The organism is Streptomyces sp. SCUT-3 (assembly GCF_014083985.1).
GTDB classification, from domain to species: Bacteria; Actinomycetota; Actinomycetes; order Streptomycetales; family Streptomycetaceae; genus Streptomyces_H; species Streptomyces_H thermolineatus.
Genome location: NZ_CP046907.1, coordinates 2,045,079 through 2,100,300 on the forward strand (window position 1 = coordinate 2,045,079; position 55,222 = coordinate 2,100,300).

A 55,222-nucleotide genomic window follows, 5' to 3' on the forward strand; every position below is an offset into this window, starting at 1 on the left:
TGGCCGCGTAGACGTATCCGGCGTCCACGAAGATCGCATGGGTGGAGGGGGTCGTCGCCACCTCGTTGAGCACGCGGCGCAGCAGGTCGTTGGTCTCGTCGATCCGTGCGGCGACGGCCGACATGGGGTCGTCCATGGTGGGTATGGTTCCTACCGGTGGGTAATTAGGCTGCGAAAAAATTTCTTTAGCACAGGGAAGATTTTCCCGGGTTCACGCGTTGGTACTGATGACACAACCTGCTCTCCGCTTGCAAGGAGTGCTTCACGCCCGACGAAGGGGAAGCTTCATGCGCTTCGAGATCATGCGCCTCGACGACCTGGACGGCAACGCCGTGGACAGCACCGTCGTGGACGCCGCCTCCGTCAAACAAATCGTGGACCTGGCCGCCGCAACCGGCCAGCGTCTCTACATCCGCCCGGCCGACTGACGCGCCGCGCAACGACGACCGCGCCCCGGCACCGAACCCTCGGTGCCGGGGCGCGCGACCGTCCCTCACGTCCCCTGGACGAACCCGGTGACGCCGTTGGCGATCTGCTGCACCGCGATCGCCGAGAGCAGCATGCCGGAGAGCCTGGTGACCAGGACGACGCCGCTGTCCTTGATCACCCGGATGACCGACAGCGAGAACCTCATGGCCAGCCACAGCACCAGGTGGACGGCGACGATCGCCCCCCAGACGGACACCTCCTGCGCCACACCCTCCGCCTTCTGCACGGCCAGGATGACCGAGACGATGGCGCCGGGCCCGGCCAGCAGCGGCATGCCGAGCGGCACGAGCGCGACGTTGACGTCCTTGGTCTGGGTCGGCTCCTCGGCCTTGCCCGTGAGCAGGTCCAGGGCGACGAGCAGGAGCAGCAGCCCGCCGGCGACCATCAGGGCGGGCACCGAGACGTGCAGGTAGTCCAGGACCTGCTGCCCGAAGACGCCGAAGACCGCGATCACCCCGAAGGCGACCAGCGCCGCCTGCCAGGCCATCCTGCGCTGCACCTTGGTGGCGCGGCCGGAGGTCAGGGCGAGGAAGATCGGGGTGATTCCCGGCGGGTCCATGATCACGAAGAGCGTGAGGAACACGGAGCCGAAGACGGTCGCGTCGAAGAGGTTCATGGTGGTGCTGCGGTGCCTGTCGCGGATCGGTGAAGAGGGGTGGGGAGGCCCGGCGGGGAGGCCGGACGGGAGGGCGGGGAGGGTCAGCGGCCCGTGAGGGGCACGGCGCCGGTGGCGCGGGAGACGATCTCCTCGTAGACCTCGGGGGCCGTGGTGTTCTCCCCCAGGAGGACGGTCTTGCGGGTCCCGTGGTAGTCGCTGGAGCCGGTGGCGAGCAGGCCGAGCCCGGAGGCGAGGTCGCGCAGCCGGGCGCGGGTGTCCGCGTCGTGGTCCGCGTGATCGACCTCGATGCCGTCCAGTCCGGCCGCGGCCAGCTCGACCAGCACGCTCTCGGGGACGACCTCGCCGCGCTTGACGGCCGCGGGGTGCGCGAAGACGCTGACCCCGCCGGCCTGCTCGACCAGGCGGACGGCCTCGAACGGGTCGAGCTCGTGCTTCTCGGCGTAGGCCCGGCCGCCGTTGGCGAGCCACTGCGGGGTGAAGGCCGAGGCGACGTCCGGCACGACCCCCAGCTCGACCATGGCGGAGGCCACGTGCGGGCGGCCGACCGCGCCGTCCCCCGCCAGCTCCTCCACCCGCTCCCAGGTGACCGGGACGCCCAGGGCCCGCAGCTTGTCGACCATGACGCGGGCGCGACGCGCCCGGTCGTCGCGGACCAGCTCGCGCTCCCGGCGCAGCTCGGGCTCGTCGGGGTCGAAGAGGTAGGCCAGCATGTGCATGCTGACGCCGCCGATCCGGCAGGACAGCTCCGCGCCGGTGACCAGGGTCAGCGGTGCGCCGAGGTCGCGCAGCGCCGCGGCCGCCTCCGCGTGGCCGCCGACGGTGTCGTGGTCGGTCAGGGCCACGACGTCCAGTCCCGCGGCGGCGGCGTTGCGGACCAGCAGGGCCGGGGTGTCCGATCCGTCGGAGGCGGTGGAGTGGGTGTGCAGGTCGATGCGCACGGGGACGGGCTCCAGACGGCGGGACGTGGCGGAACATGGCGGGACGCCTGTCAGGATATCCGCCGAAAGAGGTACGTCCGGTACGCCCCGTACGCCCGGTCACCCCAGGAGACGGGGCGAGAGGGCTCCTATCGGCAGCAGCTCCACCTCCGCGCCGGCCTCCCTGAGGTCGGTGAGGACCAGCTCGTCGTACATCATCAGGCCCGACTGCTCCGGCCACACCACGGCCCACAGCCACAGCCCGCCCGCCTCCCCGGCGAAGACGGCCCGGTCCGCGGGCGTGCCCTCCACGTGCCACAGGGGGGTGGGCCGCCCCTTGGCGACGACCTTGGTGTGCGGCGGTTTGTCCGTGCACATGCCGGGGCCGGGGTCAGGTCCTTCGATGCCCGCGAAGCGGGCCCCCAGGCCGACGCCGAGCTCCTCGGCGATCAGCAGCATGTCCCCCGGCCCGCCCAGGGGGGCCGGGCCGGAGCAGGCCACGACCGTGGCACGGCCGCCGGACACGTCGTCGCCCGCGTAGGCGACGCCGGTGAACAGCCACCCGACCGGTATGGGCCAGGGCAGCCACACCGGCACCTTCGCCCTGTTGACGGCCACTCCCAGCGCTTCCACGCTCGGCGGGACCACGGGTTGCAGCGGATGGACCGCGCCGTGCGCGTCGCACTGCCAGGAATCCGAGAAGAGGCCGGGCGCCCTGACTCGGCCACCGCACTTCGGGCAACTGGGTTCGCCCCTCATAAGGCCCAACGGTCCTCCATCGGTCCGCGCGCAGTCAAGGACGATCACCCGTCCGGCGGTGCACCCGTCCGCCCCGCGGGAGCCGGGGCCCGGGGGCCGGCAGGGCCGGCGGGGCCGGCGGGGCCCGGGGTCAGTCGTCCAGGCGTACCGGGCGGCGCCGCGGGTCCCTCAGGTCGGTGCCGTGGCGCAGCCAGCGCTCCTGCAGCGCGGCCGCTCCGTGCACCCGCTTCCAGGCCGCCTCGGTCGGCGTCATCGGCAGGAGCGGCAGGAAGCGGACGGGGTCCATCGGGGGGTCGAGCTCCAGGTCCTCCACCAGTCCCCCCGACTCGGCGACCAGCACGGCGGTGAAGGGCGCCTCCGGCCACAGCGGCCCGCCCACGTCCAGGGACGCGCCCGGGGCCACCACCACTCCCTCCACCTGCGGGGAGGCGGCCAGGGTGGCCAGGGTGCGCAGCACCCCGTCGGTGTCCGCGCGTCCGGCGCGCACCGAGAGCAGCAGCTCCGCCCGGGGCCCGCGCAGCGGGTCGGCGACGGCGGCCGTGGGGTCGGTCATCGGCTGCCGGGCCATTCCGAGGGTGACGTACCGCACGACGTCCGGTTCCGCCCCGTCGACGCCGCCGGCCCCGAAGTACCGCAGCACCTCGATGCGTTCGGCGCCGAGGAAGGTGACCGCAGCGCGGCCCGAGGGCTCGCCGAACGCGGTGCGCAGCCGGGCTTCCACCAGAGCGAGTACGTCGACCATGCATGGAGCATAAAGCGTCTAAGGAAAGGGTAAAGATGGGTCTTGCGGTCGGAGCGGCCTGTTACGCTTGGCCGTCGGTCGAGGTGAGGGTGTCGCGCTGCGTGCGCGCCCCGGGGTGCCCGACCGCGCACGATCCGGAACTTCCCCCAGGGGACAAGGCCGAGGGAGGTGGGCTGCGGTGGATCCTAGCCGACCGTGCAGTACCGGCAGCTCTCCCGCGCGGTACGTCCCTCCCGTGATCTGACGGCCCGTCCACGACGGCCCGACGCCCTTCATACCCTGCCGCTGATCGGCAAAACACCAGGGCTGAGACTTTCTTCACCGGGAAGACGCGCACCGTACCGGAGAGCGCCGGAGCTTCGCTTTGATTCCCGTTCAGGCGAGAAGCCGCCGCCGCACCGAGCGTCGCGCACCGCCGCCCTCCCGGGCCCGTTCGGCCCACGGCAGAGGGCCCCGGTGCGTCCCTCTCCGGAGGAGCCGGCGGCCGGCCCGCGAAGGAGCCAGCAATGTCGATGATCCGTGATCTGCGCGCAGTGGTCCGCCCCGCACTCCGCCGGGGCGCCGGCCCCTACGAACCGGCCGCCTCCCGGCCCGGGCCCAGCGCCGTCGTGGACTGCGCCGTCTACTCCGGCGGCCGCCGGGCCGGCGAGCGCGCGACGCCGGGGGAGGCCCTGGAGCAGGTGCGCGGCCCGGGCCGCGCCGCGGGCGACTTCGTCTGGATCGGGCTGCACGAGCCCACCGAGCGGGAGTTCTCCGGCATCGCCGAGGAGTTCGGGCTCCACCCGCTGGCCGTCGAGGACGCAGTGCACGCCCACCAGCGGCCCAAGCTGGAGCGCTACGACGAGACCCTCTTCACCGTCTTCAAGACCATCCGCTACGTCGAGCACGCCGAACTGACCGCCACCAGCGAGGTGGTGGAGAGCGGCGAGATCATGGTCTTCACCGGCCGGGACTTCGTGATCACCGTGCGGCACGGCGGCCACGGCAGCCTGCGGTCGCTGCGGCACCGCCTGGAGAGCGACCCCGAGCTGCTGGCCAAGGGCCCCTCCGCGGTGCTGCACGCCATCTCCGACCAGGTGGTGGACGGCTACCTGAGCGTGGCCGAGGCGGTGCAGGACGACATCGACGAGGTGGAGATCGAGGTCTTCTCCGCCCAGCAGGGCAAGGGCCGCCGGGGCGGCGACGCCGGGCGGATCTACCAGCTCAAGCGCGAGGTCCTGGAGTTCAAGCGGGCCGTCTCCCCGCTGCTGCGGCCGATGCAGCTGCTGTCCGAGCGGCCGATGCGGCTGGTCGACCCCGACATCCAGAAGTACTTCCGCGACGTGGCCGACCACCTCGCCCGGGTCAACGAGCAGGTGGTCTCCTTCGACGACCTGCTCAACTCCATCCTCCAGGCCAACCTCGCGCAGGTCACCGTCGCCCAGAACGAGGACATGCGCAAGATCAGTGCGTGGGTGGCGATCTTCGCCGTCCCGACGATGATCGCCGGCATCTACGGGATGAACTTCGACCACATGCCCGAGCTGCACTGGCGGTACGGCTACCCGGCGGTGCTGGTCATGATCGTCGTGGCCTGCGTGGGCATCCACCGCGGCTTCCGCCGCAACGGCTGGCTGTAGCCCGCCGCAGGGCGGCCCGCCCCGCTTCCCGGCCCTCCGCCACACTTCCGTCCGCCTCCCCGCCCCTGCGCCGTCCGCCTCCCCCGGCCCGTCCGCCACGCCGTAAGCTGCGGACATGACCGAGACCACTGCCGCCGTGGGGCCGGAACTGCTCGACCGGGCCCTGATCGAGGAGTCCGCGAAGAAGTCCGCACTGGTGTGGGTCCAGGGGGCGCAGGGACCGGCCCGGGCGCTGTGGCACGTGTGGCACGACGGCGCCGTCTGCGTGGTCGGGGACGGCCCCGGGGAGCAGCCCCTGCCCGGTCTCGTCGACGGCGGGAGCGCCCGGGTCACCGTGCGCAGCAAGGACTCCTGGGGCCGGCTGGTCGCCTGGCCGGCGCGGGTCGTGGAGCAGGCTCCGCGCAGCGAGGGCTGGGAGGCGGCGGTCTCCGAACTGAAGGGCAAGCGGCTCAACGCCCCCGACACCGAGACGATCGCGGACCGCTGGGCGGAGCAGTGCCGGGTGCTGCGGCTGGAGCCGGACGGCGCGCCGGCGGAGCGGCCGGGGGCGATGCCGGACGGCTCCCTCGCCGCGCGTCCGGTCGACACCCCGGTGACCACCCGCACCCCGGCTCCCCCGGCCCTGCCGAGGCTGCTGTTCCGCCGCGGACGCCGCGGCTGACCGCCACCGGGCGCCGTGCCCGCCCGGCGCCGTGCCCGCCTGGCGGTCAGGAGGCTCCGGTGATCTCCTCGCCGTAGTCCAGGACCTGCTTCTCCTCCGGGGCCTTGAGGGTGAAGGGCTCGTTCCAGTCGCTGAGGGTCAACACCCCGGCGTCACCGGCGCGTTCGTACCGCAGGGGGTAGGGCTTGCCCTGGAGGGAGACCGCCAGGGCGCCGCCGTGGCCGCCGTCCGCCGCCAGTTCGACGGTCTTCGTGCCGTTGACCGTGCCCCGCTTGCCGACCGCGAGCCTGCCGTCCAGGACGAAGAGGTCGCCCAGGAGCACGTCCTTGTGGGTGAAGCCGGAGAACCGCCGGTAGGCCGGGTCGTCGGAGGAGACCTTGACGTACTTGCCCGCGAGTTTGCGCGCGGCCTTCTCCGACGTGGAGTCCTCGCCGGCCTCTCCGTCGAGGTAGAAGCTCTCGTCGGCCTTGAGGTACAGCTGCTCGCCGATCCTGAGCAGTTCGAAGGTGTGGCCGCGCAGGGTCATCTCCCCGACGCCGCCGTCCTCGGTGAGCCGCATGTCCATGCGGTACTTCTTGCCCTTGCTGATGACCGTGCCGGCCAGCCGGACCGCCTCGGCGTCGGACGCGGCGCTGCGCGTCTTCGCCTCGATCTTCTTCGGGGTCAGTTTCGCGACGCCGTTGGTGCCCGCGTCCGGATCGGGGGGTTCCTCCCCGCAGCCCGCCAGCACGACCGCGCCCAGGAGGCAGGCGAGCACGGCGGCGGCCACCGACCGGGCGCGGGGAGATGTGGTCACGCTTCCTCCGAGTACGTTCGGGGCAGGGATCGGCGGCAAGAAGCTACCGCAAGGTACTCGGGTTCGCCGACCCGGCGGCCCCCGCGACCCGGAGCGTCCCGCCGGGCTGCGGGCGGCGGGGCCGGGTTACGCTGAACCGGGCCCGAGGGGACACGAGGCACTGATTCTCCGGGAGGGAGGGAGCGGCATGGCGTCCGGAACCTCCCGCATCTTCATCTCGCACCTCTCCGGGGTGGCCGTCTTCGACCCGAACGGCGACCAGGTGGGGCGGGTGCGTGACGTCGTCGCGACCCTGCGGCCCGGCGGGCGCCCGCCGCGCGTCCTGGGCTTCGTGGTCGAGGTGGTCGGCCGGCGGCGGATCTTCCTGCCCATCACCCGGGTCACCAGTCTGGAGTCCGGGGAGCTGATCACCACCGGCCTGGTCAACATGCGCCGCTTCGAGCAGCGGCCCACCGAGACCCTGGTGCTCGGCGAGATGCTGGACCGCAAGGTCCGCCTGGCGGAGACCGGGGACGAGGTGACCGTGCTGGACGTGGCGATGAGCCGCTCGCCGCAGCGCCGCGACTGGGAGATCGACAAGGTCGCAGTGCAGCGGGGCAGGGGCGGTGCGCTGCGCCGCCGCGGCGAGACGCTGACCGTGGAGTGGTCCGCGGTGAGCGGGTTCTCGCTGGAGGAGAAGGACCAGGGCGCGGCGAACCTGCTGGCCACCTTCGAGCAGCTGCGCCCCGCCGACCTGGCGAACGTCCTGCACCACCTGTCCGCCAAGCGCCGCGCCGAGGTGGCCGCCGCGCTGGACGACGACCGGCTGGCCGACGTCCTGGAGGAGCTGCCCGAGGACGACCAGGTGGAGATCCTGGGGAAGCTCAAGGAGGAGCGCGCCGCGGACGTGCTGGAGGCGATGGACCCCGACGACGCGGCCGACCTGCTCTCCGAGCTGCCGGAGAGCGACCAGGAGCGGCTGCTCACCCTGATGCGCCCCCAGGAGGCGGCCCCGGTGAGGCGGCTGCTGGCCTACGAGGAGCGCACCGCGGGCGGGCTGATGACGACCGAGCCGATCGTGCTGCGCCCGGACGCGACGGTGGCGGACGCGCTGGCCCGGGTGCGCAACCAGGACCTGTCGCCCGCCCTGGCCGGGCAGGTGTTCGTGTGCCGGCCGCCCGAGGAGACCCCGACCGGCAGGTACCTGGGCGTGGTGCACTTCCAGCGGCTGCTGCGGGACCCCCCGTTCACCCTGGTGGGCGCGATCGTCGACGACGGCCTCCAGCCGCTGTCGCCGGACACCCCGCTGTCCGAGGTGGCCGGCTACCTCGCCACGTACAACCTGGTGGGCGCCCCGGTCGTCGACGAGTACGGGCACCTGCTCGGCGCGGTGACCGTGGACGACGTGCTGGACCACCTGCTGCCCGAGGACTGGCGGGAGTCCGGGACGCACGACACCGCGGCGGTGTCGTCGTCCGCGGGGTCCGGCGGGTCCGGGCACCGCGGGGAGGCCGCCGATGGCGGCCGGTGACCGCCGCGGGGACCCGCGGGTCCGGCGGCGGACCGGCTCGACCGCCGCGGGGCCGGCCGGGTCCCGGCGCGTCCGGCTGGACCAGCCGCGCGCCGAGCGCCGCCAGCTGGTGCGGCTGCCCGCCTACGACCCGGAGGCGTTCGGCCGGCTCTCCGAGCGGATCGCCAGGTTCCTGGGGACGGGCCGGTTCATCGTCTGGATGACGGTCCTGGTCACCCTGTGGGTGCTGTGGAACACGGTGGCCCCGAAGGCCCTGCGGTTCGACGAGTACCCGTTCATCTTCCTGACCCTGATGCTGTCCCTGCAGGCCTCCTACGCGGCCCCGCTGATCCTGCTCGCGCAGAACCGTCAGGCCGACCGGGACCGGATCAACCTGGAGCAGGACCGGGCGCAGAACGAGCGCAGCATCGCCGACACCGAGTACCTCACCCGGGAGGTCGCCGCGCTGCGGACGAACCTGGGCGAGGTGGCGACCCGCGACTACCTGCACACGGAGATCAACGGCCTGCGGTCCGACCTGCAGGACCTCCTGCAGGCGCTGGAGGGCGGGGGCGGGGCCGGCGGCGGTGCGACGGCGTCGCGGGAGCGCTGAAACGCCGCGGCCCCGGCACGGCGGGAACCCGTCCCGCCGTGCCGGGGCCGCGAGGCCGGCCGCGTGCCGTCAGCCGCGCGGCGCGGAGCCCTTCCAGACCTGGTTGAGCGCGCCCTGGTAGTAGATCGGCGTGGTGCCGAACACGAAGCACAGCAGGATGCCGACCAGGCCCGAGCAGCTCTCCGGCTGCCCGGCGAGGCTCTGCGCCCGGCGGATCCGGCCCGCGGTGTTCGCCAGGGAGACGAACGGCGGCACGATCAGGACGCCGCCCAGGGTGATCGCCAGCAGCGAGACGCCGGGCGAGGACTTGATGCTCGGGTCGAAGTCCCGCAGCTCGCGGTTGATCTTGTAGTACCAGACCAGGTAGTAGATGCCGAAGGTGACCAGGGTGAGCAGCCAGACGGCCACCGGCCCCCGGGTCTTGCCGACGGTGCGCGCGCCGGCGGGCGCGCCGGAGGCGGCCTCGGCGGAATTCGTTGCGGACATGGGTGTCCCCCCACAGTGCTTCAAGGAATCGCGTAGTGCGAACACGAAGGTACCGGATGACGCGGACATGACCCACATGTCGGTGTGATCGATATCCACCGTCCGGGGGACGGGCAACCGCCCGGACCGCGCCGCGCGGGTCGTACCATTCGGGTTATGGCTACCGACACTCCCCCAGGCTCCGCCCCCTCCGAGGAGGAGGTGCGCGCCGCTCTGGCGACGGTGAACGACCCGGAGATCCACCGGCCGATCACCGACCTCGGCATGGTCAAGTCCGTCGGGATCACCGACGGCGGCGCGGTGAGCGTGGCCGTCTACCTGACCGTCTCCGGATGCCCGCTGCGCGACACCATCACCCGCGAGGTGACGGAGGCCGTGTCGAAGGTCGCCGGCGTCACCTCGGTCTCGGTCGAGCTGGACGTGATGAGCGACGAGCAGCGCCGCGAGCTGGCCTCCGTGCTGCGCGGGGGCGCCCCCGAGCGGGAGATCCCGTTCGCCAAACCCGGCTCGCTGACCCGGGTCTACGCGGTGGCCTCCGGCAAGGGCGGTGTCGGCAAGTCCTCGGTGACGGTCAACCTGGCCGCCGCGATGGCCGCGGACGGGCTGAAGGTCGGCGTCGTCGACGCCGACATCTACGGCCACTCCGTGCCCCGCATGCTCGGCGCGGACGGCCGCCCCACCCAGGTCGAGAACATGATCATGCCGCCGTCGGCCAACGGCGTGAAAGTCATCTCCATCGGCATGTTCACCCCGGGCAACGCCCCCGTGGTGTGGCGCGGCCCGATGCTGCACCGCGCCCTCCAGCAGTTCCTCGCCGACGTCTACTGGGGCGACCTGGACGTGCTGCTGATGGACCTGCCCCCGGGCACCGGCGACATCGCCATCTCGGTGGCCCAGCTGGTCCCCAACGCCGAGATCCTGGTGGTGACCACGCCGCAGCAGGCCGCGGCCGAGGTGGCCGAGCGGGCCGGCAGCATCGCCGTGCAGACCCACCAGAAGATCGCCGGCGTGATCGAGAACATGGCCGGCCTCCCCTGCCCGCACTGCGGCGAGATGGTGGACGTGTTCGGCGCCGGCGGCGGCCAGCAGGTCGCCGACGGCCTGACCCGCACCACCGGTGCGACCGTGCCCGTGCTCGGCTCGATCCCGATCGACGTGCGGCTGCGCGAGGGCGGCGACGACGGCCGTCCGGTCGTGCTCTCCGACCCCGAGTCCCCGGCCGGCGCCGCACTGCGGTCCGTGGCGGGCAAGCTCGGCGGGCGGCAGCGCGGCCTGTCCGGGATGTCGCTGGGGCTCACCCCGCGCAACAAGTTCTGAAACACCCCCGGTCCCGCGGCGCCCGCACCCCGGTGGCGCCGTGGGACCGGGCGCCGCACGACCGGCGCCGGGCGACCGGGCGCCGCACGACCGGGCACTGCACGGCGCAGCCCCGCGCGAAGGGGTCCTGCACGGCGTAGCACTGCACGGCCGGTGCCGGGCGGGGTGCGGCGGCGGGGTCAGTGCGCGTAGGCGGTGATGTCCTCGATCACCGAGAAGCCCAGGCCGTAGGCGCTCATGCCGCGCCCGTAGGCGCCCAGGTGCACTCCCCCGGCCGAGCCCGCCAGCACCCAGCCGTACTCGGACTCGCGGTAGTGGAACGGGGTCGGCCGGCCGTCCACCGGCAGGGTCAGGGACGCCCACGCCGGGCCGTCCAGGTCGTCGGCCAGCTCCCAGGCGAGCGCGGTCTGCTGGTCCAGCCACTTCTGGCGCAGCGTGTGGTCGATCCCGGTGGGCCAGGTGCCGGCCAGCAGCCCCGAGCCCGCCAGCCAGGCCGCCGACGACACCGAGGTCGCCTCGAGGTGCCCGGTGTCGTCCGCGCTGCGCCGCTCGGGACGGCGGGCCACCGTCACCACGGCGGTGAACCGGCGGGCCCCCTTGACCTCCAGGTTCCTCGACGGCGGGTCCCCGTGACCGGTGGACCCGTGGTCCACCGTGCCGTCGGCCCCGGCCCCCACCTGCATGAGCCAGCGCGGCCCCCGGTGGGTGCCGTCCAGTCCGTACCAGGGGAAGTCGGCCCTGAGGTAGCCCTCGACCGCGCCGGCCGGCGCACCGGCGCCGGCGGTCCGTCTGCCGGCCGTCGATTCCTCTCCGGTGCGACTCGTCGTCGTCTCCATGTGCGCGGCGCCTCCTCGATGCCTCATCGGTGCACGCCCCGAGCCCGGGGACGCCCCTGGGGCGCCCCCACAATAACCATCCGGGGCGGCCGGGGCCCGGTAGGTGTCCCCCGTTCCGCCCCGGCGGCGCCGGACGGGCCCGGAGGGCCCCCGGAAGCCCGCAGGAGCCGTAGCAGGACGGCGGGGGACGTCGCGGCGCGCGGGGGCCGTCGTACGGGGCTCGCCGGGCCCGCGGGGGCCGTCTCCGCCGCGGGAGGGGGCTAGGTGGCGTCCGGGTCGAAGGGCGGCCGCTCGTCGGGCCGGACCGGGTCCTGCTTGCGCAGCGACGGCGCGGAGCCGGAGGAGCGGCTCCTGCCGTTGACGGCGTCGGTGACCGACGCCGTCTCCTCCTTGAGGTCGAACCCGCTCCTGATCTCCTTCAGGCCCAGGTCGTCGCCGTCGTCGAGGAGGTTCTTGCGGACGAAGGTGCGCGGGTTGAGGTCCTCGAACTCGAAGTCCTTGAACTCCGGGCCGAGCTCGTTGCGGATGTCCTCCTTGGCGCTGTCCGAGAAGGCACGCACCTTGCGGACGAACCGGGAGATGTCCTGGATCACCTTGGGGAGCTTGTCGGGGCCGAAGACGAGCACTCCCAGGATCACGAGCGCCACGAGCTCGAACGCCCCTATGTCGGAGAACACTCTGCAGCTCCTCGGTTCGTCGGCGGCCGCGTTCCACGGTACATTCCCGCGGCCCTGCACCGGCAGGTTACGCGGGCAAGCGTACGTCCCGGCGGCGGCGCGGTGTCAGTCATCCGTCGCGCTGCCGAGGGTGAGGGTGATGGTCCGCTCCTTCCCGTCGCGCTCCACGGTCAGTTCCATGCGGTCCCCCGGGCGGCGGCTGCGGATCTTGACGATCAGCTCCTCGCCGTTGCGCACGCGGTCGCCGTCGACCTCGGTGATGACGTCGCCCGGTTCGATGCCCGCCTCGTCCCCGGGGCCCCCGGGGCTGACCGTACGGCCGCTCCCGTCCTTCTCGCTCACCTTGGCGCCGATGCCGTCGTACGCCATGTCCACGGTGACGCCGATCACCGGGTGGGTGGCCCGGCCGGTCGCGATCAGCTCCTCGGCGACCCGCTTGGCCTGGTTGACCGGTATCGCGAAGCCCAGTCCGATGCTGCCCCCCTGGCCGCCGCCGAAGGGGTCGGTGCCGGAGTCGGCGGAGCGGATCGCGGTGTTGATGCCGATTACCCGCCCCCTGGAGTCCACCAGCGGCCCGCCGGAGTTCCCCGGGTTGATGGGGGCGTCGGTCTGCAGGGCGTTCACGTACGAGACGTCGGAGCCGTCGGTCTCGCCGCCCGCAGTGATCGGGCGGTCCTTGGCGCTGATGATGCCCGAGGTGACGGTGCCCTCGAGGTCGTAGGGGGCGCCGATGGCCACCACCGGGTCGCCGACCCGGACCGAGTCGGAGTTGCCGAGCACCAGGGGCTTCGGGCCGGGCTTCCCGTCGACCTCGATCACCGCGAGGTCGTAGCCGCTGTCCCGGCCGACGATCTCCGCCTTGCGGACGTCACCGTCGTTGAAGGTCACCGAGATGGTGCCGCCGTCGGCGGCGGGCTCGACGACGTGGTTGTTGGTGATGATGCGGCCGGAGCCGTCCAGGACGAACCCGGTCCCGGTCCCCTCCTCGCCCCCGCCGCGGACGTGGATGTAGACCACGCCGGGCAGGGTGGCGGCGGCTATACCGGCCACGCTGTCCGGGTCCCGGTGCCCGCTCTCGGCCGGTGCCTGCGGGATGGTGACGACGCCGCCGTCGCGCAGGGAGGCCCCGACCGTGCCGCCCAGCCCGCCCGCGACCAGGGCGATCAGCAAAGCGCCGACGAGCAGCCGCCCGCGGCGGCGGCCGCGCCCCTCCGGGGCGGGGGCGGGCGGCGGCGCGCCCCACGGGTCGTAGCGGCTCCACGTGCCCTGCGGCTGCGGGTACGCGGGGAGGCGGAGGCCCTCCGGGGGCGTGGCGGGCTGCGGGGAGGGCGGGCCCGCCGGGTGCGGGGCGTACGGGTACGCCGGGGGCGCGCCGGCCCCGGCGGGGTGCTGGACCGGGGGCGCGGGGGCCCACGGGCCGGGCCGCCCGTAGGGCGGGGTGCCGTAGGGGTCCCTGGGGTGCGCCGGCGGCGCCGGGGCCCCGGAGGGCGGCACGGTGACGCCCGGGACGGTGTCGTCCTCGGCCGACGTGCCGTGCACGGGCTCCGCCGGGGACGCGGCCCCGTCCTGCGGAGCACCGCCGTCCTGCGGCGCACCGTCGGCCGGGGCGCCCTCCTCCGGTGCGGCGGCGGCCGGGGGCGGCGCGAGGGCGGCGAGCCGGACCGTGGCGCGGTCCCCGGCCGCGGACGAGGGCGGGGGTGCGGACGGGTGTGCGGACGGTTCGGACGCCGGTCCCGCCGCACCGTCCGCCGTGCCGCCGGGAGCGGGCCGGGGAGGCGGGGCGGGTACGGGGGCCGCCGCGGTCCGGGGGGACGCGGCGTCCGGGCCGGGCCGGCTCCACCACTGCGGGCCGGTGCCCTTGCCCTCGTTCATCGAGCCTCCTCGCGAGCCCCCTCGGCCCTGGCGGTGCTGTGTCGTACCGGGTCCGCACCCGGGCGTCCCGGGTGCGGACCGTGCTTTACGGTACCGGCTCAGCGGCCGGGGCCGGGGCCGGCGGGGGAGTGCGTGGGCGCCGTGAGCGTGGTGGGCGCGGGTGTGGCCGGTCCCTGCCCGGGCACCACGAGCGGGACCGCGGGGGGACTGACCGCGGAGGCCGGCAGCAGCCCGCCGGACGGCCCGTCGATCAGGCCCGCCTGCCGGACCGGCACACTGAGCGTGCCCGTCCCGTGGTTCTGCGTCTCCCGCAGGCCGGCGGTGCCGACCGTCCCCGCCGTGCCGACCGTCAGCGGGGTGACCGTGTTGCCCTGGTCCTCGCTCCGGCCGGTGCCGTTGACGCCGCCGGCGGGCAGCGCCCCGCCCAGTGCGATCGCCGCCACGGAGAAGGCGCCGGCCGCGGCGAAGGCGAGCCTCCGGCTGCGTCCGGCCGACGCCGCCACGGCGTGCGGCGCGGGGCGGGAGTGCGCGCGGGAGGGCGTGCGGGAGGGCATCCGGTGGATGCGGAACTCGAAGCGGTCCGCCCGGGCGCCGGGCACCGGGCCGCCGGGGCCCGTGCCACCCGGACGCGCCGGCCCGTCCAGCGGCGAGACGTCGCCGGCGGGCAGGCCCTGGAGCCTGGCGAGGAGCCCCTCGGAGGGGCCGGGACCGACGGCCGCGGCGAGGACGTTCTTCACCCGGCGCTGCTCGTCGGCCTCCCTCCTGCACTGCGGACAGGTGGCGAGGTGCGCCAGCACCCGCTCCCTGCTGTCGTGCCCCAGCTCGCCGTCCACGAAGGCGGCCAGGCGGTCGCCGAGGTGGAGCTCGGCCGCCTGTTCCGCCCCCCGGGGGAAGCCCGCCGCGCCGCCGTCCGCCGCGCTCACGATCTTCCCCGCTGCGCGGACTCCCCCGGCACGTCCGCACCGACCGCGGCCGGGGAGCGGGTGGGGCGGGCGGCCGGCTCGCGGTGCTTGAGCGCCTTGCGCAGGTGGGAACGGCCGCGGTGGATGCGGCTGCGGACGGTGCCGAGCTTGACGCCCAGGGTGGCGGCGATCTCCTCGTAGGACAGGCCCTCGATGTCGCACAGCACGACCGCGGCGCGGAACTCGGGCTGGAGGGTGTCGAGCGCCTGCTGGACGTCCGCGTCGAAGTGGGTGTCGGAGAAGTGCTGGGCGGGCGACGGCTCGCGGCTGGGGAGCCGCTCGGCGGCGTCGTCGGCGAGCGCGTCGAAGCGGATCCGCTGGCGGCGGCGCACCATGTCCAGGAAGAGGTTGGTGGTGATGCGGTGCAGCCAGCCCTCGAAGGTGCCGGGGGTGTAGGTCGACAGCGACCGGAAGACGCGGACGAAGACCTCCTGGGTGAGGTCCTCGGCGTCGTGCTGGTTGCCCGTCAGCCGGTAGGCCAGGCGGTAGACCCGCGCGCTGTGCGTGCTGACGATCTCCTCCCACGAGGGAGGCGTCCAGGCCGCGCCGCCCGGGTCCGTGTCGAACGTGGCCGTGGTGGCCGCGGCCTCGGCGGCGCCCTGCGGACGGTCAGCGGTGTCAGTCACGGATCTCGGCCCGCCCGACGGTACGCGAAGGCGAGGGAACGCCTTTCGGCCGCCGGTCGTGGCCGCACCTCCCCTGTCGGCTCTGGTGGTGTCCAGTAGAGCCCCTACCATATCCGCCTCGCCCGTTAGCTCCGGATAAGAGTCTTTGCCTCCGCCGTACCTGCCGGGCCTTCGAGCCGCCCGGTTTCCTCACCCCCGTCAACGCCCGGTCTCATCTGCGGGTTCCCGAGCGCAACGGATACAGTCGCCCCGGGCCGGCACCGCACGGCCGGAATGAGGGCACTGCGGCGACAGGAGAGGGCCATTACCGGCAACCGGCAGACGAGCTGGGCGTTCGCCGACGCGTACCCGGGTGAGGACGACGCCATGCTGCGCGCCCGCGACCTGGCGCACGCGGTCGGGGTGCGCACCGTCTCTCCCGGCACGGGCACGGCGCTGCGCCTGCTCGCCGCGGCGGCCGACGCCAAGGCGGTGGCCGAGATAGGCACCGGGACCGGGGTCTCGGGCATCCACCTGCTGCGGGGCATGCGGCCGGACGGCGTGCTGACCACCGTGGACACCGAGCCGGACCGCCAGCAGCTGGCCCGCGAGGTGTTCGCGCTGGCCGGCTTCGCCGCCAACCGGGCCCGGTTCATCCCCGGCCGCGCCCTGGACGTGCTGTCCCGGCTCGCCGACGGCGGCTACGACATGGTCTTCTGCGACGGCGACCGGGCCGAGTACCCCGAGTACCTGGCGGAGTCGCTGCGCCTGCTGCGGCCGGGCGGGCTGGTCTGCTTCGAAGGGGTCTTCGCCGACGGCCGGACGGTGGACGGGGCCCACCAGGAGGACGAGGTGGCCGGCCTGCGGGAGCTGGTGCGCGACGTCCGCGACAGCGACGCCCTGGTGCCCGCGCTGCTGCCGACCGGCGACGGCCTGCTGTGCGCGGTCTACCGGGGCTGACCGGCCGGTCCGCCGGGGCCGGCCGGCCCGGAGCGCTCCCCGGAAAAGACCCGGCCCCCGCCGGACCGTGTCCGGCGGGGGCCGCAGGCTCGTACGCTGCGCCGCGAAGGCGGTCAGCCGCAGGCCTTGTTCAGGGCCTCGCCCAGCGCCTCGGCCTCGTCGGGGGTCAGCTCGACGACGAGCCGCCCGCCGCCTTCGAGCGGAACGCGCATGACGATGCCCCGCCCCTCCTTGGTCACCTCGAGCGGGCCATCACCCGTCCGCGGCTTCATGGCCGCCATGCTCGTTCCCCTTCCTGAAACCAGCTCTTCGCAACCGGGGGCCCAGGCGCCACCGGACTCGAACACATTGGTTCAAGGCCATTATCCCGCATCCCGGGACCCGATGACCAACACCAGTTCCTATCGGTTCGACATCTCACACCCCCAAAACCCCCCATTCCGGGGACCGGACTGCGATACTTCGCCGGTCTTTCGGAGCCGTGTAGTGCGGTGGAACGCGGAAAACCGCCGTGAATCCGTGTGACGTGCTGTTGAGTGCTGTGGAGTGGGAGGACGCGCCATGTCCGATGTCGTGCTGTACGAGGTGAGTGACGGTCTCGCGACCGTGACGCTGAACAGGCCGGATGCGATGAACGCCCTGAGCCGGGAGCTCAAGGAGGCCCTGCGCGACACGCTGCAGCAGGCCGCCGCCGACACCTCGGTGCGGGCCGTGCTGCTGACCGGCCGCGGCAGGGCGTTCTGCGTGGGGCAGGACCTCAAGGAGCACATCGGCAGCCTCCGGCAGGACCGGGAGCAGGGCACCCGCCTGACGATGACCACCGTCAAGGAGCACTACAACCCGATCACCACGGCCATCGCCACGATGCCCAAGCCGGTGGTGGCCGCGGTCAACGGCGTCGCCGCGGGCGCCGGGGCCGGATTCGCGTTCGCCTGCGACTACCGCGTGGTGGCCGAGTCCGCGGGATTCAACACCTCTTTCGCCGGCGTGGCGCTGACCGCCGACTCCGGCGCCTCCTGGACCCTGCCCCGGCTGGTCGGCCGCAGCCGGGCTTCGGACCTGCTGCTGTTCCCCCGCACCATCGGCTCCCGGGAGGCCCTGGAACTGGGAATCGCCAACCGGGTCGTGCCGGACGAGGAGTTCGCGGCCGAGGCCGAGGCGGTGGCCCGCCGGCTGGCCGAGGGGCCGACCGTGGCCTACGCGGCGATCAAGGAGTCGCTGGCCTACGGGTCGGACCACTCCCTGCTGGAGACCCTGGCCAAGGAGGACGAACTGCAGTCCCGGGCCGGCTCCGCGGAGGACCACGCGATCGCGGTGGACGCCTTCGTGAAGAAGGAGAAGCCGAAGTACCTGGGCCGCTGACGCCCGGTCGGGCCGGGACCCGGCGGGGCCCGTCGGCCCCGCCGGCGCCCGGCCCCGCTGACACCGGGTCGGTCCGGCCGGGACGGCCCGCCGCGCCGTCCCGGCCGGGGGCCGGCGCGGCGGGCCGCCGGAGCGGCGGTCAGCGCGGCGGGGCGCTCCCCGCGCGGGCGGCTCCCCTGACGTGGCAGTCCGCCAGGTGGTCGTCCACCAGGCCGCACGCCTGCATCAGCGCGTAGGCGGTGGTGGGCCCGACGAAGCGGAAGCCCCGCCGCTTCAGGTCCTTCGCCAGCGCCGCGGACTCCGCCGTGGACGCCGGCACGTCGGCGGTGGTCCGCGGCACCGGGCGGCCGGCCGCCTCCGGGGCGTACGACCACACCAGTGCGTCCAGGCCGCCCTCGTACGTCCCCGCGAGGTCGCAGGTGGCGCGGGCGTTCGTGATCGCCGCCTCGATCTTGGCCCGGTTGCGGATGATCCCGGTGTCGGCGAGCAGCCGCTGCACGTCCGCGTCGGTGAAGGCGGCCACCGCTCGGGCGGAGAAGCCCGCGAAGGCCGCGCGGAACCCCTCGCGGCGGCGCAGGATCGTCAGCCACGACAGTCCGGACTGGAACGCCTCCAGGCACAGCCGCTCGTAGAGGGCGTCGTCGCCGCGGACCGCGCGGCCCCACTCGTGGTCGTGGTAGGCGGCGTAGTCCTCGGCCGTCGCGCCCCACGGGCAGCGCAGCAGGCCGTCGGCGCCGGGCACGGCCCCGCTCACGGCCGGCCCCAGGTGTTCCCGGCGTCCGGCCCGGCGGGCCCGTGCGGGTCGTCCCCGGCCGGTTCCGGCTCCTGCGGGCCGGGCCCGGCCCCGGGCGGGCCGGCCTCCTCCGCGGCCCGCGCGGCCCCGACGGCGCCGGCCGCCACCCCGGCCAGCCGCGCTTCCAGTTCGGCGATCCGGGCGTCCCGGTGGGCCAGTTCCGCGCCGAGGCGGTCCAGCACGTCGTCCACGTCCGCCATCCGGTAGCCGCGCGGCACCATGGGCAGGCGCAGTCCTTCGATGTCGCGCCGGCCCACCGGCCGGTCCTGGGGAAGGGCGTCCGAGGTGCGGTCGGGTTCCACCTCGGGGAGGGTCCCGCCGCGGCCCAGGACGGCCGCCGCCACGGCCGCGGCCACCGCGACCAGGGCGACGATCATGAACCAGAACAACTTGATCTCCAGGGGTGCGGCCACGACTGTCGAGCACGATCGTGCCACGATCTGGTGGGCGGACGAGGACGCGAACGGAAGAAGGACCCGATGGCACTGCGGCTGGGACGGCGTGAGTTCGGCGAGCACGAGCCGGTGATCATGGCTGTCGTGGACCTGGACCCCGGCCCGGAGGCCGACGGCGCCAAGGCGGCTGCGCTGGACCGCGTCGGCCGGGCGGTGGCCGACGGCGCCGCGGCCGTCGAAGTGTGCCTTCCATGGGAGGAGCCCGGGGACCGGGCCGGGGACGGGTCCGGGGAGGGGCCCGTCGCCGTGCCGGAGGAGGAGGTCCGGCGGACGGCGGCGTTCGTGGCCGAGGTCCGTCGGCGGCACCCGGACGTCGTGATCGCCGTGCGCACCTGGCGGCACGAGGTCGCCGAGGCGGTGTGCGCGGCGGGCGCGGACCTGCTCGACGACCCGCGGGGCGGGGCCGACCCGGAACTGGCCGGGGTGGCGGCCCGGCACCGCGCCGGGCTCGTGTGCACGTACACCGGCCGGTCCGTGCCGGACGCCGTGCCGGACGCCTCCGCGGCCGGCGCGGAGGGGACCGCGGCGGACGTCCTGCGGGTCACCGCCGGGCTGGCCGAGCGCGCGGTCGCCCTCGGCGTGCCCCCGGAGTCGGTGCTGGTCTCCCCCGGGACCGACCTCTCCGGGGACGGCCCGGAGGCGTTGGAGGCCGCCCGGCACCTGGGCGGTCTGGTGGTCGGCGGGCGGCCGGTGCTGGTGTCCCTGTCCACCGGCCCCTCCGGCTCCGGGGCCCCCGGCGGCAGCCCGGGGACCGGCCCGGAGGGGAGGCGGATGCTGGCCGCGCTGGCCACCGCCGCGGTCGCCGCCTGGCAGGGCGCGCGGGTGTACCGGGTGCACGCGGTGGCGGAGACCCGGCAGGTGCTGGACATGGTCGCCTCCGTGGCCGGGCACCGTCCCCCGGCCGTCGCCCGCCGCGGCCTGGGCTGAACCGGGGCGCGCCGGGCGGGCCCGGGCCCGGGTCCGGGCCCGGTAGCCTTCCGGTATGCGCGATCTGGCAGCGGGTTTCGGCTACTTGATGAAGGGCCAGCGGTGGGTGGCCCGGCACACGCGGTGGTGGGGGTTCGGGATGATCCCCGCCCTCGTCTCCCTCGTCCTGTACGCCGGTGCGCTGGCGGTGCTCGGCTTCTGGGCCGACGACGCGGTGGCCTGGGCCACGCCGTTCGCCGACGACTGGGGGTCGCCGTGGCAGTCCCTGGTGCGCGGCACTCTCGTCGTGCTGCTCTTCGGGGCCGGCCTGGGCCTGGCGGTGCTGACCTTCACGGCGGTGACCCTGCTGGTGGGCTCCCCGTTCTACGAGTCGCTGGCGGAGCGGGTGGAGGAGCTCGAGGGCGGCGGCCCCGACGGCCCGGACACCTCCCTGTGGCACGACCTGGTGGTCGGGGCGCGGGACAGCCTGGTGATCCTGTTCTGGACCGCCCTGTTCGGCGTCCTGCTCTTCGCGTGCGGCTTCGTTCCGGTGATCGGCCAGACCGCGGTGCCGGCGGTGGGCTTCTGCGTCTCGGGCTTCTTCCTCGCCGCCGAGCTGACCTCGGTGCCGCTGCAGCGCCGCGGCATTCCGCTGAAGGAGCGGCTGCGGCGGCTGCGCGGGCACAAGATGCTGTCCCTGGGCTTCGGCGTGCCGCTGGTGCTGCTGTTCCTGCTGCCGTTCGTCGCCGTCCTGGCGATGCCGGGCGCGGTGGCCGGGGCGACCCTGATGGCCCGCGAGCGCCTGACGGACCAGGACGGCGACGGCGACGGTGACGGCGGCGGGGGTCAGAGCGGGGGCTCGGACTCCTTCGTCACCAACTCGACCGCCTCGTCCACGTCGTCGGTGAGGTGGAGCAGCTCCAAGTCCACCGGGGACGCCTTCCCCTCCTGAACGAGGGTGCGGCGGATCCAGTCGACCAGGCCCGTCCAGTAGCCGTTGCCGAACAGGACGATCGGGAACCGGGTGACCTTGCGGGTCTGGACGAGCGTCAGCGCCTCGAAGAGCTCGTCCAGGGTGCCGAAGCCGCCGGGCATGACGACGAACCCCTGCGCGTACTTGACGAACATCGTCTTGCGGACGAAGAAGTAACGGAAGTTCACCCCTATGTCGACGTAGGGGTTCAGGCCCTGCTCGAAGGGCAGCTCGATGCCCAGGCCGACGGAGACGCCGCCGGCCTCGCAGGCGCCCTTGTTGGCGGCCTCCATCGCGCCGGGCCCGCCGCCGGTGATCACGGCGAAGCCGGCCTCGGCCAGTGCGCGGCCGAGGCGCACGCCCTGCTCGTACTCGGGGGACTCCCTGGCGATCCGGGCGGAGCCGAAGACGCTGACGGCCCGGCCGACCTCGGCCAGCGCGCCGAAGCCCTCGACGAACTCCGACTGGATGCGCATCACCCGCCACGGGTCCTCGTGGAGCCAGTCCGTCGGTCCCCGGCTGTCCAGCAGGCGCTGGTCGGTGGTACTGGGCTGCACCTGCCCGCGGCGGCGGACCACCGGGCCCAGGCGCCGCTCGGGCCACTGCTCCTCGACCTCCGAGGGCGACCCCGAGGCCCGGGCGTACTCCGCGGCCGCCTCCTCCTCGATCTCGATCCCGGCCCGCCGGCCGGATCCCTGCACGTCTGGATCACTCATGAGTGAAGGGTACGCATGCACTACCGCCGTAAGCGTGAACGCGCCGGGAACGCGCGGGGCGGAGCGGGGAATCAGGCGGTCAGCCACTCCCGCAGGTGCTTCTCGCACTCCAGCACCGCGGCGACCGCCACGTGCTCGTCGCGCTTGTGGGCCAGGTTGGGGTCGCCGGGCCCGTAGTTGACCGCGGGGACGCCCAGGGCAGAGAAGCGGGACACGTCGGTCCAGCCGTACTTGGCGCGCGGCACGGACCCGGTGGCCTCGACGAACGCCGCCGCGACCGGGTGGGACAGACCGGGCAGGGCCCCGGGGGAGGTGTCGGTCAGGACGGTCTCCCAGCCGTCCAGGACCTCCCGCACGTGGGCGAGCGCCTCCTCCTCGGAGCGGTCCGGGGCGAAGCGGAAGTTGACCGTGACCGTGCAGGCGTCCGGGACGACGTTGCCGGCCACGCCGCCCTCGATCCGCACCGCGTTCAGGCCCTCGCGGTACTCCAGTCCGTCGATGACGACGGTCCGCGGGGTGTACTCGGCGAGCCGGGCCAGCACCGGGGCGGCGGCGTGGATCGCGTTCTCGCCGAGCCAACTGCGGGCGGAGTGCGCCCGCACCCCGGGCAGGCGGACCTCGACCCGCAGCGTGCCCTGGCAGCCGCCCTCGACCAGTCCGTCGGACGGCTCCAGCAGCACGGCGAAGTCGGCGGCGAGCCACTCGGGGCGCTCGGCGGCCAGGCGGCGCAGCCCGTTGCGCTCCGCCTCGACCTCCTCGCAGTCGTAGAAGACGAAGGTGAGGTCGCGGTTGGGCTCGGGGACGGTCGCGGCGATGCGCAGCTGCACGGCGACGCCGGACTTCATGTCCGAGGTGCCGCAGCCGTGCAGGACGCCGTCCTCCAGCCGGGAGGGGACGTTGCCGGCGATCGGCACGGTGTCGATGTGGCCGGCCAGCACGACGCGCTCGGCGCGGCCCAGGGCGGTGCGGGCGACGACCGTGTTGCCGTGGCGCTCCACGCCCAGGTGCGGCAGGCCGCGCAGGGCGGTCTCGACCGCGTCCGCCAGGCCCTTCTCGTCCCCGCTGACCGAGGGGAAGTCCACCAACTGGGCGGTGAGGGCGGCGGCGTCCTGGGACAGGTCCAGTGCAGGGCGGTTCATGCCCGGCACGATACCCCTCCCCCGCCGGCGCCCGCCGGACCGTCCCGCCGCCGGTCGCCGCTCCCGCCCCGCCGCGGCGCCCCGTCGGGGTACCGGGTCGAAGTGGCCCGTCGGACCGGCCCGTTGCGGTGCCCCGTCGTGGAGGCGGGCGGCGCGCCCCCGGCCGGACTGAGTACGGTGTGCAGCGTGGTTCAGGGATCGACGCAGGCGGGCCCCGGTGCACGGGGGACGTGGTGGAGGCGCAGGAGGCTGCGCGCCGCCGCGGCGCTGCTGGTGCTCCTGGTGCTGGGCGGCTACGCGGCCGTGCAGTTCCTGAGCACGCGCAACGCCGCGGCGTGCGAGGTGCGCGGCGCGGACGGCGAGTCGTTGTGGATCACGCCCGAGCAGGCGGGGAACGCGGCGACCATCGCGGCGGCGGCGTCCGCGCGGGGGCTGCCCGAGCGGGCGGTGACCATCGCCCTGGCGACCGCCATGCAGGAGTCCGCCCTGAAGAACATCCGGCACGGCGACCGGGACTCGGTGGGGCTGTTCCAGCAGCGCCCCTCCCAGGGCTGGGGGACCGTGGAGCAGATCCTGGACCCGGTGTACTCGGCGAACGAGTTCTACGACAAGCTGGAGAAGGTCCCCGGCTACTCGCGGCTCCCGCTGACCGTGGCGGCCCAGGAGGTCCAGAAGAGCGGGTTCCCGCAGGCGTACGCCAAGCACGAGCCGGACGCCTCGAAGCTGGCCTCGGCGCTGACCGGCCGGGCCGCGGCCTCGCTCAGCTGCACGGTGGACGACCGGGCCGCGCAGGCGGCCGACGGCTCCACCGGTTCCGGCGGCTCCGGCGGCTCCGGCGGCTCCGCGGCCGCGGCCGCGGGGGCCGGCGGGCGGGCCTCGGACAACTCGGCGGAGCTGAGGGAGCTGCTCGTCAGGGAGTTCGGCGAGGGCGTGCTGCCGCAGGGGTCCGGCGGGGAGGGCACCGGCGCCCCGGAGGGGGACGGGAAGGCCTCCGGGTCGGCGGTCTCGTTGTCCCTGGAGGGCCGGGACGGCGAGGACGCCCTGCGGAGGGGCTGGGAGCTGGCCCAGTGGGCCGTGGCGCACTCGGGCGACCTGGAGCTGGAGACCGTCTCGTTCGCCGGCCGGACGTGGTCGGCCGCCCGGTCCGGGGACGGCTGGAGCGAGGCCGGGGACGCCGGGGCGGCGAAGGGGCACGGGCAGGTGCTGATCACCGTCGCCCGCTAGTGCGACGCGTCACCCGGGAGCGGTTTCCGCGCGTCCACGTCCGGGGGAGGCGCACTGCGCGCGGATGACGGCTCCGCGGCCGCCGCCCACCGGGCCGTCCCGCGCCCCGGGGCCTGCGGGAAAAGGGGCGTGACGTTTCTTCGGGAACCCTCCCGCGACACGACAGGAACCGTTACGTCAAGCATAAAATCTGACACATTAGGAACTCTTTACTCCAATCGGCCGCAACCTTCCGGTGCTTCGGAGCGGTAGTCACGGTGTCCGTCCTCCGGACGTCCTGTGACCTCTTCTCCGACCAAGGAGCACCATGTCCATCCCCCTCACCCGTCGGATCGCCCAGGCCGCGCTGCTCGTCGCAGCCGGCGCAGCTCCCCTGGTCGGCGCGGCGGGTTCCGCGTCCGCGGCGGACCTGCAGGACACCGTCGGCCTGGGCGGACTGTCGCCCGTGAGCGACCTCGACGTGGCCGACACCCTCTCCGCCGCCGGGGAGACCGCCGAGGGCGTGGTCCGGGAGACCGACTCCCGGGCCCTGTCCGCCCTCGTCGGGGAGACCGCACGCACCACGGGCCCGAGCGTCCACGCGGCCGGCCGGACCGTCGACTCGGTGGACGGGACCGTCCGCTCCGCCGATTCGGTGGACGGGACCCTCCGCTCCACCGAGGAGACCGCCCGCGACGCCGGCCGGAACCTGCGCACCGCCGGGCACCGGACCACCCCCGCCGCGCACCGCCTGCTCGCCGGCAACACCCACTCCACCGCGGGCTCCGCCCGGAGCATGCTCGCCGACACCCCCGTGGGGGAGAACCGGATCGGCCTGGGCGTCTCGGACCGCGAGGGCCTGTCCCAGCACCTCGTCGACGGCGACGTCGCCCGGCAGGTCCCGCTCGACGAGGTCGGCGGGACGACCTCCGGCCTGTACCGCAGCGTTCCCCAAGGGGCGGTCGGGGACCTCCTCGGCAAGCTGACCGGCGGGCAGAGCCCCCTGGGCGGCACCCTGGGCTGAGCCCTTCGCCCCGCGGGGCGGAGAGGCCCGAGGGGGCGGGGAGCAGTCGCTCCCCGCCCCCTCGGCACGCCCCGGACACGCCCCGGCCGCGCGGGCCCGGCCGTGCGGCGCGTCCGCGCCTACGCCAGGCGCCGCACCGCTTCCTCGACCCGCTCGTCGGTGGCGGTGAAGGCGATCCGCACGAACCGCTCCCCCGCCGTCCCGTAGAACTCGCCGGGCGCCACCAGGATGCCCCGCTTCGCCAGGTCGCCGACGGTGTCCCAGCAGTGCTCGCCGCGGGTGGCCCACAGGTACAGGCTCGCCTCGGAGTGCTCGATCCTGAAGCCCGCCCCCTCGAAGGCGGCGCGCAGGGCGGTCCGGCGCCGGGCGTAGCGGGCGCGCTGCTCCTCGACGTGGGCGCGGTCGCCGAGCGCCGCGGCCATCGCGTTCTGCACGGGTGCCGGGACGATCATCCCCAGGTGCTTGCGCACCGCCAGCAGCTCCCTGACCACCGCGGGGTCGCCGGAGAGGAAGGCCCCCCGGTACCCGGCGAAGTTGGAGCTCTTGGAGAGCGAGTGGACGGCCACCAGGCCCTCGTGGGAGCCCTGGCAGACGTCCGGGTGCAGGACGGAGACCGGCTCGGTCTCCCAGCCCAGCTCGATGTAGCACTCGTCGGAGACGACCAGGATGCCGTGCTCGCGCGCCCACGCCACGATGCGGCGCAGCTCGGCGGCGTCCAGGGTGCGCCCGGTGGGGTTGGACGGGGTGTTCAGCCAGAGCAGCTTCACCAGCGTCGGGTCCAGGTCCTGGACCGGGTCGCGGTAGGTGACCGGCTCCGCGTGCGCGGTGCGCGCGCCGACCTCGTAGGTCGGGTAGGCCAGCTCGGGGAAGGCCACCTGGTCGGCCGGCGTCAGGCCGAGCAGGGTCGGCAGCCAGCCCACGAGCTCCTTGGAGCCGATCAGCGGCAGGACGTGCGCGGGGTCCGCGGACTGCGCGCCGAGCCTGACCCGCAGCCAGCCGGCGATCGCCTCGCGCAGCGCGGGGGTGCCGTGGGTGAGGGGGTAGCCGGGGCTGTCGGAGGCGGCGGCCAGGGCGCGGCGCACGACGTCGGGGACCGGGTCCACCGGGGTCCCGACGGACAGGTCGACCGTCCCGCCGGCGTGTGCGGCGGCGGCCGCCTTGTACGGCTCGAGCCTGTCCCAGGGGAAGACCGGAAGGCGTGCGGAGACGGGCGGCACGGTGCTCAACTCTCTTCGGTGCGGGTGCTTCGCGGCGGGCGGGCACGCGTACGCCCCGCGGGTGCCTCGTCCCGCCGGGCCCGTCGTCCCCGCCGGGTGCCCCGGGGCCGTGCGGCGGGAACGCCGGACGGCCCCGGGGCCCGCGCGGTCAGCCGTTCTGCGGCGGCAGGGCGGCGATGAAGGGGTGGTCCCGCTCGATCAGGCCGAGCTTGGAGGCGCCACCGGGCGAGCCGAGCTCGTCGAAGAACTCCACGTTCGCCTTGTAGTAGTCCTTCCACTCCTCCGGGGTGTCGTCCTCGTAGAAGATCGCCTCGACCGGGCACACCGGCTCACAGGCCCCGCAGTCGACGCACTCGTCCGGGTGGATGTACAAGGACCGGGAGCCCTCGTAGATGCAGTCGACGGGGCACTCCTCGATGCATGCCTTGTCCTTGACGTCGACACAAGGCTGCGCGATGACGTAGGTCACGCTGTCTTTCCTCCTCGGTAGGGCTTGGCGGACCGGTCTGCGGCTCCGCCGCGTGGCGCGCGGGAGCGCGGCGTCGTCGATGCCCGCATCTAGTATCGCGGTTCCTACGCACCGCACGAACAGGAGGGGCGCCCATGACGGGGAAAATCGCTGCAGGAGGCCGGGCCGAGGTGCGCATAACCCCCTCTGACGTGGGGAAACGGGTTTCGCTGCGGCGCGTGCTGGAGGTGGTCGACGGCCGCCCGGTGTTCGGGGACGTGGTCGGGCTTCTCGCATCGTGGAACAACGGGGTGCTGGCCGTCGTCCGGCGGGACGGGCAGGAGGTCCGCGTCGCGGAGGCGTCCCTGGTGGCGGCGAAGCCGGTGCCTGCCGCCCCGGCCCGGCGCCGGGGGCCGCGGGCGGACGCCCGGCAGCTGGCCCTGGTCGCGTCGCGCGGCTGGCCGCCGCGGGAGAGCGAGGCGCTGGGCGGGTGGGTCCTGCGCTGCGCGGCGGGGGACCCCCGCGCCGGGACCCGGAGCGGGAAGGGGTTCACCCGGCGCGCCAACTCGGTGCTGCCGCTCGGCGACCCCGGGATGCCGCTCGACGCCGCCCTGGAGCGGGTCCGCGACTGGTACGGGGCCCGCGGCCTGGACGCGGTCGTCCAGGTGACCACCGGCGACGCGGCGGGCGACGAGGAACTCGCCGCGGAGCTGGACCGGCGCGGCTGGACGCCCGAGGGGCACGCGGTACTGCGCACCGGGACGCTCGCGGCGCTCGCGGAGGCCGCCGACGACGAGGCGGTGGGCCGCGTCCGGCTCTCCCGCGACCCGGACGCGGCCTGGGCTGCCCGCTACCGGTGGGCCGGGGGGCTCGACGACAACGCGCGGGCCGTGCTGACCGGCGGGCCGTCGGTGTGGTTCGCCGCCGTGGACGGGGAAGGCGGTGAGGAGGGCGTCCCCGACGCCGTCGGGCGGTGCGTGGTCGACGGCCGCTGGGCGGGCTTCGCCGCGCTGGAGGTCGACCCCGGGCAGCGGCGCCGGGGGCTGGCCACCGCGGTGACGGCCGCCCTGGCCCGCCGGGCGCTGTCCGAGGGCGCGGACGCCGCCTACCTGCAGGTCGAGCGGGACAACCGGGCGGCGGCCGCGCTCTACGACCGGCTGGGCCTGACCGAGCACCACGCCTACCACTACCGGCGGGCTCCCCGGTCCGGGCGGTAGGCGGCGGACGGACCTCGGGACGGGGACGGGGACGGGGACGGGGACGGGGACGGGGACGGGGACGGGGACAGGACCGGGACAGGGCGAGGGCAGGACAGGGCGAGGCGAGGCGGGGCAGGGAGATGGACGAGACCAACAGGGAGCGGTTCGCACGGGCGGCGCGCGAGGAGTCCCCCGACACCACGCTGCTGTGCCTGCTGATGGCGGCCGAGGCCGACCCCGGGCCGGACGGCGACGGCGGCGACGCGGCCGCCCGCGCCGAGCTGGACCGGCTGTGCGGGCTGGTGGAGCCGCCCGCCGCGCCGGGCACCCCGCGGCGCTGGGCCGAGGCGCTGGCCGGGGCCCTGGGCGCGAGGGCGGGCCTGCACGGTACCCCGGGCGACTACCGTCGCCTGGAGTCCTCGCTGCTGCCCGAGGTGCTGCGCCGCCGGCGGGGGCTGCCCATCCTGCTGTCGGTGGTGTGGCTGGAGGTGGGCCGCCGGGTCGGCGCACCGGTGTACGGGGTGGCGCTGCCGGGGCACTTCGTCGTGGGCGTGGGGGACCCGGCCGGGGAGCACGTCCTGGCGGACCCGTTCGACGGGGGCCGGGTGATGACCGACGAGGACGTCCGCCTGCTGGTCGCGGGGGCGACCGGCGCCGCGGAGCCCTCCGCGGCGATGCTGGCGCCGGCCGAACCGCTGGAGATCGTGCTGCGGGTGCTGAACAACGTCCGCGCGTGGGCGGCCGCACGGCCGGAGAGGTCGGACGTCCACCTGTGGGCGGTGGACCTGTCGCTGCTCCTGCCGCGCCACCCGGCGCGGCTGCGCTACGAGCGGGCGCAGCTGCTGGTGCAGCGCGGCGAGTTCGTCGCCGGGGCCCGGGCGCTCACCGAGTACGCGGAACTCGTCGCGGCGATGGAGCCGTCGGCCGCCGAGACCGTGCGGCGCCAGGCCCGCGCGGCTCGCGCCATGCTCAACTGACCCCGGCCGCGCGTACGCCGGCAGAGGTCCGCGCCGACCTTCCGGGCAGCGGTGATGCGCCGACCGCTCGAGTTCGCCGTCGTTCGCCGACACTCCCGGGCCCGTCGGCTAGCCCGGGGAGATCGCGGCCTCGATGTGGGCGAGCTGGGCGGCGAGGATCTCTTCGAACGCGGCGCGGCGGTCCACCCCGAGGGGACGGATGTCGCGGGCGAAGTGGGCCAGGGCCGGGAAGCGTTCGGGGTCGGCGCCCAGAACCGCCACCCGGAACAGCTCCATGCCCTGTTCGTACTCCCCGGGGGTGACGGTGCCGAGCCCGGCCTCGGAGGCGATCAACGCGGCGACGAGGACCGCGATCCGGTGGTAGCGCGCCGGGATCTCCTCGTCGGACAGCCCCGATGCACGCAGGGCCTGCAGCATCTCTTCCATGACCAGCCGGGAACCGGTGCCGCTCGACGCGTGGCGTCCCCAGACCGTGGCGAGCTGGGGCTGCCGTCCGAAGGCCTCTCTCACGTGCAGGGCCAGGGACGTGATGCGCTGCTTCCAGTCGCCCTCGGGGCGGTAGCCGTCCATCGCGGCCAGGAGGATCCGGTCGGCGACCGCGCGCAGCAGTTCGGTCTTGCTGCGGAAGTGCCGGTAGAGGCTGGAGGAATCGGTCCCGAGGGCCGCGGCCAGCTTGCGCACACTGAACGAATCCGCGTCGCTCGTGCGCAGCAGTTCCGCCGCCGCGTCCAGGATCTCTTCGGTCGACCAACGCTTTCGGCCTGCCATCTCGCCCCTCTCGCCGGAGCCCAGCCTAACCTATGCACTTGGCGTTGCACGCACTGCGCGCATAATGAGTGCACAAGCATGCCGGGCGGGCCGGCATGCCACTCGTGCCTTGTTGCCGGGGCCGGGGCCGGGCGACCGATGCGGAGCCCACCCCGGGGAACACGAAAGGACGCATGACGTGAAGCGCCCACTGGATTGCGCGGCACTGAACGCAGCCGTCGAGAACGTCCACCGCGCCGGAATGCCGGGCCTGTTCGCCGAGGTGCGGGACGGCGACCAGGTCTGGCGCGGCGCCGCCGGGGTCGCCGACGTCGCCACCGGCCGCCCCGTCACCGCCGGCATGCGGCACCGCGTCGGCAGCATCACCAAGACCTTCACGGCAGCCGCGGTCCTGCAGCAGGTCGAGAGCGGTCGAATCGGTCTCGACACACCGATCGGCCGGTACCTTCCGAAGCTGGTTCCCGGAGAACGCGGTGCCGCGATCACGGTCCGGATGCTGCTCAACCACACCAGCGGCCTCGCCGAGTACCTCCCGTACGCCTACCCCTCCCTCAAGGCGTTCCCCGCCCTCGCGGACACCGGGCCCCAGAGCCTGGACGACCACCGGTTCACGCGGTTCGACCCCGCCGAACTGATCGGGATGGGGGTCACCGCACCTGCCGTCGGCACCCCGGGCGGTACTCCGGGGGTGTACTCCAACACCAACTACCTGCTCCTCGGCGAACTCCTGGAACAGGTGACCGGCACCACGGCCGAGCAGTGCATCACCCGGAACGTCATCGAGCGGGCCGGGCTCCGGGACACCGAACTCCCCTCCGGACCGTACGTCGACGGGCCGCACTCACAGCTCTACGAGGCGTGGTTCGGCATGATCGATCCGCCGCGCGACTACAGCGTCTACGACATGTCGTGGGTGGGTCCGGCGGCCTCGCTGATATCGACCGTCACGGACCTCAACCGCTTCTTCGGCATGCTGCTGGCCGGGGAGATCGTCGGTCCGTCGTCGCTGGCGCAGATGCAGCTCACCGTCCCGGTCGTCTCCCAGGAGGGAAGAACGATCGACTACGGCCTCGGCCTGCACCCGATGGACGGTCCCGGTCAGGGCGCCTTCTGGGGCCATGGCGGCACGGTCTGGGGCGGTGGGGCGCTGGCCATGACCCGCGCCGACGGCAAGCGGCAGGTGTCCGTCGCGGTGAACCTGCAGAGGTGGAACAGGATCGACTCCTCCGGCAAGCCGCAGCCCCATCCCGTCGACGACGCGCTCGCGACCCTGTACCGCGTGGCGATGTACGGCTGACGTCGATGACGTGACGCGGTGGCACTGCCGGCGGGTCCGGCCCCTCGGCCGACCGGCTCCCGGCCGCCGGGCCCGACCGCTCGCTCCGCAGCCCGCGGGAGGACCCCGGAAGACCGGAAGACCCCGGTGGCCCCGGTGCGCTCGTCGCACCGGGGCCACCGGGGTCTTCCCGCCGGCTGCGGGCGCAGCCGGCGGGACGGGGGTTACTGCCCGGCGCCGATGATCCCGACCCGCTTGGCGGGGTCGGTCTCGCGCAGTGCGGGCAGCAGCGCGCCGGCCGCGTCCTGCGGGGTGACCGCCGTCTTCTCGCCCGTGCCGCGCTCCAGCAGGACGCCGTCGAAGGTGCTGCCGTAGGTCGCGGCGAACGTCTTCAGGTCGATGACCGGCTGGAGCTTGCCGTTCGCGTCCGGCCGCATGCTCAGGAACGTGCCGAGCGTCTTCGGGCTGAAGAGGATCTGCGTGCCGTCGGCGGTCTTGAGGGTGACCAGGCCCGACATGGCCGTCCGCCCGAACCCGTCGACCGCCCGCTTCAGCTCGGCCTGGTCGACCTTGGGCGGCTGGGGGGTGCGGCTGAGCATGAGCGGCACGTCCTTGCCGGTCTCGCTGCGCTCGACGTACGCCTCGCCCACCTTGCCGATGGCGTCGTCGATGTCGAGCGCCATGTGCTCCTTGCCGGGGACGGCGACGGCCTTGCCCCCGGTGAACTTGACCATGCCGTCGGCGGAGGCGGAGCCGCCCGAGCGCGTGGAGATCGTCTCCAGCTCGACGCGGAGCTTCTCCTCGTCCACGTCGACCACGGGGTTCTCGACGCGGGTCCTCCCGAGGAGGGAGCCGATGACCGAGACCGGGTTGTAGTCGCTGCGGGCGACCTGGTCCACCGTGGCCTCGGTGTCGATGCCGAGACCGGCGACCTCGGGCTTGAGCTCGCTCTTCTCCGAACCGATCTGCACCGTCAGCGGGGCGCTGGTGCGCTTGCCGAGGGCGGCGTCGAGCGTCTTGACGGCCTCGCGCCTGTCCATGCCGCCGATGTCCACCCCGAGCACGGTGGTGCCCTTGGGTACGTCCGCGTGGTCCAGGAGGAGCCCGGTGCCGTAGGCGATGCCGACCAGGCCGAGGACGGCGGCGGCCACCAGCAGCAGCTTGGAACGGCCCTTGCCGGACGGCTCCTCCTCCGGCGCGTGGGGAGCCGGGCGGTCGGGCCCGCCCATGACGGGTCCGGGCGGCGGGACCGCGGGGATGCCGTTGACCAGGGTGTCGCTGGGCGACCCGGGGCCGCGGCCCGCGGAGGGCCCGGGGCCGGCGTGGGACTGCGGCCCCATGGCGCCGGGAACGGGTCCTGTGGTGGGGCCGGCGGGCCGCTGCCGCGGCCCGGGGAAGACGTCCGACCCGGATCCCCGCTCCGGGCCGGGGCCCTGTCCCGGGCCGGGGCCCTGTCCCTGGAGCGGCCCGACGCGCTCGAACGGCGTGGCGCCGCCCGGGGCCCCGGGGCCCGCCTGGGGGCCCGCGGGGCCGTTGCCGTAGGCGCTGCGCGGAGCACCGCCCTGCGTGCCGCCGCCCTGCGTGCCGCCGCGCGGCGAGGAGGGCACGGTGGGAATCCGCTGGGTGCTGTCGGCCTCCTCCGCCGGGGAGGGCGCGCGGGAAGCGGCCGGGGCGGGGCCCGCGGGGGCCTGACCGGGACCCGCGGCAGGACCGGGGCCCGCAGCGGGACCGGGGCCCGCGGCGGGACCGGGCCCCGCGGGGGCGGCCGGCTTGCGCGGCGCGAACCAGTCGGTCTTCGGCTCCGGCCTGGCCCCCGGGCGCCGCTCCTCGCCGGAGGGCGCTCCCTGCCCGCCGCGGTCGCCCGGCGCGGCCGGGGCCGGCCCGGGCGCGCCGGCGCCCGTGACCGGGCCCGGGGCGGACGGTCCCGAGGACCAGCCCGGAGGCAGTATCGATCCTCCCGGAGGAGTGGCGGAGGCGGAGGCCGTCGGGGCCCCGCTCCCCCCGGGCGTCCTCCCGGGTGTCTTCCCTCCCGCGGCCTGCGCGGCGGCGGCCCCGTCGCCCCCGGCTCCCCCTGCGCCCTCACCGGGCTCGGTGCCCTCGCCGACCGACTGGCGGACGACGACCGGCGGGATGGGCCGGGAGCCGGGGATGTTGATCCGCACGCGCGTGGTCAGCGTCGTCTCGGTCCTGGGTGTCTCCGGCGTGGCCGGGTCCGCTGCGCCCGCCTCGGGCTCCGTCCCGCCCGCCGCCCCCTGCGGGTGCAGCGACGGGTATTCGCGGTTCCCGTAGGGCTGGGTGCCCGACGGGTACGCGGCGCCTCCCCCGCTGCCCTGGGGCTTGGAGGACGCGTTGTCGTCTTGACGGCTCAAAACTGGTTCTCCCGGTTCGCATCTGACGCCCGTTCGGCGATCTGCAGGCGGCTCGCCGGTCGCGGTCGCGGCCCGGCGTTCCCGCGGGGCGATGCGCACCCGCGCGTGAGCACCCCCGGCCGGGCTGCGCGCACCACCATACTGGCCGATGCCAGGACTTCGCCCAGCTCCCGAAACGGCCCTTTGATTCCCCTGTGCGGCTTTTGATCCCCGGTCACACACCGCCCGGCGGGGCAACGGATGCGGAGGTAGCACGCCTCAGCGGACAGATCGGGCACCGTGTGCCCCCGCGCCGCCCGGCGGCGGGAGAGTGGCGCACATCACTCCGATCAGTACGCCGACGAGCAGGAAGGCGTAGGGGCCGATTCCGGCCGCGAACGCGAAGTCGCCCTCGGCGCGCGGGGTGGACAGCCAGATCACGGCGGCCAGCCAGGCGCCCGCGGGCACGGCGGCGCCCGCCCGGGTGCCCGTGAAGCGGGCTCCCCCGTGGAAGAGGGCGGCGCTTCCCGCCAGGGCGAGCAGCAGCCCGAACGGCGGCAGGGCCGCCTGCACCAGCCCTCCGGCCACTCCGGTGGCCGCCCCGAGCACCGCCAGGACCACGTAGGCGACGGCGCGCCCGGTCCTGCCCGGCCCGGACGCGTCCTGTCCCCGGCCCTCCACGGCGGTCACGCCCCCAGTCCGGCGAAGAGGTCGGTCTCCGGCAGCGGTGCTCCTGCCGTCCCCCGGGCCAGCCGGTAGCACTCGGTGCCGAACAGCGGCTGGCCGAGGTCGTTGGACAGCGCGAAGAAGGGGCCGTCGACGGCGATCTGGGTGACGTGGGCCCGCATGGCGTCCGCCTTGAGCCGCGCGTAGGGGCCGCCGCCGATCGAGGCGGTCACCTCCTCGTCGGGCACCACGCCGGGGAGGTCTTCCACCCGGGCGATGCCGGGGAAGGGGGCCTCGCGGCCGGCCTCGCGGAGCCGTGCGAAGCCCTCCTCGGCCGCGGAGCGGGGGATGCAGTTCCAGTAGACCTTGGCGATGGTGTGCGGGGCCCCGAGGTCGGGGCGGAAGGCCGGGTCGGCGGCGAGTTCGGCGCCGCGCACGGCCACGCGGTGCGCCTGGATGTGGTCCGGGTGGCCGTAGCCCCCGTTCTCGTCGTAGGTGACCAGCACCTGCGGCCGCACCTCGCGGACCACCGCGACCAGGTGGGAGGCCGCCTCGTCCAGGTCCGCCCGCCAGAAGCAGTCCGGGCGGTCGTTGGTCGGCACGCCCATCATCCCGGAGTCGCGGTAGCGGCCCGGGCCGCCCAGGAAGCGGTGGTCGGTGACGCCCAGCGCCTGCATGGCGGCGGCGAGTTCGCCGGCCCGGTGCCGGCCGAGGGTGTCGTCGCGGTCGGCGGCCAGGTGGGCGAGGCCGGGCGGGACGACCTCGCCCTCCTCTCCGAGGGTGCACGTCACCAGGGTGACGTGGGCGCCTTCGGCCGCGTACCTGGCCATGGTGGCGCCGTTGTTGATCGACTCGTCGTCCGGGTGCGCGTGGACGAGCAGCAGGCGCCGGGAGGGGAGCTGTCCGGTCATGCGCCAAGCCTACGAGCCGACGGACGCGGTGGCGGCCGCAGTCGCGTCGGGTCGGGCCCGGCCGGAAGCCGGTCGGAAATCGTCCGGAAACCGGTCAGAAGTTGAAGCTTCCGATCATGTTGGACAGGTTCGTCGTCAGCTCCCTGATCGTCGGAGCTATCGACGAACTGGAGAGGTAGAAGCCGAGCAGGACGCAGACCACCGCGTGCCCCGCCTTGAGACCGGACCGCCGGACCAGCAGGACGACGATGATCAGCAGCAGCAGCACCATCGAGATCGAGAGCGCCACGACGGCTCACCTCCAGGACGTGCGTTCGAGTCAGGGCATGGGGGGTCATACCCCGCTCCGCCAGTGGATCATAACGGTCCGTCAGTTCGCACAGGCCGCACGGCGAGGTGCACGGAAGCACGCGGGGGCGCACGTCGCCGCCCCGTGTCCGAATGCTGAACAGTCCCCTTGGCACATACGGCCGTCATAGGCTCGGGATCATGACCGAGCAGCTCAGCTTCCCCCGTCAGTACGCCCGCACCCAGCGCTTCACCCTCGGCGCCCCGCGCTCCTTCACCGTCTCCCCCGACGGCGCCCGCACACTCTTCCTGCGCTCCTCCTCGGGCACCGACCGGGCCGGCGCCCTGTGGGTGCTGGACACCGACAGCGGCGGGGAGCGGATCGCCGCCGACCCGGCCGTCCTCCTGGGCGGTGCCGAGGAGGAGCTGTCCGAGGAGGAGCGGGCCCGGCGCGAGCGCAGCCGCGAGGGCGGCGCGGGCATCGTCGGCTACGCCGTGGACGCGGCCGTGGAGCTGGCCGCGTTCCCCCTGTCCGGGCGGCTGTTCACCGCCGAACTGCGGGCCGGTACCGCGCGCGAACTGGACGTCCCCGGTCCCGTCCTGGACCCGCGCCCCTCCCCCGACGGGCGGCACGTCGCCTACGTGGCGGACGGTGCGCTGCGGGTGGTGGGCGCGGACGGCGACGGCGACCGCGCGCTGGCCGAGCCGGAGGCGGAGGGCGTCACCTGGGGCCTGGCGGAGTTCGTCGCCGCGGAGGAGATGCAGCGCAGCCGCGGGTACTGGTGGTCCCCGCGCAGCGACCGGCTGCTGGCCGCCCGGGCCGACGACTCCCCCGTGCGGCGCTGGTGGATCGCCGACCCGGCCGAACCGGGGCGGGAGCCGGCCGAGGTCGCCTATCCGGCGGCGGGCACGCCCAACGCCGAGGTGCGCCTGTTCGTGCTCGGCCTGGACGGCTCCCGCACCGAGGTGGAGTGGGACCGCGCCAGCCACCCCTACCTGGCCCGGGTGCACTGGTCCGCGGGCGGCCCGCCGGTGCTGCAGGTGCAGTCGCGCGACCAGCGCAGCCAGATGGTGCTGGCCGCCGACCCGGACACCGGGCGCACCACCCCCCTGCACGCCGAGGAGGACCCCGACTGGCTGGAGCTGTTCCCCGGGGTGCCCGCCTGGACCCCCGACGGCCGCCTGGTGCGGATCGAGGACAAGGCCGGGGTCCGGTCGCTGGTGGTCGGCGACCGCCCGCGGACGGGCGCGCAACTGCACGTGCAGGCCGTGCTGGACGTCGGCGAGGAGGACGTGCTGGTGTCCGCCTCGGCCGGCCCGGAGGGACCGGACGACGAGACCGGCCAGGTCCACGTCTACCGGGTCGACGGCTACGGCGCCGAGCGGGTCTCCGACGGCCCCGGGGTGCACTCCGCGGTGCGCTCCGGCGACGTCACCGTGCTGTCCTCGTCCTCCCCGGAGCGCAGCGGCGCGCTGGTGCGGGTCCTGCGCGGCGGGAGGCAGGTCGCGCAGATCGCCTCGCACGCGGCGCGCCCGGTGCTGACGGCGCGGCCGCGCCTGCTGACCGCCGGCCCCCGCCGGATCCCGGCGGCCGTGCTGCTGCCCGCCGGCTACCGCGAGCAGGACGGCCCGCTGCCGGTCCTGATGGACCCCTACGGCGGGCCGCACGCCCGGCGGGTCCTCGCCGCGCAGAACGCGTACCTGACCTCCCAGTGGTTCGCCGACCAGGGCTTCGCCGTGGTGGTCGCCGACGGCCGCGGCACGCCGGGGCACGGCCCGGCGTGGGAGAAGGCGATCGCCGGCGACCTGGCCGCGGTGACGCTGGAGGACCAGGTGGACGCGCTGCACGCGCTGGCCGGGGACCACCCGCTGGACCTGGGCCGGGTGGCGATCCGCGGCTGGTCCTACGGCGGCTACCTGGCCGCGCTGGCGGTGCTGCGGCGCCCCGACGTCTTCCACGCGGGCGTCGCGGGCGCGCCGGTGACCGACTGGCGGCTGTACGACACCCACTACACCGAGCGGTACCTGGGGATGCCGCAGGAGCGGCCCGAGGTGTACGCGCGCAACTCCCTGGTGACCGACGAGGGCCTGTCCGGGGCGGCGGAAATGCACCGGCCCCTGATGATCGTCCACGGGCTGGCGGACGACAACGTGGTGGTGGCGCACAGCCTGCGGCTGTCCTCCGCGCTGCTCGCGGCGGGCCGCCCGCACGAGGTGCTGCCGCTGTCCGGGGTGACCCACATGACGCCGCAGGAGCAGGTCGCGGAGAACCTGCTGCTGTTCCAGGTGGACTTCCTCAAGCGGTCGCTGGGCATGCCGCGGGACTGACCGCCCGCCCCGGCGACCCGCCCGGGGCCGGGGCGGTCCCGTACGGGGCGGGCGGGGCGGACGGGGCCGACGGGGGCGGGGCGCGGGACCTCCCGGCCTCACCCCCGTCCGCCCCGCGGCGGTGTGCCCGCCCGAGGCCCTCTTGACGCGCGTCGACCCGATCGCCAGAGTTCCGGTCTACCCGCAGCGCCCACCGGCGCCCGCGCAGTCCGCCGCGCAGGGAGCAGGAACGCATGTCGAGTCCGACCGAAGCCGCCGCGTCCGTCCCGTCTCCCCTTCCGCCCGCCCCCTCGCCCCCGCCCCCGCCCGGCCCGGTGACCGGGCGGTCCCCCGGCCGGCTGATGCGGCGCCGCTTCCGGCGCGACCGCACCGGGGTGGTCTCCGCCTGCGTGGTGGTCCTCTTCTTCGCCGTCGGCCTGCTCGCCCCCGTGATCTCGTGGCTGTACGGCAAGGACCCGTACACCCTGTACGGCCAGGAGCAGCCCGGGCTCCTCGACCCCTTCGGCTTCCCGGCCGGCCCGCTGGGCGGCGTCAGCGGCGAGCACTGGTTCGGCCTCGAGCCGGGCCTGGGCCGCGACGTGTTCATGCAGCTGGTCTACGGCATCCGCACCTCGCTGCTGATCGCCCTCGCGGTGACCGTGGCCACCACGCTGACCGCGATCGCGGTCGGGGTGACCGCCGGCTACCTGGGCGGGAGGACCGACTACTGGCTCGGCCGGCTGATGGACTTCCTGCTCGGCTTCCCCAGCCAGCTGTTCTTCGTGGCCTTCATGCCCGTGGTGGTCGCGCTCTTCGTCGACCCGCGGGAGGAGACGCCGACCTGGATCCGCGTCACGGCACTGGTGCTGGTGCTGTGGTTCCTCGGCTGGACGGGGCTGGGGCGCCTGCTGCGCGGCCAGGTGCTGGCCCTGCGCGAGAGGGAGTTCGTCGAGGCCGCCAAGGTCTCCGGCGCCTCCCCGTGGCGGATCGTCCGCAAGGAGCTGCTGCCGAACCTGGTGACTCCGGTCCTGGTGCAGTTCACCTACATGCTGCCCGGCGTGGTGACCGCGCAGGCGGGCCTGTCCTACCTCGGGGTGGGCCTGGTGGAGCCGACCCCGGACTGGGGGCGGATGTTCGCCACCGCGGGGGAGGTCTACGAGAACGACCCCGCCTACCTCTTCTTCCCCGGCACGGCGATGGTCGTCTTCGTCGTCTGCTTCAACCTCCTCGGCGACTCGCTCCGGGACGCCTTCGACCCGAGAACCGGGCGCTGACCGTCCACCGGCCGGCCCGGCCCCGGCTCACCGCACCGCCCGCACCGCCCGCACCGCCCGCACCGCCCGCACCGCCCGCACCGAGCAGTACGCACCGAACGGCGCAGACCGGCAACGACGCACAGGCAGGGGTGTTCGAGATGGCGAACGACAGCAGGACGCGCACCACCCGGACGGCCCTGGCCGCCCTGGCCGCACTGGCCGCGGGCTCACTGGCCCTGACCGCCTGCACCGGCACCGACTCGGACCCCGGGCCCGGGCCAGGCGGCAAGGACGCCGCCGTGCAGCAGAAGGCGGTCCCGCTCGGCGACGAGGCCGCCTCCCGCGGCCCGGCCCCGGAGGTCCCCGGCGCGAGCGGGGGCGGCACCGTACGGGTCCACCAGGACGCCGACTACGACCACCTGGACCCGGCGCAGATCTACACCGCCGACGGGGGCCTGATCGCCTCCCTCTACACCCGCCAGCTGACCACCTACACCACCGACGAGAAGGGCCGGAAGGTCCTGGTCGGCGACCTCGCCACCGACTCCGGAACCCCGTCCGACGGCGGCCGGACGTGGACGTTCACGCTCAAGGACGGCATCCGATTCGAGGACGGCACGCCGATCACCTCGGCGGACGTGCGCCACACGATCGAGCGGATGTACGCGCCGTTCGTCACCGACGGGCCCAGCTACGTCCAGCAGTGGCTGTCGGGCGACGGCACCGACTACCGCAAGGCCCTGCCCGACGGCCCCTACGAGGGGGACCACCTGCCGGACGACGTCCTGGAGACCCCGGACGGGAAGACCGTCGTCCTGCACTTCCGCTCCCCGCAGCCGGACGCCCCGTTCGCGCTCGCCATGCCCGCCTACGGCGTCGTGCCGAAGGCGAAGGACACCCGGGAGAAGTACGACGCGGCGCCCCTGTCCGCCGGCCCGTACCGGATCGCCTCCTTCAAGCCCGGCAGGTCGATGGAGCTGGTCAGGAACAAGCACTGGGACGCGGACACCGACCCGTACCGCCACCAGTACGTCGACGGCTTCGACATCACCTTCAACCACTCCGACGAGGACTCCACCAAGCGCCTGCTGGCCGACACCGGGGAGGCCGAGACCGCGCTGAGCTTCACCAACGGCGTCGACCCGCTGCAGACGCGCAAGGCGCTGGGCGACCCGGACGCCCGCGAGCGGCTGGTGCAGGGCTACCAGCCCTACGTGTGGCAGATGAACATGAACATGGACCGCATCAAGGACAAGCGGGTCCGCGACGCGATCACCCACGCCCTGCCGAACAGGCGGATCCTCACCCTCAACGGCGGCGCGTACGCCGGCGAGGTCGCCGGCGGCCTGCTCGCCCCGACCGTCCCCGGCCACGAGAAGGACTTCGACCCCTACGGCAAGCTGGCCGAGCCCGACGGAGACCCGCAGCGGGCCAGGAAGCTGCTGAAGCAGGCCGGCAAGGAGGGCATGCGGCTCGTCTACGCCTACTCCAACGACGAGATCCGGCAGCGGCAGTCCGTCGTGGTCGCCGACGCCCTGGAGAAGGCCGGGTTCGACGTGCAGCGCAAGGAGCTCGACGCCGGCACCTGGTACTCGCAGCTGCGCAAGGTCGACAACGGCTACGACATCTACATGACCAGCTGGGCCCAGGACTGGCCGTCCGCCTCCACCGTCATCCCGCCCCTCTTCGACGGCACCCAGATCCAGGACGGCGCCTCCAACTACTCCCACGTCGACGACGAGCACGTGAACTCCGAGATCCGGCGGATCGGCGCGATCACCGACCCCGTGAAGGCGACGAAGGAGTGGAGCAGGCTCCACCGGTACATCGTGGAGGAGATCAACCCGGCGGCCCCGATCTCCTACACCAGGCAGATCCAGCTGCACGGCTCCCGGATCGGCGGCGCGCGGTACAGCGACACCCTCAACTACATCGACCCGACGCGTCTGTACGTCGTCAAGGGGTGAGGGGCGGTGCTCCGGTTCCTGGTGCGCCGGACGCTCGGCGCCGCCGCCGTCCTCCTGCTGATCAGCGCCTTCACCTTCTTCCTGTTCTTCTCGATCCCGCAGGACCCGGCCCTGCTGGCCTGCGGCAAGAACTGCACGGCGGACGCGGTCGCGCTCATCCACCGCAACCTCGGGCTGGACGACCCCGTCCCGCTGCAGTACGCCGCCTTCATGACGGGGATCGTCACCGGCCGCGAATTCGCCGCGGGCCCCTGCCCGGCCCCCTGCTTCGGGTACTCCTTCGCCAACGACCGGCCGGTGTTCGAGACCCTCGCGGACCGCTTCCCGACCACGGCGTCCCTGACCGTCGGCGGCGCCGTCGTCTTCCTGGCGGTGGGGCTGGGCGCGGGCATGATCGCCGCCGCGCGGCGCGGCACGGCCACGGACAAGGTGGTCAGCTCCGTGTCGCTGGTGCTCAGCTCGATGCAGATCTACTTCCTGGGCCCGGTCGTGCTCGGCGTGCTCGTCTACGGCACCGGGCTCCTGCCCTCCCCCTCGTACGTGCCCCTCACCGAGGACCCGGCCGGCTGGTTCACCGGCCTGCTGATCCCCTGGTGCGTGATGGCCGTGATCTTCACGGCCAACTACACCCGGATGGCCCGCTCGACGCTGATCGAGCAGTTGCAGGAGGACCACGTGCGCACCGCCCGGGCCAAGGGGATGCCGGGCAGGACGGTCTTCTTCCGGTACGCCTGGCGCGGTTCGCTGATCCCGATCGTCACCATCTTCGGCATGGACCTGGGGTCGCTCTTCGGCGGCGCGATGATCACCGAGTTCACCTTCGGCCTGGCCGGCCTGGGACGGCTGGCCGTCGACTCGGTGATCGACATCGACCTCCCCATGATCATGGGCGTGATGCTCTTCTCCTCCGCCCTGATCCTGCTGTGCAACATCGTCGTGGACGCCGCGTACGCGCTGATCGACCCGCGGGTGCGCCTGGACGCAGGGAGCAGCGCGTGAACGCACCCGCCGGGGCCGCGGGCACGCCGGAGCCCTTCCTGTCCGTGCGCGACCTGCGGGTCCGCTTCTCCACCGAGGACGGCACCGTCCACGCGGTCGACGGGCTCTCCTTCGGCCTGGAGCGCGGGCGCACCCTGGGCGTCGTCGGCGAGTCCGGCTCCGGAAAGTCGGTGACCGCCCTGGCCCTCATGGGCCTGCACGACCGCCGGACCGCCTCGGTCACCGGCGAGGTCCTGCTCGACGGGCACGAGCTGACCGGCGCGCCGGAGAAGAAGCTGGAGCGGCTGCGCGGCAACCGGGTGGCCATGGTCTTCCAGGACCCGCTGACCGCGCTCTCGCCGTACCACACGGTCGGCCGGCAGATCGCCGAGCCGTTCGTCCGGCACACCGGTGCGAGCCGGCGTCAGGGGCGCCTGCGCGCGGTCGAGATGCTGGGGAGGGTCGGCATCCCGCAGCCCGCCCGGCGCGTCGACGACTACCCGCACCAGTTCTCCGGCGGCATGCGGCAGCGCGTGGTGATCGCGATGGCGCTGGTGTGCAACCCGTCGCTGCTGATCGCGGACGAGCCGACCACCGCGCTCGACGTGACCGTGCAGGCGCAGATCCTCGACCTGCTGGGGGACCTGAGGCAGGAGTTCGGCTCCGCGGTCGTCCTGATCACCCACGACCTGGGCGTGGTGGCCGGCACCGCCGACGACGTGCTGGTGATGTACGCGGGGCGGGCCGTGGAGCGCGGCCCCGTGCGGGAGGTGCTGCGGGACCCGCAGCACCCCTACACCCGGGGCCTGCTGGACTCGGTGCCGCGGCTGTCCTCCGACCCGGAGGAGCCGCTGGTCCCGATCCCGGGCGCCCCGCCGAGCCTGCTCGTCCCCCACCCCGCGGACGGCTCCCGCGCCCCGGACGGGGGCGGCCCGCTGCGGGGCTGCCCCTTCCTCCCGCGGTGCGCGTTCTCCGGGCGGGTCGAGGGCGGGGACCGCTGCCGCACCGAGCGGCCGGTCCTGCCCGCCGGGCGCGGCGCCGCCTGCCACCTGACCGAGCGGCAGAGGCGGACCGCCTTCGCCGAGGAGGCCCGGCCCCGGCCGGGCCGGCCGTGAACCGAGGAGGGAGCGCCGTGGAAGGCGACACCACCGCCCGCGCAGACCTCGGGGCCGCCGGGCGCGGCGCCGGGCGCGGGGAGCCGCTGCTGAGGGTCGAGGGCCTGGCCAAGCACTTCCCCGTCATGGCCGGCTTCCCCGTGCGGCGCAGGGTCGGCGCGGTCCGCGCGGTCGACGGCGTCGACCTGACCGTGCACGCGGGCGAGGTCTTCGGGCTGGTCGGCGAGTCCGGCTGCGGCAAGTCCACCACCGGGCGCATGATCGCCCGCCTGACCGAGCCGACGGCCGGCACCATCACCTACCGCGGCCTGGACATCACCCGCCTCGGCCGCCGGCGGCTGCGGCCGGTGCGCTCCGAGATCCAGATGGTCTTCCAGGACCCGTACTCCTCGCTGAACCCCCGGCAGACGGTGGGCACCATCGTCGGGGGGCCGATGGAGGTCAACGGCATCGACCCGCCCGGCGGGCGCGGGCGGAGGGTCCGCGAGCTGCTGGAGACCGTCGGCCTGAGCCCCGACCACGTCAACCGCTTCCCCCACGAGTTCTCCGGCGGCCAGCGGCAGCGCATCGGCATCGCCCGCGCGCTGGCGCTGAACCCGCGGCTGATCGTGGCCGACGAGCCGGTCTCGGCGCTGGACGTCTCCGTGCAGGCCCAGGTGGTCAACCTGCTGCGGGAGGTGCAGCGCGACCTGGGCGTGGCGTTCGTGTTCATCGCCCACGACCTGGCGGTCGTGCGGCACTTCTCGCAGCGGGTGGCCGTGATGTACCTGGGGCGGATCGTGGAGGTGGGCGACCGGGACTCGGTCTACTCCCGCCCCCGCCACCCCTACACCCACGCCCTGCTCTCCGCGGTCCCCGAGCCCGTCGCCCGGGACGGCGCGGGGCCCGGGCCGGACGGGGAGGGAGGCGGGGGCAGTGTCCGCGAGCGGATCCGTCTCGCCGGGGACGTGCCCTCGCCGGCCGACCCGCCGTCGGGGTGCCGCTTCCGCACCCGGTGCTGGAAGGCGCGGGAGCGCTGCGCCGCCGAGACCCCTCCCCTGGTCCGCCTGGAGGGCGACGCCGAGGGGCACCTGACGGCCTGCCACTTCCCGGAGGAGCCGACGACCGCGGCCCGCGGCGGGGACGTCGTCCTCGACCCGGCCCCGACCACCGAACCCCACCCCGGCACGTCCCCCTGACGGCACTCGGCCCCGCCGGAGCAGAAACAGAGCCCCTCAGCCGATCACCTCGACGGTGCAGTGGATCCCTCCGGCTCCGGCGAGCTTCGCGTCACAGGTGAGGAGGGTGCCCCCGAGCTGTTCGGCCAACGCCACGTATGCGGCGTCGTACGGCGTGACGTTGCCGCGCATCTGCCACATGCGTCCGAGGAGTTGTGCGAGAGGCACCCTGCGGATCGGGAAAGCGGCCAAGTGCTTGAGTGCCCGGGGAACAGCAGCCTCAAGTTCCGGGTTCCTGCGGGCCATGCCGCGCAATGCCGAGACCACCTCCACGTCGAGGTGCACCGGGGCGTACAGGGCGTCACCTGCTGCAAGGCGAGCGACGATGGACCCGTTCCGGCGGTCACCGACGGCGTAGAACGAGGCGAGGACAGAAGCGTCGACGACGGTGAGACTCACCTCTCCTCCCGCACGGCGCGCACGGCGGCAACAGCGTCGTCGACGCTTATGCCCGTGTCTGCCGGCGGCTCGTACAGATCGAGGTAGGCAGCGATGTTGGCGGTTTTGGCAACCTCGGTCAACCGGTCCACGACGTAGGCGTTCAGTGACTGCCGGTTGGCCTCGGCGCACTCGGCCAGCGTCCTGTAGGTCTCGTCCGGGACGTCCCGCAGGTTGATGCGTTTCATGGCGCCATGATGGCACCACCTCGACCATGCGTCCACTCCGTTAGCGTCCGCGCGAAAGGTGCAGGTCCGGATGTTCCGGAAGGGGGCGTCGGCGGTCAGGAGGTGCCGGGGCGGTAGGGCTCCAGCTCGATGCGGCGGGCCAGCTCGCGCACGGCCTCCTCGTGGACGGTGCCCAGGCCGTGCCGGGTGACGTTGAGCGCGCCCGCCGCGGCGGCGAAGCGGACCGCCTCCTTCGGGTCGGTGCCGCGGGCCAGGGCCGCCGTGATGCCGGCGGTCATGGAGTCGCCGGCGCCGCGCGGCTCGACCACCTCCATCCTCGGCAGCGGCACCTGGAGGATTTCGTCGCCGATCAGGGCCAGCGCCGGGTTGTCCGCGCGCGAGACCAGGACGGTGTCCGCCCCCTCGTCCCTGAGCGCGCGCATCGCGGCCACCAGCTGCTCCGGGTCGTCGTCGTCGGCCCGGCCGTCGGCGATCACCTCCTCGTGGCTGATCTTCAGCAGGTCCACCCCTCCCTGCAGGCAGGCGCGGAGCAGGTCGCCGCACAGGTCGACGACGATCTTCCCGCCGTTGGCCCGCAGGTCGTTGGTGAGCCTGCGGTAGGTCTCGGGCGACACCAGGGAGGGGTCGGCCGGGCCGGAGAGGATGGAGGTGTCCGCCTTGAGCCCCTCGGCGAGCGCCACGCTGTACAGGTCGTCCAGGTCGTGCCGGGTGAGGGGGTCGCCGGGGGTTTCGGCGACGGTGCTGCGGCTGCCGCCGCGGCGGTCGTGGACATAGGTGCCGTTGCGTCCCTGCCGGACGACCGGGTGGACGGTGATGCCCTCGCTCTCGATGAGCTGCCGGGCGATCGGGCCGCTCTCCCCGCCGAAGGTCCCGCACAGCACGGTGTCGACGCCGAGTGCGACCAGGACCCGGGCCTGCCACACGCCCTGGCCGCCGGAGTGGACGTGGATGTCGGGTGTGCCGTCCTGCTGCTCCTCGACGGTGACCGTGAGCAGCGGGATCGGGGCGAAGACCATCACTTTTTCCGTCATGCGCAGCCCCTACCCCCTGGTCGCGGATGCACGTGCGGCTCCGGGCCGCGCCGTGGTGGCACTCTCCTCGGCGAAGTGGCAGGCGCTCTCGTGGGCGACCGGGGAGTCGGTGTCCTTGAACCGCTCCGGCACCGCCAGCAGCGGCACCTCGGTGGCGCACTTGTCCTGCGCCTTCCAGCACCGGGTACGGAACCGGCACCCCGACGGCGGATTCGCCGGCGAGGGCACGTCCCCGGACAGGATGATCCGCTCCCGCCCCTCACGCGCCTCCGGATCCGGAACCGGCACCGCCGACAACAACGCCTGCGTGTACGGGTGCGTGGGATGGTCGTAGATCTCCTCGTCCGAACCGATCTCCACCATCTTCCCCAGGTACATCACCCCCACCCGGTCCGAGATGTGCCGCACGATCGACAGGTCGTGCGCGATGAACACGTACGACAGGTCGAACTCGTCCTGCAGCTTCTCCATCAGGTTGATCACCTGCGCCTGCACGGAGACGTCCAGCGCGGAGACCGGCTCGTCACAGATGATGATCTCCGGATTCAGCGCCAGACCCCGCGCGATCCCGATCCGCTGCCGCTGACCGCCCGAGAACTGGTGCGGATACCGGTTGATGTACTCCGGATTCAGCCCCACCACGTCCAGCAGCTCCTGGACCTTCCGCCGCCGGTCACCCTTCGGCGCCACCTCCGGATGAATCTCGAAGGTCTCCCCGATGATGTCGCCCACCGTCATCCGCGGGTTCAACGAGGTGTACGGGTCCTGGAACACCATCTGAATGTTCCGGCGCACCGCCTTCAGCGCCCGCCCCGACAGCTTCGTGATGTCCTGACCCTTGTAGAACACCTCCCCCGCGGTCGCCCGCTCCAGCATCATCAACAGCTTCGCCACCGTCGACTTGCCGCAACCGGACTCGCCCACGATGCCCAGCGTCTCACCCTGGTACAGGTCGAACGAGATCCCGTCCACGGCCCTGACCGCACCGACCTGCCGCTTGAACAGGATCCCCTGCGTCAACGGAAAGTGCTTGACCAGGTTCCGCACCTGCAGGACCGGCTCGCGTCCGTCAGTCACCGACGACCTCCTTCCAGAAGTAGCAGGCGCTCCGCCGTTCCCCGGGGACCCGGTACAGCAGCGGCTCGCCGACCCGGCACATCTCCCGCGCCCGGGGGCAGCGCGGGTGGAAGGCGCAGCCGGACGGGATGCGCGTCAGGTCGGGCGGCAGGCCCTTGATCACACGGAGTTCCCGCCTTCCGGAGCCCGGGTGCGGGGCGGGGCCGAGGCGCGGGACCGAGTCGAGCAGGCCCTGGGTGTAGGGGTGCGCGGGCCGCTTGTACAGCTCGTGCACCGGGGCGGTCTCCACGATCCGGCCCGCGTACATCACCGCGATCCTGTCGGCGACGCCGGCGACGACGCCGAGGTCGTGGGTGATCAGGATCAGGCCCATGTCGTACTCGCGCTGCAGTTCCGCGAGCAGGTCCATCACCTGGGCCTGCACGGTGACGTCCAGCGCGGTGGTCGGCTCGTCCGCGATGATCAGGTCCGGCTCCAGGGCCAGCGCCATCGCGATCATGATGCGCTGGCGCATGCCGCCGGAGAACTGGTGCGGGTAGTCGCCCACCCGCTCCTTCGCCGCCGGGATCCGCACCCGGTCCATCAGCTCGATCGCCCTGGCCCTGGCGTCCTTCCTGGACAGGCCCTGGTGCACCCGGAACATCTCGCCGAGCTGGTAGCCCACGCTCAGCACCGGGTTCAGCGACGACAACGCGTCCTGGAAGATCATCGCGATCTTCCGGCCGCGCACCTTCCGCCGTTCCTCGGGCGACGCCTTCAGCAGGTCACGGCCCCGGAAGAGGATCTCGCCCTTGGGGATCCGCCCCGGAGGCGTGTCCAGGATGCCCATGATCGCCTGAGCGGTCACCGACTTCCCGGAGCCGGACTCGCCGAGCACCGCGAGCGTCTCGCCCGCGCCGACGGAGTAGTTCACGCCGTTGACGGCCCTGGCCACGCCCTCGCGGGTGCGGAACTCCACGTGCAGGTCGCGCACCTCCAGCAGGGGCACGCCGCTCCCGTCCTCGACGCGCCGGCCGGTGGCGCCCGCGGTTCTCTCCGTAGTGGTCACGTACGCCCTCCTCGGCGCAGCCTCGGGTCGAGGGCGTCGCGGACCGCGTCGCCCAGCATGATGAAGGCGAGCACGGTGGCGCTCAGTGCGCCCGCGGGCCACAGGAGCATGTGGGGGGCGTTGCGGACCTGGTCGGAGGCCTCGGAGATGTCGATGCCCCAGGAGACGGTGGGAGGCCTCAGCCCCACGCCGATGTAGGACAGGGTCGCCTCCAGCGCGATGCAGGTGCCGATGGAGACGGTGGCGACGACGATCACCGGGGCGACGGCGTTGGGGGCGATGTGCCGCAGCAGCGTCCGGGGCCCGGAGGCGCCCAGCGCCCGGGCGGCCAGGACGTAGTCGTTCTGCTTCGCGGTGATGACCGCGCCCCGGGCGATGCGGGCGGTCTGCGGCCAGCCGAGCAGGACGATGAGGCCGACGACGGACCACAGGGAGCCGTTCTCGACGACGGACAGCAGGACCAGGCCGCCGAGGATCACGGGGATGCCGAAGAACACGTCGCCGATCCGGGAGAGGACCGCGTCCGCCCAGCCGCCGGAGAAGCCGGCCAGCCCGCCGACGGCGGCGCCCAGCAGGGCGGTGCCGACGGTGGCGCAGACGCCGACGGCCACCGAGGCGCGGGCGCCGTGGACGGTACGGGTGTAGACGTCGCAGCCCTGGGTGGTGAAGCCGAAGGGGTGTCCGGGCGAGGCGCCACCCTGCGAGTCGGCCAGGTCGCAGTCGTAGGGGCTGTGGGTGGTGATCAGGCCCGGCCACAGGCTGATCACCACCAGGAAGGCGATCATGAGCGCGGAGACGACGAAGACGGGGTTGCGGCGCAGGTCGTGCCAGGCGTCGGACCACAGGCCCCGGGGCCGTCCCGGGGCGCCGCCGGTTGCCCTGCCCGACCCCCGGCCCGGGGTTCGGCCGGGGGCCGGGCCGGTGACGGTGAGGACTGTCGGGCCCGGGCGGGAGGTCGGGTCATACATGGCGGATCCTCGGGTCCAGGACCGCGTAGAGCAGGTCGACGAGCAGGTTGGCGAGCAGGAAGACCAGCACCAGGACGGTCACGAAGCCGACGACGGTGGGCGTGTTCTGCCGCAGGACGCCCTGGTGGAGCTGGAAGCCGACGCCGTGGATGTTGAAGATCCGCTCGGTGACGACGGCCCCGCCCATCAGGACGCCCAGGTCGGCGCCCAGGAAGGTGACGACGGGGACGAGGGAGTTGCGCAGCAGGTGGTGGGTGACCACCCTGCGGCGGGGCAGCCCCTTGGCGACCGCGGTGCGCACGTGGTCGGTGCGGACGTTCTCCGCGATCGAGGCGCGGGTCAGGCGGGTGACGTAGGCCAGGGAGACCAGGGCGAGCACCAGGCCGGGCAGGAGCAGGTCGGTCAGCGACGCGTCGGTGGGGACGGCGGGGGCGACGAGGTTCCACTCCACGCCGAGCAGGTACTGCAGCAGGTGGCCGCTGACGAAGGTGGGGACGGAGATCAGCAGCAGCGTGGCCGCGAGCACCGCGGTGTCGGCCCGGCGGCCGCAGCGCAGCCCGGCCGCCACCCCGAGGGCGATGCCCACGACCGTCTCCATCACGAGGGCGACCAGGGTCAGCCGGAGGGTGACGGGGAAGGCTTCGGCCATCAGCTCGGTGACCGGCCGGCCGTTGAACGCGGTGCCGAGGTCGCCGGTGAGGATCCCGCCCATGTGGAGCAGGTACTGCGTTCCCAGCGGTTCGTCGAGGTGGAGTTCGGCGCGGATGCGGGCGGCGGTGGCCGGGTCGGGGGCGCGGTCGCCGAAGAGGGCCGCGACCGGGTCCCCGAGGGCGTGCGCCATGAAGAAGACCAGGAAGGTCGTCCCGGCGAACACCGGCACCATCTGCAGCAGACGCCGTACGACGTAGCGGCCCATGGAGGTCTCCTCAGGACTGGCCGTTGACCGTGATCTGTTCGAAGACCGGGACGCTGAACGGGTTGAGCCGTACGCCCGAGACCCGCTCGGACCAGCCCGCGCTGCCGTTCTGGTACCACAGCGGCACGGCCGGCATGTCCTCGGCGAGGACCCGCTCCGCCTCCTGGAAGAGGCCGACGGCGGCGGCCGGGTCGGTCTCGGCGTTGGCCCGGTCGACGAGGGTGTCGAACCTGCGGCTGCTGTAGCCGCCGTTGTTGGAGGAGGCGCCGGTGTAGTACAGCGGCTGGAGGAAGTTCTGGACCAGCGGGTAGTCCATCTGCCAGCCGGCGCGGAACGGGCCGGGCATCCGGTTGCCGACGACGCGGCTGCGGAAGTCCCCGAAGGTGCCGACGGGGGCGGTGACGCAGGCGTTCTCCTTCTCCAGCGCCTTGTTGATGCTGTGGCAGACCGCGTCCACCCACTGCCGGTGGGAGCCGGTGTCGGTATTGGTGGTGATGGTCATCCGCCCTCCGGGGATACCGCCGCCGGCGGCGACCAGTTTCCTGGCCGCGGCAGGGTCGTAGTCGCAGGCGTCCCCGCACAGGCCGGGCCGGTGCCCGCCGTCGCGGCCGAGGACCGGCGAGGTCCAGTCGGTGGCGGGGACGCGGGTCCCGGCGAAGATCTGCCGGGTGATCGTCTCGCGGTCGATCGCGCGGGAGATGCCGCGGCGCACCTTCTCGGCGCCCTCGGCGTTCCACTCCTCGCGGTAGAGGGGGAAGACGAGGGTCTGGATGATGCCGGCGGGCTGGTCGACGTACCGGCCGGCCAGGTCGGACTCGGCGTTGCGGAGCCGGCTCGCCGGGACGTCGTCGACGACGTCGAGGTTGCCGGCCTGCAGGTCGGTGTAGGCGGAGACGTTGTCGGTGTACACGCGCAGGTCCACCCCGTCGTTGGCGGCGCGGTCGTCGCCGGGGTAGTCGGGATCGGGGCGCAGTCTCATCACCGAGCCGCGTTCGTAGGACTCGACCCGGTAGGGGCCGTTGCCGACGGGCCTGGCCAGCCAGGCGTCGTGGTCGTCGAAGAACGCCCGGGGCAGGGGGGCGAAGGCGGGGTAGCCGAGGGTGTCGGGCCAGCCGGAGAACTTCTGGCTCAGCCGGACCCGGAAGGTGCGCCCGTCGATCCGGGTGAGGCCGGAGAGCTTCTTCGCGCGGGGCCGGCCGGACTCGGGGTGGACCTGCTCGTACCCCTCGACGTACTGGAAGAAGTAGGAGTTGACCTGCTTGTTGTCGACCAGGGCGCCGTAGTTCCAGGCGTCGAGGAAGGAGTCCGCGGTGACCTCCTCCCCGTTGGAGAAGGTCCAGCCGTCCTTGATCCTGACGGTGAAGGTCTGCGAGTCCTCGGTCTCGATCGACTCGGCCAGCATGTTCTCGGCCCTGCCGGTGACCGGGTCGTAGCGCTTGAGGCCGCGGAAGATCATGTCGAGGACCTTGCCGCCCTGCACCTCGTTGGTGTTGGCCGGTTCGAGGGGGTTCTGGGGGTCGCCCCAGGAGGCCCGGACCACGCCCTCGGTGTCCGCCGCGCTCCCCCCGCCGCAGGCGGCGGCCGCCACGGCGAGGGCGGCGGCGGTCGCGGCCCGTGCGGCTCGCGCGGTCGCGCTCATCTGTGGTCCTTTCGTGGACCCCCGTCCTTCAGGGCGGGGAGGAAACGAAACCCCTGCGGAGCAGGGCAAGGAAAGCCGGTTCGCCGCCAGGGCGGACCGGCGTCCACCCCCGGCCGGTCGCAGCCCGTCACAAATTGATGCGGTAATTTGTGAACCGTGAAGACCGTCCATGTGAAGCGGGCGTTCAAGTACCGCTTCTATCCGACCGATGCGCAGGCAGCCGAGCTGTCCCGCACGTTCGGCTGCGTGCGGAAGGTCTACAACCTGGCCCTTGCGGCGCGCACGGAGGCGTGGACACGACAGGAACGGGTGAACTACAACCAGACGTCGGCGATGCTGACGGCCTGGAAGAAGACCGAGGAACTCGCTTACCTCAACGACGTCTCCTCCGTGCCGCTCCAGCAGGCCCTCCGGCACCTCCAGGCGGCGTTCGCCAACTTCTTCGGCCAGAGGGCCGCGTACCCGCGTTTCAAGTCGCGGAAGAAGTCGCGGAAGTCGGCGGAGTACACCACCAGCGCGTTCCGGTTCCGGGACGGCGGGCTGACCCTGGCGAAGATGGCGGAACCGCTCGACATCGCCTGGTCCCGCGAGCTTCCCGAGGGCGCGTCGCCGTCCACGGTGACGGTGTCGCAGGACGCGGCCGGACGCTGGTACGTGTCCCTGCTGTGCGAGGACCCCTCCGTCCAGCCGTACCCGGCCACGGACACGGCCGTCGGCATCGACGCCGGACTCGACCACCTGCTGACCCTCTCCACCGGGGAGAAGGTCTCCAACCCCCGGCACGAGCGGCGTGACCGCGCGCGCCTGGCCAAGGCCCAGCGAAAGCTCGCCCGCAAGGCCGAGGGCGACGGCGCGAACCGGGCCAGGGCGCGCCGGAAGGTCGCCAAGGTCTACGCCCGCATCGCCGACCGCAGGCGTGACCACCTGCACAAGCTCACCACTCGACTCGTTCGTGAGAACCAAACGATCGTGATCGAGGACCTGGCCGTTCGGAACATGGTCAAGAACGGCAAGCTGGCCAGGGCCATCAGCGATGCGGCCTGGTCGGAGTTCCGGAGCATGCTGGAGTACAAGGCTCGGTGGTACGGCCGCGAAGTGATCGCGATCGACCGCTGGTTCCCCTCCTCCAAGCTGTGCTCCGCCTGCGGCAGCCTGCGGGAGGGGATGCCGCTGAACGTCCGCGTGTGGACGTGCGACTGCGGGACGACCCACGACCGGGACGTGAACGCGGCGAAGAACATTCTGGCCGTCGGGCTGACGGCGTCCGTCTGTGGAGCTGGTGTAAGACCTCAACGGAGAACTCCGGGCGGGCAGTCGGCGATGAAGCAGAAACCCCCACGGCGCGAGCCGTAGGAATCCCCCTCCTTCAGGAGGGAGAGGAAGTCAAGGAGTGCCTCCTCGGAACCCGCCGGGCCTGCCGGGCCCGGACGACACCCCACGATGTGCCACGCGCCGCGCGGACCGTGCCGTACACGCGGGCCGGGCGCGAGAAACCCCCCGGGAACCCCCCTGTTGCCGGATCCGCCCGCACCCGGAAAGGGGACAGGGCGCGCCCCGGACCTCGTGGTCCGGGGCGCGCCCTGTCGGGTTGTGGGCCCGGGGAAAGCTGCCTACGCCGCGTGGACCACGTCCTTCTCCTCGGCGAAGTGGCAGGCGCTCTCGTGGGCGACCGGGGAGTCGGTGTCCTTGAACCGCTCCGGCACCGCCAGCAGCGGCACCTCGGTGGCGCACTTGTCCTGCGCCTTCCAGCACCGGGTACGGAACCGGCACCCCGACGGCGGATTCGCCGGCGAGGGCACGTCCCCGGACAGGATGATCCGCTCCCGCCCCTCACGCGCCTCCGGATCCGGAACCGGCACCGCCGACAACAACGCCTGCGTGTACGGGTGCGTGGGATGGTCGTAGATCTCCTCGTCCGAACCGATCTCCACCATCTTCCCCAGGTACATCACCCCCACCCGGTCCGAGATGTGCCGCACGATCGACAGGTCGTGCGCGATGAACACGTACGACAGGTCGAACTCGTCCTGCAGCTTCTCCATCAGGTTGATCACCTGCGCCTGCACGGAGACGTCCAGCGCGGAGACCGGCTCGTCACAGATGATGATCTCCGGATTCAGCGCCAGACCCCGCGCGATCCCGATCCGCTGCCGCTGACCGCCCGAGAACTGGTGCGGATACCGGTTGATGTACTCCGGATTCAGCCCCACCACGTCCAGCAGCTCCTGGACCTTCCGCCGCCGGTCACCCTTCGGCGCCACCTCCGGATGAATCTCGAAGGTCTCCCCGATGATGTCGCCCACCGTCATCCGCGGGTTCAACGAGGTGTACGGGTCCTGGAACACCATCTGAATGTTGCGGCGCACCGCCTTCAGCGCCCGCCCCGACAGCTTCGTGATGTCCTGACCCTTGTAGAACACCTCCCCCGCGGTCGCCCGCTCCAGCATCATCAACAGCTTCGCCACCGTCGACTTGCCGCAACCGGACTCGCCCACGATGCCCAGCGTCTCACCCTGGTACAGGTCGAACGAGATCCCGTCCACGGCCTTGACCGCACCGACCTGCCGCTTGAACAGGATCCCCTGCGTCAACGGGAAGTGCTTGACCAGGTTCCGCACCTGCAGGATCGGCTCGCCGCGGTCGACGGGCGCGTCGAGTGCCACGACCGCCTCGGCCTCCGAACGGGCCTCCACGGTGTTCACGGCGGTGACGTTCGGAGTCTCGTCCACGGCGTTCCGTGCCGGCTCGTCCTTCTTGTCGAGCTCAGCCATGGATCGTCTCCTTCCAGAAGTGGCACGCGCTGCCGCGGCCGGCCAGCTCGGCACCGTCCCGTTCGGTCACGGGGTACAGCTGCGGGACGTCCGTGCGGCAGACGTCCTGCGCCTTGGGGCAGCGCGGGTTGAAGGCGCAGCCGGACGGGATGCGCGTCAGGTTGGGCGGCAGGCCCTTGATCGCGTAGAGCTCCTGGCCCTTCTGGTCCAGGCGCGGGATCGAGTCGAGCAGGCCCTGGGTGTAGGGGTGCGCGGGCCGCTTGTACAGCTCGTGCACCGGGGCGGTCTCCACGATCCGGCCCGCGTACATCACCGCGATCTTGTCCGCGACGTCGGCGACGACGCCGAGGTCGTGGGTGATCAGGATCAGGCCCATGTTGTACTCGCGCTGCAGTTCCGCGAGCAGGTCCATGACCTGGGCCTGCACGGTGACGTCCAGCGCGGTGGTCGGCTCGTCCGCGATGATCAGGTCCGGCTCCAGGGCCAGCGCCATCGCGATCATGATGCGCTGGCGCATGCCGCCGGAGAACTGGTGCGGGTAGTCGCCCACCCGCTCCTTCGCCGCCGGGATCCGCACCCGGTCCATCAGCTCGATCGCCCTGGCCCTGGCGTCCTTCTTGGACAGGCCCTGGTGGACCCGGAACATCTCGCCGAGCTGGTAGCCCACGCTCAGCACCGGGTTCAGCGACGACAGCGCGTCCTGGAAGATCATCGCGATCTTCCGGCCGCGGATCCTCCGCCGCTCCTCGTTGGACATCTTCAGCATGTCCTGGCCGCGGAAGAAGATCTCGCCCTTGGGGATCCGCCCGGGCGGCATGTCGAGGATGCCCATGATCGCCTGGGCGGTCACCGACTTCCCGGAGCCGGACTCGCCGAGCACGGCGAGCGTCTCGCCCGCGCCGACGGTGTAGTTGACGCCGTTGACGGCCTTGGCGACCCCGTCACGGGTCACGAACTCCACGTGCAGGTCGCGGACCTCGAGGAGCGGGCCCTCGAAGTCGCCGTCCTGGCGCGGCGCGGGAACGTCCGCTGTTTTGGCAGTGGTGGTCACGTACGCCTCCCTCAGCGCAGCTTGGGGTCGAGGGCGTTGCGGACCGCATCGCCGAACATGAGGAACGAGAGCACCGTGACCGAGACCATCACCGAGGGGATGATCAGCACGTACGGTGCGTTGCGCAGCTGCTGCCGGCCCGTGGAGACGTCCACGCCCCAGGAGAC

General features: G+C 73.6%; 56 protein-coding genes and 1 pseudogene (2 of these 57 only partly in view). 22 read left to right on the top strand and 35 right to left on the bottom strand.

The features are described 5' to 3' along the window. Window positions 1–136 carry the 5' end (the start) of an NYN domain-containing protein gene (locus tag GQS52_RS08835; protein WP_182312866.1) on the bottom strand. It extends 779 nt beyond the left edge of the window, so the window shows 136 of its 915 coding nt (coding positions 1–136); its start codon is at window positions 134–136; its stop codon lies beyond the left edge, outside the window. 151 nt (window positions 137–287) lie between these two features. Between GQS52_RS08835 and GQS52_RS08840 the strand changes: the two genes are divergently transcribed. Further along, the gene (locus GQS52_RS08840) at window positions 288–428 is read left to right on the top strand and encodes a hypothetical protein (protein ID WP_182312867.1); all 141 of its coding nucleotides are present in this window, start codon (window positions 288–290) and stop codon (window positions 426–428) included. A 65-nt stretch (window positions 429–493) separates the two neighbouring features. Here GQS52_RS08840 and GQS52_RS08845 read toward each other — a convergent pair whose 3' ends face one another. The 4 genes from GQS52_RS08845 to GQS52_RS08860 form a co-directional block, all read right to left on the bottom strand. After that, a complete protein-coding gene (locus tag GQS52_RS08845) occupies window positions 494–1,105 on the bottom strand; it encodes a MarC family protein (RefSeq protein WP_182312868.1) in 612 nt (203 codons plus the stop codon). Window positions 1,106–1,188: 83 nt separating this feature from the next. Then, complete coding sequence (locus GQS52_RS08850) at window positions 1,189–2,046, bottom strand: PHP domain-containing protein (RefSeq protein WP_182312869.1); 858 nt, start codon at window positions 2,044–2,046, stop codon at window positions 1,189–1,191. Window positions 2,047–2,145: 99 nt separating this feature from the next. Beyond that, complete coding sequence (locus tag GQS52_RS08855; RefSeq protein ID WP_182312870.1) at window positions 2,146–2,784, bottom strand: DUF6758 family protein; 639 nt, start codon at window positions 2,782–2,784, stop codon at window positions 2,146–2,148. A 130-nt stretch (window positions 2,785–2,914) separates the two neighbouring features. Continuing rightward, window positions 2,915–3,526 (bottom strand): suppressor of fused domain protein, encoded by a 612-nt coding sequence (locus tag GQS52_RS08860; RefSeq protein ID WP_182312871.1) that lies wholly within the window; start codon window positions 3,524–3,526, stop codon window positions 2,915–2,917. A 506-nt stretch (window positions 3,527–4,032) separates the two neighbouring features. Between GQS52_RS08860 and corA the strand changes: the two genes are divergently transcribed. Together corA and GQS52_RS08870 are read left to right on the top strand one after the other, a co-directional pair. Further along, window positions 4,033–5,145, top strand: coding sequence for a magnesium/cobalt transporter CorA (corA, locus tag GQS52_RS08865; RefSeq protein ID WP_182312872.1), 1,113 nt, complete (start codon window positions 4,033–4,035; stop codon window positions 5,143–5,145). A gap of 136 nt (window positions 5,146–5,281) precedes the next feature. After that, window positions 5,282–5,806: a hypothetical protein gene (locus GQS52_RS08870; RefSeq protein WP_182316312.1), complete on the top strand. Its 525-nt coding sequence runs from the start codon at window positions 5,282–5,284 to the stop codon at window positions 5,804–5,806. A gap of 46 nt (window positions 5,807–5,852) precedes the next feature. Here the strand turns inward: GQS52_RS08870 and GQS52_RS08875 are convergent, their stop codons facing one another. Then, window positions 5,853–6,602: a hypothetical protein gene (locus GQS52_RS08875; protein ID WP_259370666.1), complete on the bottom strand. Its 750-nt coding sequence runs from the start codon at window positions 6,600–6,602 to the stop codon at window positions 5,853–5,855. A gap of 187 nt (window positions 6,603–6,789) precedes the next feature. On the opposite strand from GQS52_RS08875, the gene GQS52_RS08880 reads away from it, so the two are divergent. Next, entirely contained in the window at window positions 6,790–8,112 is a 1,323-nt protein-coding gene (locus GQS52_RS08880) for a CBS domain-containing protein (RefSeq protein ID WP_182312873.1), read from the top strand. Continuing rightward, window positions 8,099–8,704: a DUF1003 domain-containing protein gene (locus GQS52_RS08885; RefSeq protein ID WP_182312874.1), complete on the top strand. Its 606-nt coding sequence runs from the start codon at window positions 8,099–8,101 to the stop codon at window positions 8,702–8,704. The genes GQS52_RS08880 and GQS52_RS08885 overlap by 14 nt, the downstream gene beginning before the upstream one ends. A gap of 69 nt (window positions 8,705–8,773) precedes the next feature. On the opposite strand, the gene GQS52_RS08890 is transcribed toward GQS52_RS08885, so the two are convergent. Then, window positions 8,774–9,190 carry a DUF4234 domain-containing protein gene (locus GQS52_RS08890; protein ID WP_182312875.1) on the bottom strand — a complete coding sequence of 139 codons (417 nt, stop codon included), beginning with the start codon at window positions 9,188–9,190 and terminating at the stop codon, window positions 8,774–8,776. 156 nt (window positions 9,191–9,346) lie between these two features. On the opposite strand from GQS52_RS08890, the gene GQS52_RS08895 reads away from it, so the two are divergent. Continuing rightward, entirely contained in the window at window positions 9,347–10,507 is a 1,161-nt protein-coding gene (locus GQS52_RS08895; protein WP_182312876.1) for an Mrp/NBP35 family ATP-binding protein, read from the top strand. Window positions 10,508–10,686: 179 nt separating this feature from the next. Here the strand turns inward: GQS52_RS08895 and GQS52_RS08900 are convergent, their stop codons facing one another. From GQS52_RS08900 to sigE, 5 genes are all read right to left on the bottom strand, one after another. Then, window positions 10,687–11,343 carry a hypothetical protein gene (locus GQS52_RS08900; protein ID WP_182312877.1) on the bottom strand — a complete coding sequence of 219 codons (657 nt, stop codon included), beginning with the start codon at window positions 11,341–11,343 and terminating at the stop codon, window positions 10,687–10,689. A gap of 260 nt (window positions 11,344–11,603) precedes the next feature. Further along, window positions 11,604–12,020 carry a sec-independent translocase gene (locus tag GQS52_RS08905; protein WP_182312878.1) on the bottom strand — a complete coding sequence of 139 codons (417 nt, stop codon included), beginning with the start codon at window positions 12,018–12,020 and terminating at the stop codon, window positions 11,604–11,606. Window positions 12,021–12,125: 105 nt separating this feature from the next. Beyond that, window positions 12,126–13,892, bottom strand: coding sequence for a trypsin-like peptidase domain-containing protein (locus GQS52_RS08910; protein ID WP_182312879.1), 1,767 nt, complete (start codon window positions 13,890–13,892; stop codon window positions 12,126–12,128). Window positions 13,893–13,990: 98 nt separating this feature from the next. After that, entirely contained in the window at window positions 13,991–14,815 is an 825-nt protein-coding gene (locus GQS52_RS08915; RefSeq protein WP_182312880.1) for a zf-HC2 domain-containing protein, read from the bottom strand. After that, window positions 14,812–15,591, bottom strand: a complete 780-nt coding sequence (gene sigE, locus GQS52_RS08920; RefSeq protein WP_182312881.1) for an RNA polymerase sigma factor SigE — start codon at window positions 15,589–15,591, stop codon at window positions 14,812–14,814. The genes GQS52_RS08915 and sigE overlap by 4 nt, the downstream gene beginning before the upstream one ends. A gap of 162 nt (window positions 15,592–15,753) precedes the next feature. Here sigE and GQS52_RS08925 point away from each other — a divergent pair, with 162 nt between their 5' ends. Further along, window positions 15,754–16,419 (top strand): O-methyltransferase, encoded by a 666-nt coding sequence (locus GQS52_RS08925; RefSeq protein ID WP_182312882.1) that lies wholly within the window; start codon window positions 15,754–15,756, stop codon window positions 16,417–16,419. A 113-nt stretch (window positions 16,420–16,532) separates the two neighbouring features. On the opposite strand, the gene GQS52_RS08930 is transcribed toward GQS52_RS08925, so the two are convergent. Further along, window positions 16,533–16,700 (bottom strand): DUF3117 domain-containing protein, encoded by a 168-nt coding sequence (locus GQS52_RS08930; RefSeq protein ID WP_182312883.1) that lies wholly within the window; start codon window positions 16,698–16,700, stop codon window positions 16,533–16,535. A 280-nt stretch (window positions 16,701–16,980) separates the two neighbouring features. Between GQS52_RS08930 and GQS52_RS08935 the strand changes: the two genes are divergently transcribed. Continuing rightward, on the top strand, window positions 16,981–17,781 hold the full coding sequence (locus tag GQS52_RS08935) for an enoyl-CoA hydratase-related protein (protein WP_182312884.1): 801 nt from the start codon (window positions 16,981–16,983) through the stop codon (window positions 17,779–17,781). Window positions 17,782–17,920: 139 nt separating this feature from the next. On the opposite strand, the gene GQS52_RS08940 is transcribed toward GQS52_RS08935, so the two are convergent. Then, window positions 17,921–18,535, bottom strand: a complete 615-nt coding sequence (locus tag GQS52_RS08940; protein WP_182312885.1) for a DNA-3-methyladenine glycosylase I — start codon at window positions 18,533–18,535, stop codon at window positions 17,921–17,923. Then, on the bottom strand, window positions 18,532–18,963 hold the full coding sequence (locus GQS52_RS08945; RefSeq protein ID WP_182316314.1) for a DivIVA domain-containing protein: 432 nt from the start codon (window positions 18,961–18,963) through the stop codon (window positions 18,532–18,534). The genes GQS52_RS08940 and GQS52_RS08945 overlap by 4 nt, the downstream gene beginning before the upstream one ends. 90 nt (window positions 18,964–19,053) lie before the next feature. Here GQS52_RS08945 and GQS52_RS08950 point away from each other — a divergent pair, with 90 nt between their 5' ends. Both GQS52_RS08950 and GQS52_RS08955 read left to right on the top strand, forming a co-directional pair. Beyond that, a complete protein-coding gene (locus tag GQS52_RS08950) occupies window positions 19,054–19,956 on the top strand; it encodes a dihydropteroate synthase (RefSeq protein WP_182312886.1) in 903 nt (300 codons plus the stop codon). 55 nt (window positions 19,957–20,011) lie between these two features. Then, a complete protein-coding gene (locus GQS52_RS08955; RefSeq protein ID WP_182312887.1) occupies window positions 20,012–20,887 on the top strand; it encodes an EI24 domain-containing protein in 876 nt (291 codons plus the stop codon). On the opposite strand, the gene GQS52_RS08960 is transcribed toward GQS52_RS08955, so the two are convergent. Continuing rightward, complete coding sequence (locus GQS52_RS08960; RefSeq protein ID WP_182312888.1) at window positions 20,782–21,624, bottom strand: TIGR00730 family Rossman fold protein; 843 nt, start codon at window positions 21,622–21,624, stop codon at window positions 20,782–20,784. The genes GQS52_RS08955 and GQS52_RS08960 overlap by 106 nt on opposite strands. A 71-nt stretch (window positions 21,625–21,695) precedes the next feature. After that, the gene (gene dapE / locus GQS52_RS08965; protein WP_182312889.1) at window positions 21,696–22,763 is read right to left on the bottom strand and encodes a succinyl-diaminopimelate desuccinylase; all 1,068 of its coding nucleotides are present in this window, start codon (window positions 22,761–22,763) and stop codon (window positions 21,696–21,698) included. A 186-nt stretch (window positions 22,764–22,949) separates the two neighbouring features. On the opposite strand from dapE, the gene GQS52_RS08970 reads away from it, so the two are divergent. Together GQS52_RS08970 and GQS52_RS08975 are read left to right on the top strand one after the other, a co-directional pair. Further along, a complete protein-coding gene (locus tag GQS52_RS08970; RefSeq protein ID WP_182312890.1) occupies window positions 22,950–23,987 on the top strand; it encodes a hypothetical protein in 1,038 nt (345 codons plus the stop codon). Between the two features lie 307 nt (window positions 23,988–24,294). Next, window positions 24,295–24,435 (top strand): annotated as a pseudogene (locus GQS52_RS08975) (ATP-binding protein); the annotation flags it as partial. 674 nt (window positions 24,436–25,109) lie between these two features. Here the strand turns inward: GQS52_RS08975 and dapC are convergent. Together dapC and fdxA are read right to left on the bottom strand one after the other, a co-directional pair. Continuing rightward, window positions 25,110–26,207, bottom strand: coding sequence for a succinyldiaminopimelate transaminase (dapC, locus tag GQS52_RS08980; RefSeq protein ID WP_182316315.1), 1,098 nt, complete (start codon window positions 26,205–26,207; stop codon window positions 25,110–25,112). Window positions 26,208–26,355: 148 nt separating this feature from the next. Then, window positions 26,356–26,676, bottom strand: a complete 321-nt coding sequence (gene fdxA, locus GQS52_RS08985; RefSeq protein WP_003985062.1) for a ferredoxin — start codon at window positions 26,674–26,676, stop codon at window positions 26,356–26,358. Window positions 26,677–26,810: 134 nt separating this feature from the next. Between fdxA and GQS52_RS08990 the strand changes: the two genes are divergently transcribed. Next, window positions 26,811–27,872 (top strand): GNAT family N-acetyltransferase, encoded by a 1,062-nt coding sequence (locus tag GQS52_RS08990; RefSeq protein ID WP_182312891.1) that lies wholly within the window; start codon window positions 26,811–26,813, stop codon window positions 27,870–27,872. Between the two features lie 122 nt (window positions 27,873–27,994). Next, entirely contained in the window at window positions 27,995–28,831 is an 837-nt protein-coding gene (locus tag GQS52_RS08995; protein WP_182312892.1) for a transglutaminase-like domain-containing protein, read from the top strand. Between the two features lie 108 nt (window positions 28,832–28,939). Here GQS52_RS08995 and GQS52_RS09000 read toward each other — a convergent pair whose 3' ends face one another. Continuing rightward, complete coding sequence (locus tag GQS52_RS09000; RefSeq protein ID WP_182312893.1) at window positions 28,940–29,599, bottom strand: TetR/AcrR family transcriptional regulator; 660 nt, start codon at window positions 29,597–29,599, stop codon at window positions 28,940–28,942. A gap of 178 nt (window positions 29,600–29,777) precedes the next feature. On the opposite strand from GQS52_RS09000, the gene GQS52_RS09005 reads away from it, so the two are divergent. Next, a complete protein-coding gene (locus GQS52_RS09005; RefSeq protein ID WP_182312894.1) occupies window positions 29,778–30,896 on the top strand; it encodes a serine hydrolase domain-containing protein in 1,119 nt (372 codons plus the stop codon). 203 nt (window positions 30,897–31,099) lie between these two features. Here the strand turns inward: GQS52_RS09005 and GQS52_RS09010 are convergent, their stop codons facing one another. The 4 genes from GQS52_RS09010 to GQS52_RS09025 form a co-directional block, all read right to left on the bottom strand. After that, on the bottom strand, window positions 31,100–33,244 hold the full coding sequence (locus GQS52_RS09010; protein WP_182312895.1) for a hypothetical protein: 2,145 nt from the start codon (window positions 33,242–33,244) through the stop codon (window positions 31,100–31,102). Window positions 33,245–33,502: 258 nt separating this feature from the next. Next, complete coding sequence (locus tag GQS52_RS09015) at window positions 33,503–33,904, bottom strand: DUF6113 family protein (protein WP_182316316.1); 402 nt, start codon at window positions 33,902–33,904, stop codon at window positions 33,503–33,505. Between the two features lie 5 nt (window positions 33,905–33,909). Beyond that, window positions 33,910–34,800, bottom strand: coding sequence for an N-acetyl-1-D-myo-inositol-2-amino-2-deoxy-alpha-D-glucopyranoside deacetylase (gene mshB, locus GQS52_RS09020; RefSeq protein ID WP_182312896.1), 891 nt, complete (start codon window positions 34,798–34,800; stop codon window positions 33,910–33,912). A gap of 94 nt (window positions 34,801–34,894) precedes the next feature. Beyond that, complete coding sequence (locus tag GQS52_RS09025) at window positions 34,895–35,089, bottom strand: hypothetical protein (RefSeq protein WP_182312897.1); 195 nt, start codon at window positions 35,087–35,089, stop codon at window positions 34,895–34,897. A 197-nt stretch (window positions 35,090–35,286) separates the two neighbouring features. Between GQS52_RS09025 and GQS52_RS09030 the strand changes: the two genes are divergently transcribed. From GQS52_RS09030 to GQS52_RS09055, 6 genes are all read left to right on the top strand, one after another. After that, window positions 35,287–37,416, top strand: coding sequence for a prolyl oligopeptidase family serine peptidase (locus GQS52_RS09030; protein ID WP_182316317.1), 2,130 nt, complete (start codon window positions 35,287–35,289; stop codon window positions 37,414–37,416). 233 nt (window positions 37,417–37,649) lie between these two features. Then, window positions 37,650–38,669, top strand: coding sequence for an ABC transporter permease (locus GQS52_RS09035; RefSeq protein WP_259370667.1), 1,020 nt, complete (start codon window positions 37,650–37,652; stop codon window positions 38,667–38,669). Window positions 38,670–38,809: 140 nt separating this feature from the next. Beyond that, entirely contained in the window at window positions 38,810–40,618 is a 1,809-nt protein-coding gene (locus GQS52_RS09040) for an ABC transporter substrate-binding protein (protein ID WP_182312898.1), read from the top strand. A gap of 6 nt (window positions 40,619–40,624) precedes the next feature. After that, window positions 40,625–41,617 (top strand): ABC transporter permease, encoded by a 993-nt coding sequence (locus GQS52_RS09045; protein WP_182312899.1) that lies wholly within the window; start codon window positions 40,625–40,627, stop codon window positions 41,615–41,617. Beyond that, complete coding sequence (locus GQS52_RS09050) at window positions 41,614–42,711, top strand: ABC transporter ATP-binding protein (protein ID WP_182312900.1); 1,098 nt, start codon at window positions 41,614–41,616, stop codon at window positions 42,709–42,711. Before GQS52_RS09045 ends, GQS52_RS09050 begins: the two co-directional genes overlap by 4 nt. Window positions 42,712–42,836: 125 nt before the next feature. Next, entirely contained in the window at window positions 42,837–43,889 is a 1,053-nt protein-coding gene (locus GQS52_RS09055) for an oligopeptide/dipeptide ABC transporter ATP-binding protein (RefSeq protein WP_182316319.1), read from the top strand. A gap of 36 nt (window positions 43,890–43,925) precedes the next feature. Here GQS52_RS09055 and GQS52_RS09060 read toward each other — a convergent pair whose 3' ends face one another. From GQS52_RS09060 to GQS52_RS09095, 8 genes are all read right to left on the bottom strand, one after another. Then, window positions 43,926–44,327 carry a type II toxin-antitoxin system VapC family toxin gene (locus tag GQS52_RS09060; RefSeq protein WP_182312901.1) on the bottom strand — a complete coding sequence of 134 codons (402 nt, stop codon included), beginning with the start codon at window positions 44,325–44,327 and terminating at the stop codon, window positions 43,926–43,928. After that, the gene (locus GQS52_RS09065; RefSeq protein WP_182312902.1) at window positions 44,324–44,554 is read right to left on the bottom strand and encodes a hypothetical protein; all 231 of its coding nucleotides are present in this window, start codon (window positions 44,552–44,554) and stop codon (window positions 44,324–44,326) included. The genes GQS52_RS09060 and GQS52_RS09065 overlap by 4 nt, the downstream gene beginning before the upstream one ends. Window positions 44,555–44,649: 95 nt before the next feature. After that, entirely contained in the window at window positions 44,650–45,585 is a 936-nt protein-coding gene (locus GQS52_RS09070; protein WP_220472749.1) for a PfkB family carbohydrate kinase, read from the bottom strand. Between the two features lie 9 nt (window positions 45,586–45,594). Then, window positions 45,595–46,662 (bottom strand): dipeptide ABC transporter ATP-binding protein, encoded by a 1,068-nt coding sequence (locus GQS52_RS09075; RefSeq protein WP_182312903.1) that lies wholly within the window; start codon window positions 46,660–46,662, stop codon window positions 45,595–45,597. Next, complete coding sequence (locus GQS52_RS09080) at window positions 46,655–47,650, bottom strand: ABC transporter ATP-binding protein (protein WP_259371077.1); 996 nt, start codon at window positions 47,648–47,650, stop codon at window positions 46,655–46,657. Before GQS52_RS09080 ends, GQS52_RS09075 begins: the two co-directional genes overlap by 8 nt. Window positions 47,651–47,706: 56 nt before the next feature. Continuing rightward, complete coding sequence (locus tag GQS52_RS09085) at window positions 47,707–48,678, bottom strand: ABC transporter permease (protein WP_182312905.1); 972 nt, start codon at window positions 48,676–48,678, stop codon at window positions 47,707–47,709. Then, window positions 48,671–49,594, bottom strand: a complete 924-nt coding sequence (locus tag GQS52_RS09090; protein ID WP_182312906.1) for an ABC transporter permease — start codon at window positions 49,592–49,594, stop codon at window positions 48,671–48,673. The genes GQS52_RS09085 and GQS52_RS09090 overlap by 8 nt, the downstream gene beginning before the upstream one ends. A gap of 10 nt (window positions 49,595–49,604) precedes the next feature. Next, the gene (locus GQS52_RS09095) at window positions 49,605–51,233 is read right to left on the bottom strand and encodes an ABC transporter substrate-binding protein (RefSeq protein ID WP_182312907.1); all 1,629 of its coding nucleotides are present in this window, start codon (window positions 51,231–51,233) and stop codon (window positions 49,605–49,607) included. 156 nt (window positions 51,234–51,389) lie between these two features. Here GQS52_RS09095 and GQS52_RS09100 point away from each other — a divergent pair, with 156 nt between their 5' ends. Further along, on the top strand, window positions 51,390–52,586 hold the full coding sequence (locus GQS52_RS09100) for an RNA-guided endonuclease TnpB family protein (RefSeq protein WP_182312908.1): 1,197 nt from the start codon (window positions 51,390–51,392) through the stop codon (window positions 52,584–52,586). Between the two features lie 257 nt (window positions 52,587–52,843). Here GQS52_RS09100 and GQS52_RS09105 read toward each other — a convergent pair whose 3' ends face one another. The 3 genes in view from GQS52_RS09105 to GQS52_RS09115 are tightly spaced (at most 11 nt apart) and all read right to left on the bottom strand, a layout consistent with a single transcriptional unit that may run on beyond the window. Beyond that, window positions 52,844–54,004 carry a dipeptide ABC transporter ATP-binding protein gene (locus GQS52_RS09105; protein ID WP_182312909.1) on the bottom strand — a complete coding sequence of 387 codons (1,161 nt, stop codon included), beginning with the start codon at window positions 54,002–54,004 and terminating at the stop codon, window positions 52,844–52,846. Further along, complete coding sequence (locus GQS52_RS09110) at window positions 53,997–55,055, bottom strand: ABC transporter ATP-binding protein (protein ID WP_182312910.1); 1,059 nt, start codon at window positions 55,053–55,055, stop codon at window positions 53,997–53,999. Before GQS52_RS09110 ends, GQS52_RS09105 begins: the two co-directional genes overlap by 8 nt. An 11-nt stretch (window positions 55,056–55,066) precedes the next feature. Beyond that, window positions 55,067–55,222, bottom strand: partial view of an ABC transporter permease gene (locus GQS52_RS09115; protein ID WP_182312911.1) — the end only. 801 nt of this gene lie beyond the right edge of the window; only the last 156 of its 957 coding nucleotides appear in the window; its start codon lies beyond the right edge, outside the window — the gene reads right to left on this strand; the stop codon is at window positions 55,067–55,069.

What these genes read in the sequence shown, in the direction of transcription:
- GQS52_RS08840 (WP_182312867.1), top strand. Translation starts at nt 288, where the DNA reads ATGCGCTTCGAGATCATGCGCCTCGACGACCTGGACGGCAACGCCGTG.
- GQS52_RS08845 (WP_182312868.1), bottom strand. Translation starts at nt 1,105, where the DNA reads ATGAACCTCTTCGACGCGACCGTCTTCGGCTCCGTGTTCCTCACGCTC.
- GQS52_RS08855 (WP_182312870.1), bottom strand. Translation starts at nt 2,784, where the DNA reads ATGAGGGGCGAACCCAGTTGCCCGAAGTGCGGTGGCCGAGTCAGGGCG.
- GQS52_RS08860 (WP_182312871.1), bottom strand. Translation starts at nt 3,526, where the DNA reads ATGGTCGACGTACTCGCTCTGGTGGAAGCCCGGCTGCGCACCGCGTTC.
- corA (WP_182312872.1), top strand. Translation starts at nt 4,033, where the DNA reads ATGTCGATGATCCGTGATCTGCGCGCAGTGGTCCGCCCCGCACTCCGC.
- GQS52_RS08880 (WP_182312873.1), top strand. Translation starts at nt 6,790, where the DNA reads ATGGCGTCCGGAACCTCCCGCATCTTCATCTCGCACCTCTCCGGGGTG.
- GQS52_RS08885 (WP_182312874.1), top strand. Translation starts at nt 8,099, where the DNA reads ATGGCGGCCGGTGACCGCCGCGGGGACCCGCGGGTCCGGCGGCGGACC.
- GQS52_RS08890 (WP_182312875.1), bottom strand. Translation starts at nt 9,190, where the DNA reads ATGTCCGCAACGAATTCCGCCGAGGCCGCCTCCGGCGCGCCCGCCGGC.
- GQS52_RS08895 (WP_182312876.1), top strand. Translation starts at nt 9,347, where the DNA reads ATGGCTACCGACACTCCCCCAGGCTCCGCCCCCTCCGAGGAGGAGGTG.
- GQS52_RS08900 (WP_182312877.1), bottom strand. Translation starts at nt 11,343, where the DNA reads ATGGAGACGACGACGAGTCGCACCGGAGAGGAATCGACGGCCGGCAGA.
- GQS52_RS08910 (WP_182312879.1), bottom strand. Translation starts at nt 13,892, where the DNA reads ATGAACGAGGGCAAGGGCACCGGCCCGCAGTGGTGGAGCCGGCCCGGC.
- sigE (WP_182312881.1), bottom strand. Translation starts at nt 15,591, where the DNA reads ATGGTAGGGGCTCTACTGGACACCACCAGAGCCGACAGGGGAGGTGCG.
- GQS52_RS08925 (WP_182312882.1), top strand. Translation starts at nt 15,754, where the DNA reads ATGAGGGCACTGCGGCGACAGGAGAGGGCCATTACCGGCAACCGGCAG.
- GQS52_RS08930 (WP_182312883.1), bottom strand. Translation starts at nt 16,700, where the DNA reads ATGGCGGCCATGAAGCCGCGGACGGGTGATGGCCCGCTCGAGGTGACC.
- GQS52_RS08935 (WP_182312884.1), top strand. Translation starts at nt 16,981, where the DNA reads ATGTCCGATGTCGTGCTGTACGAGGTGAGTGACGGTCTCGCGACCGTG.
- GQS52_RS08950 (WP_182312886.1), top strand. Translation starts at nt 19,054, where the DNA reads ATGGCACTGCGGCTGGGACGGCGTGAGTTCGGCGAGCACGAGCCGGTG.
- GQS52_RS08955 (WP_182312887.1), top strand. Translation starts at nt 20,012, where the DNA reads ATGCGCGATCTGGCAGCGGGTTTCGGCTACTTGATGAAGGGCCAGCGG.
- GQS52_RS08960 (WP_182312888.1), bottom strand. Translation starts at nt 21,624, where the DNA reads ATGAGTGATCCAGACGTGCAGGGATCCGGCCGGCGGGCCGGGATCGAG.
- dapE (WP_182312889.1), bottom strand. Translation starts at nt 22,763, where the DNA reads ATGAACCGCCCTGCACTGGACCTGTCCCAGGACGCCGCCGCCCTCACC.
- GQS52_RS08990 (WP_182312891.1), top strand. Translation starts at nt 26,811, where the DNA reads ATGACGGGGAAAATCGCTGCAGGAGGCCGGGCCGAGGTGCGCATAACC.
- GQS52_RS08995 (WP_182312892.1), top strand. Translation starts at nt 27,995, where the DNA reads ATGGACGAGACCAACAGGGAGCGGTTCGCACGGGCGGCGCGCGAGGAG.
- GQS52_RS09000 (WP_182312893.1), bottom strand. Translation starts at nt 29,599, where the DNA reads ATGGCAGGCCGAAAGCGTTGGTCGACCGAAGAGATCCTGGACGCGGCG.
- mshB (WP_182312896.1), bottom strand. Translation starts at nt 34,800, where the DNA reads ATGACCGGACAGCTCCCCTCCCGGCGCCTGCTGCTCGTCCACGCGCAC.
- GQS52_RS09035 (WP_259370667.1), top strand. Translation starts at nt 37,650, where the DNA reads ATGTCGAGTCCGACCGAAGCCGCCGCGTCCGTCCCGTCTCCCCTTCCG.
- GQS52_RS09040 (WP_182312898.1), top strand. Translation starts at nt 38,810, where the DNA reads ATGGCGAACGACAGCAGGACGCGCACCACCCGGACGGCCCTGGCCGCC.
- GQS52_RS09055 (WP_182316319.1), top strand. Translation starts at nt 42,837, where the DNA reads ATGGCCGGCTTCCCCGTGCGGCGCAGGGTCGGCGCGGTCCGCGCGGTC.
- GQS52_RS09065 (WP_182312902.1), bottom strand. Translation starts at nt 44,554, where the DNA reads ATGAAACGCATCAACCTGCGGGACGTCCCGGACGAGACCTACAGGACG.
- GQS52_RS09070 (WP_220472749.1), bottom strand. Translation starts at nt 45,585, where the DNA reads ATGACGGAAAAAGTGATGGTCTTCGCCCCGATCCCGCTGCTCACGGTC.
- GQS52_RS09085 (WP_182312905.1), bottom strand. Translation starts at nt 48,678, where the DNA reads ATGTATGACCCGACCTCCCGCCCGGGCCCGACAGTCCTCACCGTCACC.
- GQS52_RS09090 (WP_182312906.1), bottom strand. Translation starts at nt 49,594, where the DNA reads ATGGGCCGCTACGTCGTACGGCGTCTGCTGCAGATGGTGCCGGTGTTC.
- GQS52_RS09095 (WP_182312907.1), bottom strand. Translation starts at nt 51,233, where the DNA reads ATGAGCGCGACCGCGCGAGCCGCACGGGCCGCGACCGCCGCCGCCCTC.
- GQS52_RS09105 (WP_182312909.1), bottom strand. Translation starts at nt 54,004, where the DNA reads ATGGCTGAGCTCGACAAGAAGGACGAGCCGGCACGGAACGCCGTGGAC.